The sequence below is a fragment of the Plantactinospora mayteni genome (genome assembly GCF_016862935.1).
In the GTDB taxonomy this organism is placed as follows: Bacteria; Actinomycetota; Actinomycetes; order Mycobacteriales; family Micromonosporaceae; genus Plantactinospora; species Plantactinospora mayteni.
In genome coordinates this window covers 1-57,671 of record NZ_BONX01000028.1, presented here as the reverse complement: position 1 = coordinate 57,671, position 57,671 = coordinate 1, and the positions used below count along the sequence as shown (strand labels likewise).

Genomic DNA, 57,671 nt, shown 5'->3' with positions numbered 1-57,671 from the left:
CCAACACCAACCAAGCCTGCGACTGTGGCGCCGACAACGCCCAGTGCTGCCCCATCGACAACCACAACTACGCCACCGCCGCCGAAACCAAAGCCGAAGACATATTCCGGGCGCGGTGACGATGTGGTGAAGACCCCTGAGCTGACCGACCTCTCTGTCGTCGTCTTCAAATGTCCGCGCTGCACCAGCAACACCATCGTCCAGAGCGACGGCCGAGAGGGCCTCCTGGTCAATGAGATTGGCGCCTACAGCGGCAAGGCGTGGATCAACCTGGAGGAGGACTCGTTGACCAGCCAGTTCGAGATTCAGGCCAGCGGAAAATGGACGTTGACTGTCGGAACGGTTGAGCAGCTTGCGACCAAGGCGCCCTCGGGGAAAGTGGCCGGGAGAGGTGACGATGTGATTATTCTTGGTGGAGACTACGACACGGCGAAGATCACGCACTCAAAGGGCAGTTCAAACTTCGTCGTCTACGCCTACAATCTCGACTCCGGTGAGGGTGGCCTGCTAGTGAACGAGATTGGTGGCTACTCGGGCCGGCGACCGTTGGAGGCGCCCGCACTTGTGCAGGTCAAGGCCGACGGCAACTGGACGATCGGCCCCGCGTAATTCAGGACGCAGCAACGGATTCGCAGGCTGGGCCGACGACGCCCACCAGGCAGTGTCGCCGGCTGCGGATGGACGGGTGTGCTCGTATGCCCGGTCAGCGCGTCGGGTTGCTTCGACCGGGCACCCGCGCTCCGCCGTCATCGCGGCCTGCTTGTTGCCGTAGTCCGGAGACGACAATTCCGGCTACGACGCCTGGGCTGTTATTCCGGTGACGAATGTGTGCCAGGCGGTGGGGGTGAAGGTGAGGGTGGCGTTGTCGCGGTGTTTGCTGTCCCGGACGAGTACGCGGCCGGGCAGGTTGTCGGCCACCTCCACGCAGTCGCCGCCGTTGGAGCTGCTGCGGGTGCTGGTGCGCCACTGGGCGCCGGTCAGGTCAACCATTCTCGTGCCCTCAGGTGTGCTATCGACAGGTCGCGCGGCAGCGCTACCGATCTCACAGTGTCCCAGGTGCGCCAGAGCGCGGCAACGTCGCTCGTCATCCGGCCTGCCGCCTGGTCGTCCAGATAGGCGACGTCGGGTCGGTCGTCCAGGCTGGCGATGACGAACGCCCCGGCCTGGCCGGGATGCAGACCGGCGTGCAGTGGCAGCACGTGCACCATCACGAACGGGCGCTGGGCCATCTCGACCAGGTGGTTGAGCTGCGGATGCATGATCTCCGGGTCGCCCCGGCGCAGCGTCGCCTCGTCCAACACGAAGACGGTCAGCGGTGGCCTGGGCCGGTCGAAGACCGCTGCCTGACGCTTGAGTCGAGCCGCTACGTGACCGTCGAGTTCGTCACCGCCGAGTGGTCCGCTGCCGAGCACCGCGCGGGCGTACGCCTCGGTCTGGAGCAGTCCCGGCAGTACCGCGACCTGGAACGATCGCAGCGAGGTTGCCTCCCGTTCGGCGTCGGCCCACGGGCGGAACCATTCGAGTTCCCGGCGGCGGAGGACGTCCGGCCAGAGTTCGCCGACATCCCGGCCGAGCAACTCCGCTACCGCCGTCCGGTGACGCGGCTGTGGGATCCGGCCCGGCGTCAACCACCGCCCGGCGGTCTTGGGATCGACGCCCACCTTCTCGGCGAGCGACTCGGCGGTCTCCCCGACCTCGGCCATCGCGATCCGCAGGGTCTCGTTCATGTGCCCTCCGCAGTGGACGTCCAGGATTTCCCCGGAACATACAACTACGTTGTGTGTTTGTCTCGCGACGCCGAGCAGGCTTCAGATAGCGGAACTGTTCGGTGGCGGCAACCGCCCGGACGGAACCGCGCGGGGACCGCCCGGATCGTCTCCCCGTAAGTCGGGCGGTCCCCGCCTCCATCCCACGGAGAGCAGCACGACGGAAAGGAGCAGCGGGATGCGCTGGAGAAGGCGGCAACCGGAACGTCACCGTCGGGACTGGCGGCGGTTCTGGCGCTACTGCCGGTGCGGGCTGCGCTGGGGCTGCCCGGACGACGTACCCGTGATGTTGGTGTCGTGGCCTCCGCCACCGCCACCGGCTGGGGTGCCGGTGCCGGTCGATCCGGAGCCGGGTCCGCGACCGACCTCGGGCGCGGCCCGGAACACCAACCGGGGGTCGGGCTGGACCGCGTCCGCCGGCCGCGCCGGTCGCCCGACCTCGGCCCGCTCCGGGCACGCCGCTGCCGGACAGCCGAGCCGATAAACCGGCCCGCGCGATGAATCCGCCACTCGCACGCCGTCGGCCGCACATGCCGACCCGGCCGAGGTACCTCTGTCGAACCTGCGCCGCCCCCTGGCCGTGCCAGCCGGCCCGACTGAACCTGCTGCACGCCTACCGTGGTGCCAGGGCGAAACTCCTGGTCCACCTCGCCGGACACCTGCACCGAGCGCTGTGCGACCTCCTCGCCACCTCACCAAACCTCGACCAGGTGGCCCTCTGCCTACGCTTCCTCGGCTGGGTCCCGACCGGGCAGCCCGCCCCACAGTCTCATGATTCTTGTCGATCTGTGGTTAGTGGGGAACCACAAGTCGCCGAGAATCATGACCCGGAGCAGAGGAGGCGCGCGGGGCGTACCTGAGGGGGGCTCGTCGGGGTGGCGTGGTGTGATGGGCGGCGTGCAGGCGTACCGGCTGGTCCGTCGGCCGGCCGAGGCCGGGCCGGCGCGACACGACGACCCCGTGCAGCGGGAGGTGCTCGGACACACCGGCGGCCCGCTGCTGGTCCTGGGTGGACCGGGCAGCGGCAAGACCAGCACCCTGGTCGAGGCGGTGGTCGCCCGGGTCGCCGAGGGCGTCGACCCGGAACGCGTCCTGGTGCTCGCGTTCAGCCGCCGCTCGGCCACCGCACTCCGGCACCGGATCGAGGCCCGGATCGCCGAGGCGACGAATCGGGTACTGCACGAGCCGCTGGTCCGGACCTTCCCGGCGTACGCGTTCGGGCTGTTGCGCAGGTCGGCGGCGGAACGCGGCGAGCCGTCCCCCCGACTGCTCACCGGTCCCGAGCAGGATCTGATCATCCGAGAGTTGCTCGGCGTGATCGGGGTCGAGGACGACGAACCCGAAGCCGGGGACGAGATCGAGGATCCGGTCGGCTGGCCGGCGGAGTTGCGGCCGGCGCTGCGTACCCGGGCCTTCGCCGAACAGCTCCGTGACCTGCTGATGCGGGCCGCCGAGCGGGGCGTCGGGCCGGTCGAGCTGGCCCAGCTCGGCGAGAGGCTCGGCCGGGCCGACTGGCCGGCCGCCGCCCGGTTCCTCCGGCAGTACGTCGCCGTACTCGCGCTGCGTGACGTCACCACCCGGGGCTCGGTCGCCTACGATCCCGCCGAACTGGTGCGGGCCGCCTCCGGTCTGCTCACCGACGACCCCGACCTGCTCGACGCCGAACGGGCCCGGCTGGCGCACGTCTACGTCGACGAGCTGGCCGACACCGACCCGGCCCAGGTGGACCTGCTGCACCTGGTGGCCGGTGGTGGCAAGCCACTGGTGGCGTTCGCCGACCCGGACTCGTCCACGTACGCCTTCCGGGGCGCCGACCCGGAGATCGTGCACAGCTTTCCGCACCGGTTCCGTACCGTCTCCGGGGCGGTGGCCCGGACGTTGCTGCTGCACACGTCGTACCGGAGCGGGCCGGGGCTGCTGGACGCGACCCGGCGGTTGGCGCGGCGGCTGCGCGGGCCGGTGGCCCATCGTGACCTGCACCCGGTGCCGGACGCCGAGCCGGGGACGGTGGAGATCCGCACCTTCCGCTCCGGCACCAGCGAGGCGGCCTACCTGGCGCACGCGCTGCGCTCGGCGCACCTGCTGGACGGGGTGCCCTGGTCGCGGATGGCGGTGCTGCTCCGCTCCACCACGCTGCAACTTCCGCCGTTGCAGCGCGCGCTGCACACCGTCGGGATACCGACCGTGGTGCACGCCGAGGACCTGCCGCTGCACCTGCAACCGGCGGTGGCGCCGATCCTGCTGCTGCTGCGCTGCGCGCTCGAACCGGACCGGCTGGACGAGGAGGCGGCGGTGACGCTGCTGCACTCGCCGCTCGGCGGTGCCGACCCGCTGGCCGAGCGGCGGCTGCGACAGGGACTGCGGGCGCTGGCGCTGGCCGGCGGTGACCGGCGTCCCTCCGGAGACCTGCTGGTGGAGGCGTTGCGGGATCCGCGCGACCTGCTCACAATCGAGCGGCGCTGGGCGGCACCGGCCCAGGATGTCGCCAACCTGCTGGCCGCGGCCCGGGAGGCTGCCGCCGTGCCCGGCGCGACCGCCGAGGACGTGCTCTGGTCGGTGTGGCGGGCCAGCGGGCTCGCCGAGCGCTGGTCCGGCGCGCTGGCCCGGTCCCGTACCAGCGCAGGGGCGCAGGACGGCGGGCTGCGCTGGCGGGCCGCGGCGGCCGACCGGGACCTGGACGCGATCGTCGTACTCTTCGACGCGGCGGCGCGGTTCGTCGACCGGCTGCCCGGGGCGCGTACCGAGGTCTTCCTCGACCACGTGCTCGGGCAGCAGTTGCCGGCCGACACCCTCGCGCCGAGCGCCGACCGGGGCGAGGCGGTACGCCTGCTCACCGCGCACGCGGCGAAGGGGCTGGAGTGGGACCTGGTCGCGCTGGCCGGCGTACAGGAGGGGATCTGGCCGGACCTGCGGCTGCGCGGCAGCCTGCTCGGCTCGGAACGGCTGGTCGACGTGCTCGCCGGCCGGGGTGAGGGGGCCGGCGTCGCGGCCACCCTGGTCGGGCAGAGTTCGGCGATGCTGGACGAGGAACGGCGGCTCTTCTACGTCGCCGCCACCCGGGCCCGGCGCAGACTGCTGGTCAGCGCGGTCGCCTCGGCGGCGGTCGGGGTCGCCGACCACGAGGAGCAGCCGAGCCGCTTCCTCTACGAACTCGGCCCGACCGTCGAACGCCCGGACGACGGCGACGACACACGCGGCCGGGGCGGTCCGGATGGCCGGGGTGGCCCGGTCACCGGTGGCGGGGACACGCCGGGCGGGGACGGTGCCGCGGTCGAGGAGGTGGACGGGGCGGCCGACGACGTACCGGCGCTGCCCGTCGGCCGGCCGCCCCGGGCGTTGACGCTGTCGGCGCTGGTCGCCGAGCTGCGTACCGCCGTCACCGACCCGGAGGCGTCGCCGGCCCGGCGGCGCGCGGCGGCGGAGGAGTTGGCCCGGCTGGCCGTCGCCGGGGTGCCGGGGGCGCATCCCGACGACTGGTGGGGGCTGCGACCGCTCTCCGACGACCGGCCGCTGGTCGACGAGGGGGAACCGGTCCGGGTCACCCCGTCCGGGATGGAGAGCGCGCTGCGGTGCAGCCTGCGCTGGCTGCTGGAACGGCACGGCGGCAAGGCGCCGGCCAGCTCCGCCCAGGGGGTGGGCAACCTGGTGCACGCCGCCGCGATGCTCGCCGAGGACGCCAGCGCCGACCGGGGAAAACTGCTGGAGTACGTCACCGCCCGGTTCGACGTGATCGAACTCGCCGCCCGGTGGATGGCCGGCACCGAACGGGCTCGCGCCGAGGTGATGGTGGACAAGCTGCTGCGTTGGCTGGCCGGCAACCCGCGCCGGCTGCTCGCCATCGAACACGAGTTCGCGGTACGCCTCGACGACCCGACGCGGCCGATCGAGCTGACCGGCCGGGTGGATCGGTTGGAGGTGGACGCCGAGGGCCGGCTCGTGGTGATCGACCTCAAGACCGGCAAGTCGACGGCGGTGACCGCCTCGGAGCTGGCCGAGCATCCGCAGCTCGGCGCGTACCAGGCGGCGGTGGAGGCGGGGGCGTTCGAGGACCTCGGCGCCGGGGCGGAGTCCGGCGGGGCCGCGCTGGTGCAGCTCGGTACGCCGACCCAGGACGCCAAGGAGCAGGTACAGGCACCGGTCAGCGCCGAGGAGGCGGGTAGCTGGGCCCGGGCGATGGTCCGGCGTACCGCCGACACGATGGCGGCGGCCACCTTCTCCGCCGTCGCCAACTCGAAGTGCCGGGTCTGCCCGGTGCGGAGCAGTTGCCCGATCTCCGGCCAGGGTCGCCAGGTCGTCGAGCCGCCCACCCGGCGCCGGCCGGACGCCGCCCCGAACACCGCCCCGGCACCGAAGCCGCCGGGCCAGCGCGGGGCGGGTCCGGGCAGCCCGCCGAAACCTCCCGGCCAGCGTGGCCGCGGGGAGCGCCGGTGACCCAGCCCTCGCTGTTCAGCGCGCCCCCGCCCCAGCGGGTCGCCGACGCCGGACCGCGCTACACCCCGGTCGAGCTGGCCAAGCTGCTCCGGCTGCCGGCGCCCACCCTGGAGCAGGCCGCGATCATCTCGGCGCCGGTCGAACCGCTGCTGGTGGTCGCGGGGGCCGGCTCCGGCAAGACCGAGACGATGGCCGCCCGGGTGGTCTGGCTGGTCGCCAACGGGTACGCCGAACCCGGGCACGTCCTCGGCCTCACCTTCACCCGGAAGGCGGCCGGGGAACTCGGGATGCGGATCCGCACCCGGCTCGGCCAACTGGTGCGCCGGCTCGGCCGGAACAGTCGCAACAGCGACGACGACCCGTTCGGCGGTGAGCCGACCGTGGCGACGTACCACTCGTACGCGGCCCGGATCGTCACCGAGCACGGGCTGCGCGGCGGGTACGAGCCGTCGACCCGGCTGCTCACCGAGGCGTCCCGCTGGCAGATCGTCGACTCGCTGGTCCGTAACCACGACGGGGACATGTCCGAGGTGGAGCGGCAGCCGAGCACCGTCACCGACGCCGTGCTGGCGCTCGCCGCCGACCTGGCGGAACACCTGGTCACCCCGGACGACCTGGCCGCCTGGACGGGCAGGTTCTTCGCCGAGGTGCAGTCCCGACCCGGCCGCGTCTACGCCGACGTACGCAAGGCGCTGCACATCCAGCAACTCCGGCTGCGGCTGCTGCCGCTGGTCCGGGCGTACGCCCAGCGCAAGGACGACTTCGAGGCGATGGACTTCGGCGACCAGCTCGCCCGGGCGGCGCTGGTGGCCCGGGACCACCCGGAGGTCGGCGCGATCGAGCGCGGGCGCTACCGGGTGGTGCTGCTCGACGAATACCAGGACACCAGCCACGCCCAGGTGGTGCTGCTGCACGCGCTCTACGGCGGCGGGCACCCGGTGACCGCCGTCGGCGACCCGTGCCAGTCGATCTACGGCTGGCGGGGCGCCAGCGCCGGCACCCTGGACCGGTTCCCGACCGAGTTCGCCCAGCCGGACGGCACCCCGGCGCAGGTGCGGACGCTCACCACGAGCTGGCGGAACCGGCCGCAGATCCTGGACGTCGCCAACGGGCTCGCCGCGCCGCTGCGCGCCGCCGGAGCGCAGGTCGCCGAGCTGGCCGCCGCGTTCCGGGTCGACGAGGAGATCCCGGGCCGCACCGGCCGGGGGTACGCCGGCGGCACGGTGCACTGCGCGCTGCTCGACACGTACGCCGACGAGGCTGACTGGATCGCCGACAGCATCCTGGCCGCCTGGCGGGGTGCGGCCCGGATGCCGGACGCGCTGCCGGAGCAGATCCCGGTACTGGCCCGGCCGACGACGGCGGTACTGGTCCGGCTGCGCAGCCAGATCCCGGCAATCGAGGCGGCACTGCGGGACCGGGGACTGCCGGTCGAGGTGGTCGGCCTCGGCGGACTGCTGGACACCCCGGAGATCCGGGACGTGGTCTGCACCCTGCGGGTCCTCTCCGACCCGACCGACGGTGCCGCGCTGCTCCGGCTGCTGACCGGGGCACGCTGGCGGATCGGCCCGCGCGACCTGGTCGCCCTGCACCGCCGGGCCACCGCGATCGCCCGCGCCCGGCGGGAACTGCCCCGGTCCGACGGCGACGACGAGCCGGAGATCGTGACCGATCGACTCGACGAGGCGACCCTGGTCGAGGCGCTGGCCGACCTCGGCCCGGCGCAGGCGTACTCGGCGGAGGGCTATGCCCGGCTGCGGGCGTACGCGAAGGAACTCGGCCTGCTCCGGCACCGCCTGGACCAGCCGTTGCCGGACCTGCTCGCCGACGTCGAGCGGACCATCGGCCTCGACGTCGAGGTGGCGGTACGCGCCGGCAGCGACGGCCGGGGCGGCGACGCCGGCCTGGCCCGGGGGCACCTGGACGCGCTCGGCGACGTGGCGGCCCGGTTCGCCGGTGACTCGGCCGGTGCGCCGCTGCACGCCTTCCTGGCCTTCCTCGCCGCCGCCGAGGACGAGGAGCGGGGCCTCTCCCCGGGCGAGGTCGAGGTGGTGGAGGGTGCGGTGCAGATCCTCACCGCGCACGCCGCCAAGGGCCTGGAGTGGGACGTGGTCTCGGTCGCCGGCCTGAGCAAGGGCGTCTGGCCCGGTACGGCCCGGGGCTCCGACCACTTCCTGCTCGGCCTCGGCGTGCTGCCGTTCCCGCTGCGCGGCGACGCGAACGGGCTGCCCGAACTCGCGCTGCACGACGCCGACGACCAGAAGGCGGTGGCCCGGGCGCTGGCCACCTTCAGCGACGACTGGCGGGCGCACGACGAGCGGGAGGAACGCCGGCTGGCGTACGTGGCGGTCACCCGGCCGCGCCGGCTGCTGCTCTGCTCCGGCTACTGGTGGGGCGAGGGGACGAAGCGACCGCGCGGCCCGTCGACGTTCCTCTCCGAGGTGTACGAGTGGTGTCTGACCACGCCCGAGGCCGGCGAGAGCGGTTTCGTGGTCGACGCCTGGGCGCCGGAGCCGGCGGCGGACGCCAGCAATCCGACCACCGAGGTGGTGCTCCGGGCCGAGTGGCCGGCCGACCCGCTGGGCGCCCGACGACCGGCTCTCGCCGAGGCCGCCGCCCTGGTCCGCCGCCTGATGTCCGAACAACCCCCTCCCGCCGCCGCCGAGCCGACGGTCAGCGCCGCCGAACCAGCGGTCAGCGCCGCCGAACCAGCGGTCAGCGCTGCCGAACCAGCGGACAGCGCGGTGGACGAGGCCGCCGCCGAGGAGCTGCCACCGGTGGACCCGGAGGCCGTGGCGGTCGCAGCCGCGTGGCGGCGGGAGGCCGAACTACTGCTCGCCGAGCGGGACATGCTGGCCCACCGCTCCGGACCGGTCGAGGTGGCGCTCCCCGGCCACCTGTCGGTCTCGCAGCTCGTGACGCTGCGCCGGGACCCGGCGGCGCTGGCCCGCGCGTTGCGCCGGCCGATGCCCCGGCGCCCCGAGCCGTACGCCCGGCGGGGGACCGCGTTCCACGCCTGGCTGGAGCAGCGGTACGGGATCAGCCGGCTGCTCGACGTCGACGAACTGCCCGGGGCGGCCGACTCGGACGCCGCGCCGGACGAGGCACTGGCCGAGTTGCAGGAGCGGTTCCTGACCAGCGAGTGGGCCGAGCGCACCCCGGTCGAGGTCGAGGTGCCGTTCGCCACGTCGATCGGCGGGCTGCTGGTCCGGGGGCGGATGGACGCCGTCTTCACCCTCCCCGGCGGGCGCTATGACGTGGTCGACTGGAAGACCGGTCGACAGCCGACCGGAGTCGAGGCGGACGCCGCCGCGGTGCAGTTGGCGGCGTACCGGCTGGCCTGGGCGGAACTCGCGGGTGTGCCGGTCGACCGGGTCCGGGCCGCCTTCCACTACGTACGGGACAACGCGACCGTACGCCCGGCGGACCTGCTCGACGCCGACGGACTGGCCGCGCTGCTGGCACGGGTGCCGGAGGCGGCGACGGGTGGTTGAGCCCGCGAGGGCCGGGTCACCTCCTCGATCTGCCGGAATCCCCGCCGGCGGGCTCGTGGTGTGCTAACGTGGCAGCGTTGCAGTTTTGGTTCCCAGAGACTCTGTGTGCGCCTGCGGGATTGTGACCGTAGGCGCTCTTTGTTATGTCCGGAGTTCTCCGGGCGGGGCGACCAGAGCGACAGCGGCTCACCGGCGACGGTGGGCAACTATTCGGTCCGCAACAGGTGCGGGCCGAACGTTCCGTCAGGAGACGAAACACATGGCAATTGGCACCGTGAAGTGGTTCAACGCCGACAAGGGCTTCGGCTTCATCACCCCGGACGGCGGCGGCGCCGACGTCTTCGCCCACTTCTCCGCGATCCAGAGCTCGGGCTACCGCAGCCTGGACGAGAACCAGCGGGTGGAGTTCGAGGTCACCCAGGGCCAGAAGGGCCCGCAGGCGGAGAACATCCGCCCGATCTGACCCAGCGCCCTCCGCGGCGTCAGCCGTAGAGAAGAAGTTCGACCACCGCGCCCAGACCGGCGTGGTGACGCGGCCAGCCCGCGCCCGACGGCACGGGCTGGCTCCCGCGTATCTCCCGGTCCGTGGCTGCGGTCGCCGGGCGTACCGCCGCCGGTGGCCGAGCCGCCGGGGCGGGCGCCGGTGACCTTCCTCGACACGTACCGCTTCGAGGAAGGTCCGTAATGACCCGCACCATCCGTTCGTTCGCCGACGCGCCGCTGGCCGCCGGACTGCACACCGCGTTGACCGAGAACGGCATCGTCACGCCGTTCCCGATCCAGGCGGCCACGCTGCCCGACTCGCTGGCCGGTCGGGACGTGCTCGGCCGGGGGCGTACCGGCTCCGGCAAGACGCTCGCGTTCGGCCTGCCCCTGCTGTCCCGTACGGCCGGGCGGCGGGCTCGGCCGGGCCGCCCCCTCGGGCTTGTCCTGGTCCCCACCCGTGAACTGGCACAGCAGGTGACCACCGCCCTCGCCCCGTACGCTCGCACGCTCGGGCTGCGCTGCGCCACTGTGGTCGGCGGGTTGTCGCTGAACCGGCAGGCGGCGGCGTTGCGGGCCGGCGCGGAGGTGGTGATCGCCACGCCCGGGCGGCTCGCCGATCTGGTCGACCGGGGCGACTGCCGGCTGGACGAGGTCGCCGTCACGGTGCTCGACGAGGCCGACCAGATGGCCGACATGGGCTTCCTCCCGCAGGTCACCGACCTGTTGCGGCAGGTCGCGCCGGGCGGGCAGCGGATGCTCTTCTCGGCCACCCTGGACCGGGGCGTCGACCGGCTGGTCCGCCGGTTCCTCACCGATCCGGTGTCGCACTCCGTCGACCCGACGACCGCCACGGTCACCGCGATGACCCATCACGTACTCCAGGTGGAGGCCGCGGACAAGACGACGGCGACGGCCGAGATCGCGGCCCGGGACGGCCGGGTCATCCTGTTCGTCGGTACCAAGCACCGCGCCGACCGGCTGGCCCGGCAGTTGCTGACCAGGGGCGTACGGGCGGCCGCCCTGCACGGCGGCAAGTCGCAGCCGCAGCGGACCCGTACCCTGGAGCAGTTCCGGACCGGCCAGGTGAGCGCGCTGGTGGCGACCGACGTGGCGGCCCGGGGCATCCACGTCGACGGGCTCGACCTGGTGGTGAACGTCGACCCGCCGACCGACTCGAAGGACTACCTGCACCGGGGCGGCCGTACGGCCCGGGCGGGCGAGTCCGGCCGGGTGGTCACCCTGGTGCTGCCCGAACAGCGCCGGGAGGTGGCGCGGCTCCTGGACGACGCCGGGATCAGGCCCGAAACCCTGGTGGTCCGCCCCGGTGACCAGGCGCTGGTACGGCTCACCGGAGCGCGGGTTCCGTCCGGAGTTCCGCTCCAGGCGACGGCGGCCCGGCCGACGAAACCGGCGACAACCGTGGCGGCTTCGCGGGCGACGGCCTCGGCACCGGCGCCGAAGCCCCGGACTGGAAACGGTGGTACTCGCCGCGCGTCACGGTCACGTCGACTCCGCCGAGCCGCCTGACCGCCCATTCCAGGCGGTTGCCCGCCACGCGGTCGCCCCTTCTCGTCGGGCGATCGCCTCGGCGATCCGGGCCGGCGCGCCCGCTCGTCGCTTCGGTGGTCGGGCGGTCCCGGGGTCACCTGCCCACTGAGCCCTGGCGACCCCGGTGGGTGACACAGTGTGAGGCCGGGGCGACCCGCTACGGCGTTGTCCCGAGCGGGCAGCGCGGTCGTTCTCCGATCGGTCAGGGCAATTATGCCCGCGAATACACCTGATCGCGTCCGATGGGCGACTGTGGAGTAACCATCGAAGGGCCATCCTGTCCTGGGGAACCAGCGGCCACGGGGGTGGGTCGCGATGGGGGAGGTTGCGATGACCGTGCGTGTCGGTCAGGGCTCGGCGCGGGAGATCCTGGTGGTACTCGCGCTCGCGGTCAGTGGTCTGCTCCTCGCCACGCTCGTCGCGTTCACCCCGTGGTACGGCTTTGCCGCCGGGGCGCGCAACGTCGAGGTGGTCGAGATGCACGCACCGGTGGGGACGTCGCCCGGGGACGAGATGGGGCTGACTGTCGCGGGAGACGGCTGAGCTACGTTCGCGCGACCGAGGGTTGGGCGTGCGGGGTTCGGGATGTGCCGGGTTCGCGTGGGGATCGGGGGCCGGATCATCCGCTCTGGGCGGTCAGGCTTGATCCCGACGCGGGCGATCCGGCCCCCGACCCCGCCCTGGTCGGTGTCCGTGTCCGACCTCGGTCCGCGACCGTGACGGCCCGGCTTGGCTGGCTCGGCCGGCACCAGAAGGGGATCCGCCGGCACCAGGAGGAGATCCGCCGGGTCGGCTGACCGGGCTGCCGGTGGTGTTCACTAGAGGGTATGCCGGTTAACGTCCCGCGCGCGACCGACGGTGCCGAGGCCCAGCCTGGTGCCGCCTGGTCGGCGGGTGCCGTCACCCGGATCGGCCTGCCCGTACCGGCACCGGAACTGCCCGAACCGGCTGGGGGTAAAGGCCGTCGGGATCGTCGGCTGTGGTGGTTCGCCGGGGCGGCCGGCAGCGTACTGGTGATCGGTCTGGTGGTGGTGCTCGGGCTGACCCTGTCCGGCGGAGTCGACCCGCTGTGGAGTCGGCCGGAGGCGCCGACGGACGTACGGCCCCCGCTGGCCCGGAAGTGCCCGCTGCCCGGCTCGTCGGGCCAGGCCGCACCGGGTGCGCCGACACCGGGCGTACCCGGGTCGCCGGGGCCGGCGGTGCCGGATCCGGATCCGGTTGTTCCGCCGGAAGGGCCGGGGCAGCCGTTGAGCGGGGAGCGGACCGTCGACCCGGAGGCGGGGATCTCGTACGCCACCTACGGCCCACCGTGGCAGCCGTGGCAGGCGGTGTGGAGTGCCGGGACGCTGGAGGTGCCGTACAAGGTCGGGCAGCACTTCGTCACCGAGCGGGAGTACGACGGGTTCAGCGACTACCACGCCTCGATCCTGTCGGCAGCCGTGCCAGCGGCCGAGAACGACGCTCTCACCTTCGACCTGGAGTGTGTCGGTCGGCAGGTGGCGACCGACGTGCGGACCGAGTACTACCCGCAGCCGAACCGGATGGAGTCGATCCGGGACGGGCGGACCACCCTGGGCGGGCGGCCGGCCTGGGTCTCCGTGTTCCGGCTGCACTTCGAGCGGCCACGGTTGCGGGCCACCGACGAGTTGGCCGCGGTGGCGTGCATCGACGTGGGGCGGTCGACCGCCGCGGTCCTCTACATCTCGATACCCGGCACCCATCGGGAGTTCGACTGGGTGGTCGAGCACGCTCTCGCCTCGGTCCGCCCCACCTGAGACGGGCGCGGGCACACCCGAAGCATGGGCAGGTACGCCGAGCCCGGCCACCGGTGGTGACGGGACGCGCTAGGGTCGGTTCGTGGCGGCGGGAAGATCGAGAATTCCAGCGACGAAGCATTCGGTCGAGCGGTTCACCCTCGACAACGGCCTGCGGGTGGTGCTGGCCCCGGATCGCAGTGCCCCGGTGGTCGGCGTGGCGGTCGTCTACGACGTGGGCATCCGGTCGGAACCGGAGGGTCGGACGGGTTTCGCGCACCTCTTCGAGCACCTGATGTTCCAGGGCTCGGAAAACCTGGAGAAGCTGGCGCACTTCCGGCACGTCCAGGGTGCCGGCGGGACCTTCAACGGGTCCACCCACCTGGACTACACGGACTACTGGGAGACGTTGCCGAGCAACGCGCTGGAGCGGGCCCTCTTCCTGGAGGCGGACCGGATGCGCGGGCCGCGGTTGACCGAGGAGAACCTCCGCAACCAGGTCGACGTGGTGAAGGAGGAGATCCGGGTCAACGTGCTGAACCGGCCGTACGGCGGCTTTCCGTGGCTGCGGCTGCCGCCGGTCCTGTTCGGCACGTTCGCCAACGCGCACGACGGGTACGGCTCCTTCGACGACCTGGAAAGTGCCAGCATCGCCGACGCGACCGACTTCTTCGACCGGTACTACGCCTGCGGCAATGCCGTACTCGCGGTCGGTGGGGACCTGGACGTGGCGGAGGCGACGGCGCTGGTCGAGCGGCATTTCGGGGACGTACCGGCCCGGCCCGCACCGGCCCGGCCCGACTTCGCCGAGCCGGACCTGACCGGGGAGCGGCGGGAGTCGTACACCGACAAGCTGGCGCCGTTGCCGGCGGTGGCGGCGGCGTGGCGGGTACCGGACCCGATCGGCGACTTCGCCGGCTACCTGCCGTACGTGGTACTGGCCGAGGTGCTCACCGACGGCGACGCGTCCCGGCTGGTGGAGCGGCTGGTGCTGCGGGACCGTACGGTGACCAGCGTCGGCGGCTACCTCGGGCTGATGGGCGACCCGTTCGACGTACGGGACCCGACCGCGCTGGTGCTCCAGGCCCACCTGCCGCCCGGCGGCGGGGTGGAGAAGGTACTCCAGACCATCGACGAGGAACTCGACCGGCTCGCCACCGACGGGCTGGCCGCCGACGAGCTGGCCCGGACCCAGGCCCGGATGGCCACCCACCTGCTCCGGGAGACGGACGCGGTGCTCGGCCGGACGCTCCAGATGGCGGTGCTGGAGCAGCAGCGGGGTGATCCGGGGCTGCTGGGCGAGCTGCCCCGGCTGGTCGGCGAGGTCACCGAGGAGCAGGTGCGGGCAGCGGCCGCCACCCTGCGACCGCAGCGCCGGGCCGCCGTCGAGGTCGTTCCCGGTGGAGGTGTCAGGTGACCGTGCGTACGCTGCCCCCGCTCGGGCCGAACCGCAAGCTCAAGCTGCCCCGCGAGGTCGAGCACACCCTGCCCAACGGGCTGACGGTGATCGTGCTGCGCCGGCCGGCGGTGCCGCTGGTGGAGCTGCGGCTCTGGGTGCCGTTCGGTGGGGCGCACCTGGCCCGCGGCCTGATGATGTCCCAGACGCTGCTCTCCGGCACCGGAACCATGACCTCGGTGCAGCTCGCCGCCGAGTTGCAGAAGGTGGGCGGCGGGCTCTCCGCCGGGGCCGACGCCGACCGGCTGATGATCTCCGGTACCGGCCTCTCGACGGGGCTGAACCGGATCCTGGAGCTGCTCGCCGAGGTGCTGACCGGGGCCAGCTACCCGAACGACGAGGTCGGCATCGAGCGGGCCCGGCTGATCGACGGGATCCGGATGGCGCAGAGCCAGCCGACCCACCTGGTCCGCAAGGCGCTGCTGAAGCGGATGTACGGCAAGCACCCGTACGCGGTGCAGACGCCGGAGCCGGAGCAGGTCGAGGCGGTCCGGCCGGCGGCGCTGCGCAGTCTGCACGCCGCCCGGGTACGGCCGGCGGGCGGGATCCTGCTGCTGGTCGGCGACGTGCAGCCGGCGAGCGCGCTGGACGCGGTGGAGCGGGCCCTCGGCGGCTGGACCGGGGACGGCGCGTCGGCCGAGCTGCCGCCGACCCCGCCACTGGAGGCGGGACCGCTGCTGCTGATGGACCGGCCCGGTTCGGTGCAGTCGTCGGTCCGGCTGGCGCTGCCGGCGGTGCCGCGTACCCATCCGGACCATGCCGCGCTGCAACTGGCCAACCTGATCTTCGGCGGCTACTTCTCGTCCCGCTGGGTGGAGAACATCCGCGAGGACAAGGGCTACACGTACGGGCCGCACTCGAGCATCGAGCACTCGGTGGCCGGGTCGGCGTTGGTGGTCTCGGCCGAGGTCGCCACCGAGGTGACCGGGCCGGCCCTGCTGGAGACGATCTACGAGCTGGGTCGACTGGCCTCGTTGCCGCCGAAGGAGGACGAGCTGGAGCAGGCCCGCCAGTACGCCCTCGGCACCCTCCAGCTCGGCATCTCGACCCAGGCCGGGCTGGCGGCGGTGGCCAGCGCGTACGCCGGTTCCGGGCTGCGCCTGGAGTTCCTGGCCGAGCACGCCGCCCGGCTGGCGAAGGCGACCCGGGACGACGTGGCCACGGTGGCGGCGAAGTATCTGGCTCCGGCCCGGGCGGTCACGGTGGTGCTCGGCGACGCCGGCCAGGTCGAGGCGCCACTCGGTGTGCTGGGACCGGTCCGGACCGAGGCCACGGGATCGTGACCTCCGGCCCGCCGCCGCTGGACCTGCCGGCCGGTCATCCGCCACTGGCCCGGTCCACGCTCGACCGCGCCGCGCACCGGCGTACCGACGAGCGGTGGTTGGCCGACGCCTGGCAGCGGGCCCGGGTGCTGGTGGTGGACGTGGCGAACGGCGGCCGGACCCTGGTCGGCTCGGCCGCTGACAAGCCGGAGTTGATCCTGCTCGGCCCGGACGCGGCCCGGGACAGCGCGCCGGGCGCCCGGCTCTTCCTCGGCGTCGAGCCGGACGGGATACCGGTCTTCGCGGTCGACGCGCCGCTCCCGGAGCTGGCCGGCACCCGGCCGGCGAACCTGCGCGACGTCGGCCACCTGCTCAGCGACCGGGACGCCGGCCTCTTCACCACCGCCGTGGCGTTGGCGAACTGGCACGCCCGGCACCTCTACTCGTCGCTGACCGGTCTGTCCACGGTGGTCGGAGACGCGGGCTGGTCCCGGCGGGACGAGTCAGGCAACCAGCTCTGGCCGCGTACCGATCCGGCGATGATCGTGCTGGTGCACGACGGGGTCGCCGGCCCGGGCGGACGGTGCCTGCTCGGCAACAACGCGGCCTGGCGGTCCGAGCGGGACGTCCGCCGATACTCCTGCCTCGCCGGCTACGTCGAGCCGGGCGAGTCGGCCGAGGACGCGGTGGTCCGGGAGGTCACCGAGGAGGTCGGCCTGGTCCCGCACCACATCGGGTACGTCGCCAGCCAGTCCTGGCCGTTCCCCGGCTCGCTGATGCTGGGCTTCTTCGCCCTCGCCGACCCGGAGCGGCCGATCCGGCTGGACCCGGCGGAGATCGCCCACGCGGGCTGGTTCAGCCGGCGGGACATCGCGGCGGTGCTTGCCGGCCAGGCGGTCGAGGTCGGTGCCGGGCTGCGGTTGGCGTTGCCGCCGCCGTCGTCGATCGCGCTGTTCCTGATCCGCAGTTGGCTGGCGGACGCCCGGTAGTCCGGGCCGGGCCTGCCCAAATGAACCTTTTTCAACCTCCCCTTGCGGTTCGTCGGACCGCAAGGTCCGACGCGGTGTGTGAGCGCCGCGCGGTTCAGGTTGAAAAAGGTTCAATCTTGGCCCGCGACCGTCGTTGCCGCGACGATCACGGGCCAAGATCATAGGCCGTCGTTGCCGGGTCAGGCATGGTACGTGGCGGGGGACGCCACCCCGGCCGCCGACGGTCGTCTAGCCGAACCTCGACGGCGGGCCGAGGTTCCTGGGTTGCGGGTCGCCGCCGGTCGGCGGGCCGAACTCGGCCGGGGCCGGGCCGAACTCGGCCGGGGCTGGGCCGGGGGAGTCGACGCCGGGTCGGTGGGGGTCGCCGGGCAGGGCAAGGTCACCGGCCTGGTCCCGGAACGGGCTGTTGCGCTGCCGCCGGTCGGGCTCGCCCACCGGGACCACCTTGACCCGCTGCCGTCCGGATCGAACCGCGCCCACGCTGGACAGTGCCCGGGCGAGCAGCAGGGCGGCGTCCCGGTCCTCGGCGCGGACGGTCTGACGGCGCTGTTCCGGAGAGGTCTGTTCGTCGCGGAGGCGCTCCCCCTGCGCCCAGGCAGCGGCCAACTCGTCATCAGCGGCGGCACGGATATCCGTGCGAACGATTAGAAACCGCATGGGTGTCTCCGAGGGCCGGTGACGGACGATGATTCTGCGATTACCTACCGAAGTCATTACGTGGAACTTCCACGTCCCCCTTGGGCTATGTTCACCCATTCTTGGCCGGTGGGCAAGTGAAACGCGCCGATTGGAGTAGTTGCTCGTCCGATCAGGTGACGCAGGGTCAACGCCACGCCCGTGAAACGCGAGGTCGGCACGGTCTCGGCTGACTGGGTCAGCGACGTTCCGGCGTACGACGCAGCCGCCGGCTCCCCGAACGGGAGCCGGCGGCTGCGGACTCGTCTGTGTACGGTGCCGGCCCGGTCGCGGACCCGTCGGCGGCCGGCAGGGCCGGGACTACCGCGTCGGGGACCGGGTTCGGACTACTGCTCGGTCAGCCGTCCCGAGCGGCGACTGCGCTGGGTTGGCGGCCTCCCCGGGTCGCGGCTCGCCGGCTTGCGGGGGGCTGACGAGCGCTGCGCCGCCATGTCGGACAGCCAGGTGATCGTCTCCTCCGGACCGAGCGCCGCGTCCTGGAGCCAGTCGAAGACCTTCGAGTAGGTGGCGATCTCCTTCGGTTCGGTCACCATCAGGTTGGTGGCCAGCCCCTCGATGGCGAGGGTCTCCGGATCCTGCGGCTCGGCGAAGCGATAGAGCGAGAACCCGGTGTGCGGCAGGTACCAGCTCGCGATGGTCTGCTCGGTGAGCAGCACCTGGAGCGTCACGTTCGGCAGCCCGGCGAGCTTGCGCAACTGGATCAGTTGGGCGCGCAGCAGCTCGCGGGGGCCGGCCCGGCCGCCGAGCGCGGCCTCCTCGATCACCGCCGAATAGCGGGGCGGTTCGACCTCGCGGGTGAGCAGCGACTGCCGGGCCATCCGGGCCGCCACCTCGGTGTCGGCGTCCTCGGCGTCGGGGTCGTCCACGAGCTGTCGGGAGGAGACGATCCGCAGCTTGACGTACGCCTTGGTCTGCAACAGACCCGGCACGATCACCGGGCTGTACTCGCGGATCTCCGCGCAACCGGCCTCCAGTTCGGCGTAGCCGCGCTGCCGTGGCGTCATCGTCGCGTACGAGCGCAGCCAGCTCCGGATGTCGCCGGCCTCGTTGGTGATCGCGGTCAGTTCTTCCCGCAGCGCCCCGGTGACCTTGTAGAGGTCCAGCAGGTCGAGGACGTCACGCAGGTCGGGCCGGCTGCGGCCGTTCTCCAGCCGGGACAGTTTGGAAGCCGATGCCCACCCCACCGCCTCGATGACCTGGTCGCCGGTGAGCTTGGCGGACTCCCGCAGCTTGCGCAGTTCCGTGCCGAGCCTGCGCCGCCGCAGGATCGGGCTGGGTTGAGCAGGAGGCATCGGATCCTCGCTCTCGATCGTCGAGCCCGTCGCCGGGCAGGTGCGGACCGTCCAGGTCGCGCTCCCGGCGGTCCAGTATGCCGCTCGTTCTTCACGGCGTGCCGTCGAATGGTAACGGCGTGTCTAAATGGAGGAGGCTTTCCGGGACACTTCCGGCCCCTGTCGTCGGATAGCCGATCGAGCTCCGAGCGCGACCGGCCGGCGCGCCACCATCGACTGCGACGAATTCTCACAACGACGACCGCGCCGTACGCCACCCCCAGAACGCGCCCCCAAACCAGTACGGCGAACAGCCGCCGCGGGCGACCCGGTGCCCGTGATCCGCCCTCGGCGACGATCACGTTGAACTCCGGGTGTCCGCCGTCCCCGAGCGGCTCGCCGCCACCTCGAAAGGGACCCCTCGAATGCGAACCATCCTGCGTCGCCCGGACTTCCGGCTGCTCTTCGCCGGTCTCGTGTTCAGCATGACGGCAGAGTCGATCATGCTGTTGGCGCTGGCCGTCTGGGTGAAGGACCTGACCGGTTCGGACGGCATGGCCGGCGCCACCATCTTCGCCATGATCGCGCCGATGGCTCTGGCCCCGATCGTCGGCTGGGTGGTGGACCGGTTCCGCCGCCGCCCGTTCTTCCTGGTCGCCAACCTGGCCACGGCGGTGGTACTCACCCCGCTGTTCCTGGTCCGGGACCGTACCGACGTCTGGGTGATCTACGTCGTGGGCGCCCTGTACGGGCTCTCCTACGTCGCCCTCGGCGCGACCCTGAACGGGCTGATCAAGGAGATCGTGCCCGAGGAGCTGATGGCCCAGGCGAACGGCGCGTTGCAGACCGTCAAGCAGGGTCTCCGGCTGGTCGGCCCGCTGGCCGGGGCGGCCCTCTACACCGGGGCCGGCGGCTGGACCCTGCCGACGGTCGGCATGACCGGCTTCACCGCCGCCGCCTGCGCGGTCTCCGCGCTGCGGATCGCCGAGCGGAAGCCCGGCCCGGCCCAGCTCCGCTGGGTGACCGAGGTCGGGGCGGGACTGCGGCACATGGTTGGCGAGCCGGCGCTGCGCCGGGCGGTCGTCGGCGCCGCGCTGGCCGTACTGGTAATGGGGTTCAGCGAGTCGCTGATCTTCGCGTACGTGGATCAGGGGCTGGGCCGGGAGCCGGGCTTCGTGGGCGTACTGGTCACGGTGCAGGGCATCGGCGGGCTGCTCGGCGGGCTCTCCTCCCCGGCCGTGGTACGCCGGTTCGGCGAGTTGGCCGCCCTCGCCGTCGGGGTGGCACTCTTCGCGCCCGGTGCGCTGCTGCTGGCGTACCCGACGATCTGGCTGGCCTTCGTCGCCCTGGTGCTGCTCGGCTTCGGCCTGCCGATCGCGTTCGTGGGGTTGAACACCCTGATCCAGCGCCGCACCCCGGGTCGGCTGCTCGGCCGGGTCGCCGCCGCCTCCGAGGCGCTGATCAGCGGCCCGCAGGCGATCTCGATCGGTACCGGGGCGCTGCTGGTCGGCTTCGTCGACTACCGGCTGCTCTTCGTGGTGATCGCGGTGGTGATGACGATGGCGGCCGGATATCTCTGGGCGGGGCGGGAACTCTCCGCGCCACCCGCCGCCCGACCCGACGCGGACCCGGGCGTGCTGGCGCCGGACGTGATCCTGCCCGACGTCCCGCCCGTCGCGGAGACGTCGCCGACCTCGGGATCGCAGCCCCGTTGAGCGACCTGCCGATGGCGGTGGGCCCGGGCCGGGCCCACCGCCGACCCGGTCAGCTTGCGGCCAGCGTGGCCAGGTGCTTCTTGACGTCGACGATCGACGGGTTGGTCAGCGCCGAACCGTCGTCGAACCGTACCGTCGGCACGGTCTGGTTGCCGCCGTTGACGCTCATCACGTACTCCGCGGCGGCCAGGTCCTGCTCGATGTCCACCACCGTGTACCCGATGCCCTCCCGGTCAAGCTGTGACTTGAGCCGGTGGCAGTAGCCGCACCAGGACGTGGAATACATCGTCAACATCGTCGAGACCTCCGCGGTGCTCAATCGTTTCCAGCCAGGTCCGGCCGGTTCGCCGGGTCGGACGTCGGATCGCACGGGGTTGTCGATCACGCAGGCTAAAGGTGCAACGTCGGGAGGGGCTGCCATGATTCCTACCTGTGGCGGCTGACTTGCGCGTGGAACGGATCCTGGCCGGACTCGACCCGGAGCAGCGCACCGCGGTGACCGCTCCGGCCGGACCGGTCTGCATCCTGGCCGGCGCCGGCACCGGCAAGACCCGGGCGATCACGCACCGGATCGCGTACCGGGTGACGGCCGGGGAGATCGCCGCCCGGCACGTGCTCGCGGTCACCTTCACCGCCCGGGCCGCCGCCGAGCTGCGGGCCCGGCTCGGCGCGCTCGGCGTACCGGGGGTGCAGGCCCGGACGTTCCACGGTGCCGCGCTGCGCCAGGTCCGGTACTTCGCGTCCCGGCTGCTCGCCGGGCGGGAGATGCCCGAGCTGCTGGACAGCAAGGTCCGGCTGGTCACCCTGGCCGCCGCCCGGGTCGGGCTGCGCACCGACCGGGCCGCCGCGCGGGACCTGGCCGGCGAGATCGAGTGGGCCAAGTCGTCCCTGGTCGAGCCGGGGGAGTACGTCGTCGCGGCGGCCAAGGCGCTGCGCGAGACGCCACACGACCCGGCGAAGGTGGCCGAGGTCTTCGCCGGCTACGAGAAGGTGAAACGGGCCAACGGTGTGATCGACTTCGAGGACATGCTCCGGGCGGCGGTCTGGGGGATCGAGGAGCACCCGGACGTCGCCGAGCAGATCCGCGCGCAGTACCGGCACCTGGTGGTCGACGAGTACCAGGACGTGAACCCGCTCCAGCAGCGGTTGCTGGACGTCTGGCTGGGCGGCCGGGACGACCTGACCGTGGTCGGCGACGCCAGCCAGACGATCTACTCGTTCACCGGTGCCACCTCGGCGTACCTGATCGACTTTCCCCGGCTGCGCCAGGACGCGGTGGTGGTCCGGCTGGTCCGGGACTACCGCTCGACCCCGCAGGTGGTCGGGCTGGCGAACGCGGTGATCCGGCAGGCCCGGGGTGCCGAGGCGCGACTGCGGCTGGAGTTGGTCGGGCAACGGCCGCCGGGTGCCGAGCCGGACCTGCGGATCTTCCCGGACGAGCCGGCCGAGGCCGCCGCCGTGGCGGTGCGCTGCCGGGACCTGATCGCCGCCGGCACACCGGCCCGGGAGATCGCCGTACTGTTCCGGACCAACGCGCAGTCCGAGGCGTACGAGAAGGCGCTCGCCGAGGCGGAGGTGCCGTACCAGGTGCAGGGCGCCGAGCGCTTCTTCGAGCGGCCCGAGATCCGGCAGGCGCTGGTCGCGCTCCGCGCCGCGACCCGGTCGACGCCGGGGGAGACACCGCTGGTCCCGGCCGTGGTCGAGGCGCTGGCCGCGGTCGGCTGGGCACCCGAACAGCCCCCGCCCGGTGGCGCGGCCCGGGAGAGCTGGGAGGCGCTAGCCGCCCTGGTCCAGCTCGCCGAGGAGTACGCGGCCACGCCGGTGCTGCTACCGATCGGCGAGGCTGCCAGTGTGGAACGGCCGGTGTCGTTGGCGGACTTCTGCGCCGAGTTGGGTCGGCGGGCCGCCGCGCAGCACGTGCCGACGGTCGAGGGCGTGACGCTGGCGTCGCTGCACTCGGCGAAGGGGCTGGAGTGGGACGCGGTGTTCCTGGTCGGGCTCTCCGACGGCACGCTGCCGACCAGCTACGCGAAGACCGCCGAACAGGTGGAGGAGGAGCGCCGGCTGCTCTACGTCGGGGTGACCCGGGCCCGCCAGTGGCTCTGGCTGTCGTACGCCTCGGCGCGCTCGCCCGGCGGTCGGGCCCGGCGGCCGTGCCGGTTCCTGCCCCAGTTCGACCGTTCCGGCGCTGGGCGCACCGTCGACGCGCCCGCCGGCAGTCGGAAACCCGACCGTCGGCGTACCCAGGTCGTCTCCTGCCGGGTCTGCGGAGCGACCCTGCTGGCCGGCGCGGACCGCAAACTCGGCCGCTGCGCCACCTGCCCGTCCGACCTCGACGAGGAACTCCTCGACCGGCTGCGCGACTGGCGGGCCCGGGTCGCCGGGGCGCAGAAGGTCCCGGCATACGTGGTCTTCACCGACGCCACCCTGCTCGCACTGGCCGAACGCCGCCCCACCCGCCCGGCGGAACTGCTGGCCATCGCCGGGATCGGCCCCCGCAAGGTCGCCCTGTACGGCGACGCGGTGCTCGCCCTGGTCGACGGCGTCCGGGTCGACGACGTGCTGCTGACGGAGGAGTCCGAGCCGACGCCGGGCTGAGCCGAGGGGCCCGTCGGCGGGTGTCGGAAGAAAGTTCCGCAATCTCGCCGTAATTCGTTTGCCCTCCTGCCCGAAGGAGGCATAGCCTCATGGCACACCTCGCGAGCGGCGGCTTTCCGGCTGCTCAAGAGGGGTATTGAGTCCGATGTTGGCGACGAGCGAGAGTCAGGAGGTGGCCCCGATGGGGACGACCTATGTCACCCAGCGACCGTGGGCGCTGCCTGCTGCCCCAGCTCCGGTGTCAGAGGTCGGCGGCATGCTGATCACTGAACTCCTCCAGCGTTCGCAGGCGCACCAGGTCCTGACCCAGACCGAGCTGGTTCAGGCCCCAGCGGCTGCCGATCGCCAGGGGACCAATGGATTCACGGGCAATGGCATCCGCGTCGGCGTCAAGCGGGTGGATGTCAGCGGGGTTCCACCTCGAGGGAGACCGGTCTAACACAGACCAGCCGGCTCACCTCGAGGCCGCGGACCCCGTACACCGGGATCCGCGGCCTTAGTCATTTCCGCACTGCCGCACGTAAGTCGGAACAGCGATCTACGAGATCGAAACGAGAGAGAGGTGACCGGGCGATGAGTCTGGCGTTGGCCCCCCTCGACGCGAACGTCGAGCTGGAGGCGAACCTGCCCTGCCGGAAGTTCGACCCCGACCTGTGGTTCGCCGACTCGCCTGCCGAGCTGGAGCTGGCCAAGTCGCTCTGCGGGGACTGCCCGCTGCGCGTCGAGTGCCTCGCCGGTGCGGTGGAGCGGGAGGAGCCGTGGGGTGTCTGGGGCGGCGAGATCTTCGAGCGTGGCGCGGTCGTTCCGCGCAAGCGGCCCCGTGGTCGCCCGCGCAAGGAGGACGTCGCCCGGGACGCGGCGCTGCGGGTCGAGGCCCAGGCGCGGCTGGCGGCCAGTGGCCTTGCCGAGTCGCGCAGCGCGGTCCGGTTGGCGGCCTGACATGAACCCGATCCGTACGAACGCCGGTCTGGTATCGGCGCCGAACACCGCGATGGCCGCGGTGTCGAGAACCCACACTGCCACGCCCATCCGAGACGGAGCCACCAAGATGCATCTCATCCACGAAGCGTTGTCACGGGCTCGAATGCGCCTGCCTCAGGCCGGTCGCAGCACCACGAGCACTGAGGCAACCCGATCCGCCCGCACCATCGCGCTGGAGGCCCGTCGCCGGGCCGCCCGCGAGCTGGGCAGCCTGTGAGCCGTCGGCCAAGGCCGTCGGTAGGTAACCGAATCTGAGATCCGAAACAGCCGGGCCGGTCGCAACGGGGGTACACCCTCCGCCGCGACCGGCCCGACGTCGTTGTGCGGCTGGCGGGAAGAGTCAGGCCACCGGGGCGAACCCGGGCAGCCAGCGCTCCACGATGCCCCGGTAGGGCGCCTTCGCCTCCAACTGGCAGAGCACCCCGATCGAACCGAGGGTCACCCGGTGGATCAGCAGGTACGACGGCGGCAGGTTGAGCTGCCGCGAGAGCTGGTACGCCGGCGAGCGCGGGTTGGCGAGCCGGGCCGCCTCGACCCGCAGCCACGCTCGGCTGAACCGGAACTCCTCGACCGAGAGCGGTTGCAGGATCGGCATCAGGAAGTCGAGTACCGCCTGGGCGTCGATCGGGGAGTCGAGCCGGATGAAGCCCTCCTCGCGCAGCCCGGCCACCACCGCGTCGGCGTCCCCGGCCAGGGCCAGCCGGACCAGCCGGCCGATCGGCTCCGGGTGCCCGCCGGGCAGCCGCGCCACCGCGCCGAAGTCGATCACGCCGAGTCGCCCGTCCGGCAGCAGCCGGAAGTTGCCGGGGTGCGGGTCGGCGTGCAGCAGTCCGGCGCGCATCGGCGCCGAGAAGTGCAGGGTGGCCATCAGCCGGCCGGCCTGGTCCCGGTCGCTCGCGGACCCCGAGTCGATGATCGCCGACAGCGGAGTGCCCTCGACCCAGTCGGTGACGAGTACCCGGGGCGCCGCCGCGACCACGCCGGGTACGAAGATCTCCGGATCGTCGGCGTACGCGGCGGCGAAGATCCGCTGCGATTCCGCTTCGAGTTCGTAGTCCAGCTCCTCGCTGATCCGGGCACGCAACTCGCTGAGCAGCGGTTTGATGTCCAGGCCGGGCTGGATCGCCCGGAACATCGCACCGAGCCGGGAGAGCTGCTTCAGGTCGGAGAGGAGCGCCGGTCCGGCACCCGGGTACTGCACCTTGACCGCCACCGGGCGACCGGCCGGAACCGTCGCAACCGCCTTGGTCGCCGCCTTCGTGCCGCGTCGCCGGCCGGTCGGGGTGGTGCCCTCGACCTTCCAGATCGCCCGGTGCACCTGGCCGATGCTCGCGGCGGCGGCCGGCTTGTCGTCGAACTCCACGAACAACGACCGCCAGTCCGGCCCGAGTTGCTCGGCGAGCACCTTGTGCACGCTGGCCGCCGGGAGCGGTGGAGCCGCCTCCTGGAGCTTGGTCAACGCCTGCCGGTACGGCGCCGCGACCTCCTCGGGCAGGGCCGCCTCGAACACGGACAGGGCCTGCCCGAACTTCATCGCCCCGCCCTTGAGCTGGCCCAGCACGCTGAAGAGTTGCTCGGCGGTGCGCTGCTGGATTTCGTTGGAGATCACCTCGGAGGCGAGTCCGGTGACCCGCTTGCCCACGCCGAGGACGGTCCGGCCAGCGAAGCCGAGTGGCAGAGCGGCGAGCTTGGCGGTCCGGGAGACGGCCCGGCGCGGGATGTCGGTCACCAGATCATTGTTACCGACTCGACGAGATCCGGTCCGCCGTCGGCGGGTGGCTCGGGCCACGTCCTGGTCACCGTCGACCGGCAACGGCCCGATCCGGGCGGCGGAATCCGCCCCACCGTGTCCCGGCGTACCCGACTGGGTCTGGCCGTCGCGCTGGTCCGGTTCGTACGACGCGGTCCGCTTCCGACCGGCGGGGGCGGTTCCGCCGGACCCCGAAGTCGCCATCCTGGTGACGTCGGCCTTGATGAACTCGGCCGGCCGCGCCCGAACCGGCACCCGTCGTCGCCGGCTGTCGAGGGTTCAGACGGGATCCGGGTCCGGGGATCGGGGTGGGGTTTCCGGAGCATGCGGCGCGCGGCGGGGCGGCGTACCGCGCCGTCGTGCGGTGCAGCCACATGCCGGGTGCGGCGGCCAGGTACGCCGGCGCAGCCGACCGGCGCCGGTCACCTCGACCGCCCCGCCCACCGTCTCCGGGGTACCGCCGTCGAGGAAGGTGAGGATCTCGCCGACCGCGTAGCCGACCGCCGTGACCAGGGTCGAGGTCAGGCAGGGTTCCCGGCCGTCACCGCCGGCCAACTGGGCGGCGAGGCCCGGCCAGCCGGGGTCGCGGTCCTGGCGGTGCAGGTCGACGCAGTTGAGGCAGGGCGATCCGGCGGCCCGGACCAGTGGGCCGACGACCGGGACACCGTCGCGGATGGTCAGCAGCAGGTGCGCCTGCCGGTGCTGGGCGTAGCCGGCGGCGAGCAGTCCGGCGGGGCGGTCCGCCCCGACCTGGACCACCAGGTCGGCACGGCCGCGCCGGACCGGCCGGGTGGCGGTGCCGGGTGCGGACCGGGCGATCGCGTCCACGACGGCGGCGGCGCTCGGCCGGCGTACGTCGGTGGCCAGCAGCCCGCCCCCGGTGGTGTCCGTCGGCCCGACCTGGCCCCGCAGGTCCGGATGTACCTGTCCGACGCCGGCCTGGGCCAGCGTCACCGCCACCGGGGCGGCCAGCCGGCCCTGACCGGTCACCACGATCCGGGCCGCGGCCCGGCGCCGGAGCAGTTGGGCCGGGGTGCCGGGTGAGTCCCGCCCGTGCAGGGCGAGCGCCGCCGCCTCGGCGGAGAGCCGCTGCCGGGCCGGCTCGGGCAGGTCGGTGGGGAGCAGGGTGTGCGCGGCGACCACCAGGCCGGCGGCGCGCAGGGTGTCGATCAGGGTACGGGCGTCGTCGCGGGAGACGTTGATCGTGGCGGCGTGGTCCAGTACGGCCCGCTCGCTGCGGCTGCCGTCGAGCAGGTCGAGCAGTCGGGCGGCGGCCGGGTTGGCGACCTCGAGCAGGACCGCGCGACGGGGGTCGAGGCCGAGTTGCAGGGTGTGCCGGTCACGCCAGAGTCGGGCGAGGCCGGGCAGCAGGGTGGGGCGGGGCAGCACGCTTCTGGTCATGGGGCGACACGCTGTCACCGCCCGGGTGCGGGCCGGCGGCGGTTGTCCACAGCGGGTGGACGCTGTGCACTGCCCTATCCACAGGATCTGGGGTGTTATCCACAACCGATGGGTAACTACTGTCGCCGCGCGGACATCACAGCGGGTGTCCGCAGCGCGACAGTCAAAGCGGGAAGGGGTGGCGCTCGGCCACCCCTTCCCGCAGTCGCGCGTACTTCTCGATGATCAGACCTTGGCCTTGCCGAGGATCCGGTTGACGGTCGTGCCGCAGACCGGGCACTTGCCCTTGGCCATGTTCATGCCCGTCTTGGAAACCTCGACGTTGCCCTCGAAGTCACGCTTTTCCTTGCACTTCACGCAGTAACCGTTGTAGGTCTGGGCCTTCTCGGCCACGGTGCCCTCCTCGTCTCATCCGCCGGCTCTCGCGAGCCTGACGTGCGCCCGGCGGCGGGCGGCCACGTAGGCGCCAGCGCTGGGGTTTCTCCGCGGTCACCAATGTGACCGCCGGTCCGCGGACCCTACCCAGGTCTGGGCAGTTCCATGTCAGCGATCTGTCGACACTGTGAGGAAGCCGACGCCCAGAGTGTGCATGCCGGAATAGGTCGGATAAGTCAGTTTCGCAGGGACACGCCGGATGAACCGCGTCAGATCGCTGATCGGGGGGTGCCTGGCGGGCTCGACGGATGATCGTTTAACGTTGCCTCCGGCGTTCGGCCATCCGCCCCCGCCGAGCCGCGATCCCGGTTGATCATGGGTACGCAGACGATCACCGCAATGAATTTTTTCCGGACGGGTCACCGCTAACTGGTATTTTTCCGGCGGCTATCTATGGGTTGACTCTTGCGGTGACCTGGTCAGTACGCATTAGTTTTCCATCGTGAACGAAACCCGGGGCTGCGCGGGCCGCTAATGGCGGGGTTGCGTAAGCCGGTCGTCGAGGTACGGCGCAGTCAGCGTCGGCGCCGGACGGTGTCCGCCTACCGGGACGGCGAGCGCGTCGTGGTCCTGATCCCCGACCAGTTCTCCCGGGCCGAGGAGACCGAGTGGGTGGATCGGATGCTCGCCCGGCTCGCGGCCCGGGAGGAGCGGCTCGGACGTTCCGACGAGGAACTGCTGCTCCGGTCCCGTCGGCTGATCGACCGCTACCTGAGCGAGCACGGCCGGGTGGCGGTACCGGCCAGCGTGCGGTGGGTGACCAACCAGAACGGCCGCTGGGGCTCCTGCACCCCGGCCGACCGGACGATCCGGATCTCGCACCGGATCCAGGAGATGCCGGACTGGGTGATCGACTACGTGCTGCTGCACGAGTTGGCCCACCTCGTCGTGCCCAGTCACAACGCGCGGTTCTGGGAGCTGGTCGGGCGCTACCCGAAGACCGAACGGGCCCGGGGCTACCTGGAGGGCGTCGCGGCGACCGCCGGGATCGTCCTGCCGGACTGAGCCCGTACCGGTGCGCTCAGCCCGAGCCGGGGCGGGCGGTGCGTGGCGGTGTAGCCGCGCGCGGTGCGGAGCACTCGGGGTCGGTAAGGTCGGCGGGTGACCCGCCGTGTGATCGTGGTGATGCTCGGACCCGTCGCCTGGGCACCGCCCGGCACCGACCCGGCCCGCTGGCGGTCCGCGCTCGCCGAGGACGTGGTCGACCTGGTCGCCACCCTCGCCGAGGTGGAACCGGCGATCGCCGCCACCGCGCCCGACCGCCCGCTGGCCGAGGCGGTCGCCTGGCCCGGCATGCCGGTGTACGACCTGCCGACCAACCGGGTCGGCACCGCGCTGGACGCCGCGACCCGGGACGGCTACGACCAGGCCGCCGTGCTCGCCGCCGACGCGCCCGACGTGCCCGGCCTGATCCTCGGCAAACTGCTCCGCCCGCTGACCAGCCGGGCCGTCGCGGTCGCCCCCGCGACGCCCGGTCCCGGGCTGCTCGGCCTGGCGGCCCGGCTACCCGCGCCGGACTGGCTGCCGGAACTCGACCTGGACACCTCCGACGTCGAGCTGGTACGCGCCGCCGCGCCGCGAACGGCCGAGGTGGCGGTGGCCCCGGGCTGGCGACGGCTGCGCACCCCGGCCGACCTCGCGACCCTCGACCCGGCGGTCGAGGGCTGGGACACCACCCGGGTACTGCTCGGCGGCTGACCGCACGCCCGGCAGGCGTCGGTCACCGACCCCACGCCCGCCGGTCGCTGACTCCGCACGCCCGGCAGGCGTCACTGACTCTGTGTGCCGGGGCGTCGGTCACTTCGGGTCGCGCCGCTCCGGGCCCTGCTCGCCGGAGTCGCCCTCGGACTCGGGGTTGCCGAAGTCGAAGTCGTCCAGGTCGCCTAGGTCGAGTTGGGACCGGGCGAAGGCGTCCGGGTCGGCGAAGTCCTCCGCGGCGGGGAGCAGGTCCGGGTGCCCCCACAGCGCGTCCCGGCCGGCGATGCCCCGGTGCTCGGTGAGCGCCGCCCAGAGCGCGGCGGCCTCGCGCAGCCGGCGAGGTCGCAGCTCCAGCCCGACCAGCGCGGCGAAGGTCTGCTCGGCCGGACCACCAGCGGCCCGGCGCCGGCGGAACGCCTCGGCGAGCCGGTTCACGTTCGGCAGCCGGTCGGCGGCGGCGGTGTCGACGACGTGGCACACCCAGCCCTCGACCAGGGCCAGCGTGGTCTCCAGCCGGGCCAGCGACGCCTTCTGCGCCGGAGTGTCCTCCGGGGTGAAGATGCCCTCCACGGAGAGCGCCTGCATCGACTCCGGGTTCATCGGGTCGAGTCGGCCCATCGCCTCCTCGATCGCCTCCCGGTTCACCGTGATGCCGGTGGCGTACATCTCGACGGTGGTGAGGACGTGGCCGCGCAGCCACGGTACGTGCTGGAAGAGTCGCTGGTGGGCGGCCTCGCGCAGGGCGACGTAGAGGCGTACCTCGTCCTCGGGGAGTTCGAGGCCCTCGCCGTACGCCCGGATGTTGGCCGGCAGCAGCGCGGCCGTGCCGGCCGGGCCGAGCGGCAGGCCGATGTCGCCGGCCGAGAGCACCTCGGCGGCGAGCGAGCCGAGCGCCTGGCCGAGCTGCCCGCCGAAGAGCGCCCCGCCCAGCGTGGTCAGCATGGACTGCATCGGGCCGAGCTGCGACCGGGCCTCCGGCGGCACCAGGTCGCCCATCGCGGCCACCATCCGGCCGGCCACCGGGTCGCAGAGCTTCTTCCAGACGTCCAGCGTCTTGAAGATCCACTCGTTCCGGTTCCACGCGACCGAGCTGCGGATCCCGGAGGGGTGTGCCGAGGTCGGGTCGAGCCAGAGGTCGGCCAGCCGGAGCGCCTCCTCGACGGCGTTGCGCTCGTACGGCGTCACGGCCGGATCGCCGGCCGAGGAGAGCTGGCTCGCCGCGACCTGGCGGGCCAGATCCCAGTTGACCGGGCCGCTGCCCGGCGCGGCGAGCAGCTGTTGCAGCTGGGCCATGAACTGCTGCATCTGCTGCGGGTCGTTGGGGTCGGGCGGCTGGCCACCCGGCAGGGCGAAGCCGAACGGAATATCAGGCACCCGTCCACGGTACGCGCGCCGGAGGGTGTGCCGCCCGCCCAGGTGTCACGCCGTGGGCGAACCTCGGGGTTCGCCGACCGGGCCGGAGGTGCCCTCTGGGTACGCTTCCGGACATGAGACGTCGCGGTGTCACGGTTCTGCTCGGCGCGGTGATCACCGCCCTGCTCAGCATCGGCGTCCTCGCCGCCCCGATCCCGTACGTCGTGCTCGGTCCGGGGCCGACGGTGGACACGCTGGGCCGGCAGAACGACAAAGAGGTGATCCAGGTGTCCGGCCGGGAGACCTCGACCTCGGGCGGACAGCTCCGGCTGACCACGGTCGGCGTGCAGCCCGACGTCAAGCTGCTCTCCGCGATCGCCGGTTGGCTCTCCTCCGACGAGGCCGTGGTGCCGTACGAGTTGATCTACCCGCCGGGTCAGACCCAGGAGCAGGTGGAGGAGCGCAACGCGGAGGACTTCGCCGCCTCGCAGACCAGCGCCGAGACCGCGGCGCTGCGCGAACTCGGCTATCCGGTGCAGGTCGTGGTCAAGACCGTCACCCCGGGGGCCCCGTCGGAGGGGATTCTCAAGGTCGGCGACGTTATCACCTCGGTCGACGACAAGCCGGTGGTGGTGGCGAGCACTCTGACCGACCTGATCCGGGCCCGTCCGGCCGGCTCCTCGCTGAAGATCGGCTACACCCGGGACGGCAAGCCGGCCACCGCGACCATCGTCAGCGCCGCCGCCGACAACAACCCGCCGCGGATCGGTGTGGAGATCGAGCAGCAGCAGCCGCACCCGTTCGAGTTGAAGATCGACCTCGGTGACATCGGCGGGCCGAGTGCCGGGCTGATGTTCGCGCTCGGCATCGTCGACAAGCTCCGGAGCGAGGACCTGACCGGCGGAAGGATCATCGCTGGTACCGGCACCATCAACGACCTCGGTGAGGTCGGCCCGATCGGCGGTATCCCGCAGAAGCTGGTCGGCGCGAAGCACGCGGGCGCGAAATATTTCCTCGTACCGGCCGACAACTGCGAGGAGGCCGTCCGCAACGCGCAGTCGGGGCTGCCGATGGCCCGGGTCGGGACTCTCGACGAGGCGCTGAGCGCGCTGGAGACGATCCGCGCCGGAGGCCAGCCGCCGAAGTGCTGAGGCGTTACGCGGTGTCGGTGTCGGGCTACTGTCCGGCACCGGTATGACGGCGCGTCGGTGACCACGCGTCCCGTCCGGCTGACCGGTCGTTTCCGGCCGGCCCGACGGGGGACCGATCGTACTCAGGAATACCCCGTAGTCTAGGTGCTCTGATCAGAGCCGGTCATTGCCGAAGGTGCGGAGCCAACAGTGGTCATGCGTAGCAGCCCCATACCCAGAATGAGTCGACGCGGTCGCGTCACGGTCGGCGTACTCCTCGGGGTGTTCCTGCTCCTCACCTTGCTGGGCTGGGGCGTCCAGGCGTGGACCGACTGGCTCTGGTTCGACGAGGTGCAGTACACCCGGGTCTTCAGCGGGGTGCTGGTCACCCGGATCCTGCTCTTCGTCGTGATCGGCCTGGCCATGGCGCTGCTGGTCAGCGGCAACATGTGGCTGGCCTACCGGCTGCGGCCGGTGCTCCGACCCAATTCGCCGGAGCAGGTGACCCTGGAGCGCTACCGTTCGGTGCTGGCCCCCCGGCTCGGCACCTGGCTGGTCGCGGTCGGGATCATCGTCGGACTCTTCGCCGGCCTCTCCGCGCAGACCCGATGGGGTCAGTGGATGCTGTTCCGGAACTCGCAGACGTTCGGCATCGAGGACCCGGAATTCAAGATCGATATCGGGTTCTACGTCTTCCAGTTCCCGTTCCTGCGCTATCTGCTCGGCGTCGGCTTCACCGCCGTGGTGCTGGCGGTGATCGGCTCGCTGGCGATGCACTACATCTTCGGCGGGGTGCGGCTACAGGGCGTCGGCGACCGGATGACCAGCGCCGCCCGGGCCCACCTGACCACGCTGGTCGCGGTCTTCGTACTGCTCAAGGCGCTGGCGTACGTGCTCGACCGGCGGGCGATGCTGCTGGAGTTCAACGAGGGCGTCAACCTGTACGGCGCCGGCTACGCCGACATCAACGCGCTGCTGCCGGCCAAGGAGATCCTCGCGTACATCTCGGTGGTGGTCGCGCTGGCGATCATCCTCTTCTCCAACGCCTTCATCCGGAACCTGGTCTGGCCCGGCATCTCGCTCGCCCTGCTCGGCATCTCGGCGGTGGCGATCGGCGGCATCTACCCGTGGGCGGTGCAGACCTTCGAGGTCAAGCCGAGCGTCAAGGACAAGGAAGCCGCGTACATCGAGCGCAGCATCACCGCCACCCGGGACGCCTTCGGGCTCGCCGGCACCGTGACGGCGCCGTACAACGCGGGGAACCTGAGGCCGCCGGAGACGCTGGCCACCGAGAACGCGGTGGTGCCGAACATCCGGCTGCTGGACCCGCAACTGGTCTCCGAGACCTACACCCAGCTCCAGCAGGTGCGGGGCTTCTACGACTTCGGCCCGAAGCTCGACATCGACCGTTACCAGGTCAACGGCGAGACCCAGGACTACGTCGTCGGCATGCGGGAGATCAACTATCTGGAGCTGACCGACCAGCAGAGCAACTGGATCAACCGGCACACCGTCTTCACCCACGGGTACGGCCTGGTCGGTGCGCCCGCCAACCAGGTGGTCTGCGGCGGCCAGCCGTTCTTCGTCTCCGGCTTCCTCGGTGAGCGCACCGAGGAGGCGTGCTCGTCGGCGACCGAGACGATCCCGGCCAACCAGTCGCGGATCTACTACGGCGAGCAGATGGACGGCAGCGACTACGCGATCGTCGGGCAGACCGACGGGAACAACCCGGTCGAGTTCGACCGGCCGACCGGCCGGGACGGCGGCGAGCAGTACTACACCTACACCGGTTCGGGCGGGGTCGAGATCGGCTCGTTCGGGCGCCGGCTGCTCTACTCGATCAAGGAGCAGGAGCCGAACTTCGTGCTCTCCGGGGCGATCAACGACGCCTCCAAGCTGCTCTACGTGCGTAACCCCCGCGACCGGGTGGAGAAGGTCGCGCCGTTCCTCACCCTGGACGGCGACCCGTACCCGGCGGTGGTCGGCGGGCGGATCCAGTGGATCGTCGACGGCTACACCACGGCGGCCACCTACCCGTACGCCGAGCAGGTGAACCTCCAGGAGGAGACCGCCGACGAGCTGACCGGGCTGGGCACCTTCGAGTTGGCCCGGGAGGACATCAACTACATCCGGAACTCGGTGAAGGCGACCGTCGACGCGTACGACGGCACGGTGACGCTCTACCAGTTCGACGAGAGCGACCCGGTGCTGAAGGCATGGAACAAGGCGTTCGGCGGCGATCTGGTGAAGCCGAAGTCGGAGATCCCGGCCGACCTGGCGGCACACTTCCGCTACCCGGCCGACATGTTCAAGGTGCAGCGCAACCTGCTGGCGAAGTTCCACGTCACGGACCCGTCCGAGTTCTTCTCCGGGCAGGACTTCTGGGAGGTGCCGAACGCGCCGGACGCGCCGGACTCCGGTAAGAAGCAGCCGCCGTACTACCTCTACACCCAGTTGCCGGAGCAGGAGGAGCCGCGCTTCCAGCTCACCTCGGCGGTCACCCCGGCCGGCCGGCAGAACCTCGCCGCGCTGATCAGCGGGTCCTACCTCAACGGCCAGCCCCGGTTGGAGGTGCTGGAACTGCCCGACCAGACGGCGGTATCCGGGCCGGTCCAGGTGCACCAGAAGATGACCAACAACGCCAACATCCGGCAGGAACTCAACCTGCTCTCCTCGAACCAGGCCCAGGTGCAGTACGGCAATCTGCTCTCGCTGCCCTTCGGCGACGGCATGCTCTACGTCGAACCGGTCTACGTGAAGAGCAACCAGACGAACGCCTATCCGCTGCTGCAACGGGTGCTGATCTCGTACGGCGACGGCGGCCAGTACGTCGCACTCGCGAACAGCCTCGAAGAGGGCATCAAACAGCTCGTCGAGCAGGGCAAGAAGGCCGCCCCGACGACGCCGACGACGCCACCGCCACCGACCGACGGCGGCACGAACCCGACGCCCACCCCGACGGCACCACCGGCGGACACCAATCCGCAGATGACGGCGGAGCTGGCCGCCGCCGCGAGCAAGGTGCAGGCCGCGATCGTCGAGGTCAAGGCCGCCCAGACCGCCGGCGACTTCGAGCGGTACGGCCGCGCGCTGAAGGCGCTCGACGACGCGATGACCGAGTTCCAGAACGCCCAGCGGACGGCGGGCGGTGACCGGGCACCGAATTCGGGCGCATCTCCGGCCCCGGCCGGCTCACCGGCTGCGAGTGGCGGTACGCCCAGCCCGCCACCGGCTTCCCCGAGCGGCTGACCAGGTCGTACGCGGATTCCCGGCGGCGGCGATATGGTCGCCGCCGGGTAGTTCGCCCCCCGTTTTGCGGGGCGTGGGCGGTGTGCGCTAGTGTTAACGAGCCGACGCGGGGTGGAGCAGCTCGGTAGCTCGCTGGGCTCATAACCCAGAGGTCGCAGGTTCAAATCCTGTCCCCGCTACCAGAGAAACAGTAGTAAGAACCCGGTTTCCCGACTATGGGGCCGGGTTCTTGCTTTTCCTATGTTCCTACTCCCGACGCGTGGTCGTCAGGCATTGCGACGCTCGGACGTGCGGCGCCGATCGAGAGGTTTTCAAGTTGGACTTCGGACGCAGTTGGGCTAAGGTTCATCCGGCGACGCGGGGTGGAGCAGCTCGGTAGCTCGCTGGGCTCATAACCCAGAGGCCGCAGGTTCAAATCCTGTCCCCGCTACCACGAAGTAGCAGATTACGGGCCGGTTCTCGCAAGATCGAGAACCGGCCCGTAATCGTTAGTCCGCCCGACGCGACGTCAGCCTGTAACAAGGGGCGATACAAAGGTGGACCCGGACGGAACGCTGGTTCAGCGCAGGCGGTATGCCTGGATCACGGTTTGGGTGACGGTGTTGCCGTTGGTGTCGGTGGCGGTGGCCCGCAGCGAGGCGTGGCCGGTGCCGGTGGGGTGGGTCACGGTAGCTGTCCAGGCGCTGCCGTCAGGGCGCAGGGTGGCGTTCTTCCAGGTTCTGCCTGCGTCGTAGGAGATCTGGACGGTCAGGGTTCGGACCGGGGCGGCCGGCGCTCCGGATTGGGGTTCCACCCGGACGGGGATATCGAAGACTTGTCCGGCGGGGGCGGCGTTGTTGGTGTCGAGAGTGGGAGTGAACCGTACGGTCGAGGCCGGTGGTTTGGTGGTCCCGTTGCCGTCGGTCCGCTGAGAGGGAAAGGTCCAACTGGCGCTCACCTCAGTGCTCAGGTCGGTGAAGCTCCGTTTGGCCGACGTCTCCAGGCGATACCGGGCGGCGTCGGGCGGTACCAGGAAAGTGCCCCAGGCATTCCAACCGGGTCCGGTGTACTCGCCGACCAGGTGTCCGTTGCGGTACAAGGCGGTCCGGGCGTCGTCGAGGCTTGACGAGATACCGGGATGGCCGGCGTGGTCTGCGTGCAGCGGTATGTCGATTTCGATGTAGTCGCCGCGCCGGACGATGCCCTGGTCCGGCCATCGGGTTGCCAGGGTGGGCGCGTACGGGGCGGAATTCCAGGCGTCGCGGTACTGGCGGCCGGCCTGGTAGGTCGTAGGCCGCGAATCCAGGAATATGGCCTTGTCCAGCCAGCCATCCTCGGTCGGTACGCCGATCGCCGTGTTCGACACCCGCCCCGTCTCGTTGGTGTTGTGGAATTCGACCAGGGTGCCGGGCACCGTGACCGGCACGGGGGCTCCGGAGGACATCTCCTTTGCCGGGAACACGGTCCGTACACCAGCCAGGCCGGTCTCGCCGCGGAACTCGTTCCTGACGGTGGCCAGGTCGCTGCGGTCGTAGGTGCGGGTGAATCCGTTCGGCAGGCTGCCGGGGATGGTCTCACTCAGCACGTACAGGTAGGGGGTCGCCGGCACGTCCGGATCAGTCCATTGGCTGTCGACCCAGGAAACGAACCGGTCCGCTGGTACGGCCGGTCCGATCTGACCGATGAAGTGTCCGGCGTAACTGGTGTGATCGGACGAGATCCCGTAGCCCACTCGTTCCCCGCTGAAGATCGCGGTTGTCTGGGCTAGGACAGGGGCAGCGGACGCCTCCGGGACGGTCACCTTGACGGGCCCGGCCCGGCGGGCATCGACGGTAAGGGTGGTGTCGCCGGTGACCAGCAGTTCCGGCTTGACGATCTGCGCAGACGTGTCCTGGTCGCCGTCACCGTTGACGTCCCACAACCTGCTGTGCAGGCCGTACCGGCCCTTTGGCACTCGCACTTCGGCGACGCCGTCGGCGTCCGGGTCATCCACACTGATCCAGCTGGGCATGTTCCCGTCCAGCCGGGCCAGATCGGTTGCGTGGTTCGGGGTCCTGGCGCCACTGCGGTCGAGGTGGGTGACCCTGACGGTGAAGGTTTCCACCTCTTTCTCCACGGCAACCGGGGTGCTCAGCACGGTCGCACCTGCCCGGGCGACGATCCGTCCAGCGAAGAGTCCGTCGGCGCCGTCGACGGTGGTGTCGGCCGTGACGGCGACCTCGGCCCGGCCACCCGCCGGCACCGTCACCCGATCGGCGGCGAGGGTGAACATCCCGGCCGGTGCGGGTTCGCCGTCCGGGCCGGTCACCTCTGCCGCCAACTCCAGAGTCACCGCCGTCGGGCCGTGGTTGCGGTAGGCGACGGTCCGGCGGACCGGTTCGTCGTCGTGGTGCGGCCACGACGCCTTACCGAACATGATGCTGGCCGGCTCCGAGACGACCGTCTGGGCGACAGCGCGGGCGACGTCGACCCGACCGGCACCCTGCTGGTACACCGTCTGGCCGGGCTGCGGCGCGGCCGACCCCATCAGCGTGCCCTTGAGCTGCCCCGCCGTCCAGTCCGGATGCTGCTGCGCCAGCAACGCGACCGCACCAGCCACGTGGGGGCTCGCCATCGACGTACCCGACGCCTGGACATATTTGTCACCCGCCATCGGGATGCCGAGTAAGGTGCCGGCCGCACGGGCGGCGGCGATGTCCACCCCCGGCGCGGTGATGTCCGGCTTGATCCCGCCATCACCGACCCGTGGCCCCGTGCTGGAAAAGGCGGCGAGCCTGTCTTCCCTGTCCACGGCGCCGACGCTGAGCGCCGCGTCCGCGCTGGACGGCGACGACACCGGGGAAAACTCGTTGTTGCCGGCGGCGACCACGAACAGCGTCCCGGTCTGCGCCGTCAGCGTGTTGATTGCTTCCTCCAGCGGATCGAGCCCTGGCCGATCCCTGCCGCCCAGGCTGAGATTGACCACCGTCGCCCGTTTCTCGACCGCGGCCCAGTGCATCCCGGCCAGGATCGCCGACTCCTGGCAGAAATCACCACAGACCTTGCCCGACAACAGCGTGGCCCCCGGGGCCACACCCCGGTACTTGCCACCGGAGGCGGCGCCGCTGCCGGCGATGATCGAGGCCACGTGGGTACCGTGTCCGACCGTGTCCCTCGCGTCCGGTGCGTCGCTGAAGTTCCGCGTCTCCGCCACATTCAGGTCCGGATGGTCGTCGTCGACGCCGGAATCGAGAACCGCGACCCGTACCCCCCGACCGGTGAAACCTGCCTGATGAGCGGCCGGGGCACCGATCTGCGGCACGCTATGCTCCAGCGACAGATCCCGCCTGCCGTCGAGCCAGATCCTGTCGACCCCACCCGCAGTCTGTGACCGGACCCCGGCCCGGGTACGAGTGACAGACGCCCACACCTCACCGATCCGCGCCTTCGGCGCATCGAGAGCCGCCCCGTTCACCGCAGGCAGGTCCGCCACCACCCGGACACCCGCGATCCCCGCTGCGGTCCGCCGGTCACCCGCCCGGCCGTACGTCACCAGCAGGGGCAACGACTTCCGGGCCGTGTCGTCGTACCCGGACCGGATTAGTTCCGTCACCTCGAACAGCCGTGGATCCAGCTTGCCCGCCCTCAGCAGCGGTACCGCGTCCTGCGGAACAACGCTGACGTTTCCACCGGTCCAACTGGTCACGAATCGCATCTTCGACCGCCCTGGGCCGCGCTGGATGCTCGTCCGTGTCCCGCGCACCGTCACCCGATCACCAGTCAGCAACGTGACCGTGACCGGCCGCCCTCCGGTCGGCCTACCGTTGCCAACGGCCGCGATCCCCGCGCGATCCCCCGGTACGGACCCCGGCCGACCCGCGCCCGGCGGCACGTTTGCCCAGCTGGCCGTCTCCGCCCCGAGCACGAGCGCGAGAACGCATCCCGCAACAGTGGCCGATCTACCTCGTCGATGCATATATCCTCCAAGGACTTGGACCATCGCGAGTACGACTCCCGGCGAGCCGGGAGGGTGACAATCGCGGCGTATGGGCTTCACGCGCGGTGCAGGCATGGCGAGGCCCGGGCACTGCCCGGCTCCAGATCTGGCCGCGCAACTGACCAGCCGGCGGGCTGACTGTCAGAGCCCACACTCCGGCGAGCGATTTTGGCGGTAACCATCCGGCGACGGCTGACACACAGATGGGTGGACGCATCGTCAAACCGGAGGTTCGTCACGTGCGATTCAGAAGATTGTCGCCGTTCGTCATGGGGACGGCGTTGGCTGTCGCCTTCGGCGCTCAGGCAGTTGCCACCTCAGCGGTCGCCCCGGTCGCACGATGAGCTGGGCGGAGCGGCGTGGCGAGCAGTGGTTCAACGGCATCTTCGCCGCCCACTACCCGGACATCGTCAGGTACGGGCTCCGGCGGCTGGCGGATGCCGACACGTCGGTCGAGATCGCACAGGAGGTGTTCGAGGTGGCGTGGCGCCGGCGTGAGGACGTGCCCGACAACAGCCTGCCCTGGCTGTACGGGGTCGCCCGCCGCCTCCTCGCCAATCACTGGCGGGCCCGGCGGACGAATCCTCCGGCGTACCCGCTGCCGCCCGATACCGCCGCGATCCAGTCGGCGAACGGATTCGACCCCAGCTCGGTCCCGGTCATCGCCGACCTGCGCGCGGCCCTTGCCCGACTTCCCGAGATCGATCGAGAGATCGTCCGCCTGATCGGCTGGGAGCAGCTCACCATCGCCGAGGCCGCCCAGGTGCTGGGTTGTACTCGGACAGCGGCAAAGGTCCGCCTGCACCGCGCCCGGCGACGGCTCGCCACCGTGCTGGCCGCACCTGTCCCGACCACCTCGCCGGCCCACGGCCGCGGCACCCAAGTGAAGGCAACGGCATCATGAAGGCTGAAGAGCAGATCCGCACCGCATTCGGACCGGCCGATCCGGCCCGCGACACGACCATCGCCCCGCCGCCGGTCACGCCCGCGCAACTCATCGCCCGAGCCGAGACCGCCGTGGCCGGATCCTCCCGTCCGCTGCTGCCCCGGCGCCGGCAGATACTGCTCGGCGGAGCCGCGGTGGCGGCGGCCGTCGTCACCGCGTACGCGCTGCCGAGAGGATCGACCGGCGGGGCGCACGTGCCGAGCGGGCCGGACAACACCGCGATCGGCCAGGTCCTGCTGCCGGTCGCCTACCAGTTCGACACCAACCCGCAGCCCGCCGCCGCCCAGCTACGCGCCCTCGCCGGCCGGATCACCGACGCCCCGTACGACGGCAGGTCCGGCCGGTACGCGTACTGCCACGACAAGTCCTGGGGTACCTCGGTGCTCTCGAACGAGGGCCACGAGTTGAGGTATGTCGAGGAGCGCCGGCGGTGGACCGCGCCGGACGGCAGCGGCCGTTCCCGCCTGACGACCCTGGCGGCGGAGTTCACCAGCGAGGAGTCCCGGCGGTACTGGGAGCGGGAACTCCCCAAGTTCGGCCATCCGCCGATCCCCAACGAGACGACCACCGACATCCCCCCGGTCGCCCCGGCCCCAACAGCCGACCCCGGAGAGGCGGCCCGCCCAACCGACCGGACCCAGCCGCCCACCGACCCCACCGCGCTCGCCACACTGCTACGGGCGAAGTACGGCGCGTCCCACGCCACCAAGTGGACCACGGAGTTGTACCAGCGCTACGTCGTACCCCGGCAGGTGCGTGCGCAGGTCCTGCTCACCCTGGCCAACCTCGACGGGTTCCTGTGGCGCGGCGTGGCCACCGACCGGGCAGGACGCAAGGGCGTCGCGATAAGCACGACCATGACGCCGCCGGCCGACAGCGGCGACCGTAATCATTACGAGTACGTGCTGATCTTCGACGAACGCACCGGCGGCCTGCTCGCCAGGGAGGCCACCATCCTGACGCCGCGCCGTGAACCGCTCAGCTACACACTGATCCTCGACTCCAGCAGAACCGACCAGTTCGGCTGACACCGCGCCGGTCTGGCCAGGGGCGCGCCGCTCGCGGATGGGCGGCGCGCCGCTGTGCCAGAAACCGTCGCCGCCACCTGCCCACGGTCGGCGGGTGAACCTCCGGACCTGGCGCCACATCCACGGTCGAGGCGCCCTCGTCGGGTGTCCGGTAGTCGTCGGCAGAGAAGGCGCGCTCGGCGTTGACGCCCCGTGCCGGCGTGCTTAACTGTTGGGCGATGACGCTCAGCTCGCGCGAGGTCGACCTGTTCGAGGGCTCCAGGGGCCGCTTGGAGGCGATCGCCTACCGTCTGCTGGGCTCGGCGGCCGACGCCGAGGACGCGGTTCAGGACACGTTTCTGCGTTGGCAGGCGGCCGACCGCGAACACATCGAAACGCCCGAGGCGTGGCTGACGAAGGTACTCACCAACCTGTGCCTCAACCAGCTCACCTCGGCGCGGTCCAGGCGCGAGACCTATGTGGGGCAGTGGCTACCGGAGCCGGTACTCGCCGGGGACCGGATGCTCGGTCCGGCCGAAACCGCCGAGCAGCGCGAGCAGGTCTCGATCGCGGTGCTCACCCTGATGGAACGGCTGTCGGCCAACGAGCGCGCGGTATACGTGCTGCGCGAGGCATTCGGTTATCCGCACGGCGAGATCGCGCAGATCCTTGATGTCACCGAGACGAACTGTCAGCAGATCTACCGGCGCGCCAAGCAACACCTCGGCACCGACCGGACGCGCGTGGAGATCGACGCTGCCGCCGCAGGCAAGATCGTCGAGGAGTTTCTCGCCGCGGCCCGCAGCGGCGATACCGAGCCGCTGGTCAGGCTGCTGACCGACGACGCGGTGAACGTCGCCGACGGCGGCGGCCAGGTCCCGGCCCGCGGCACCCCGATCATCGGCGCCCTCGCTGTCGCGCGATTCCTGCGCGGCGTCTTCACGCTGACCGACGCCAAGCGGGCCCTCTACCGGAGCCTGGTCGGCGGCGATTTCGCGGTGTACGCCGCCGTCGTCAACGGCGGCCCTGCGGCGCTGGTGGTGACCGTCGACCGGGTCGTCGGCGTCATGTCGCTCGACGTGACCTCCGGCGGCGTGGCTGCCATCCACGTCCAGGTCAACCCCGACAAGCTGGACCGCATCACGCGGCAATGGGTGGCGTCCGAGCGCGGTGAGCCACTCGGCATCGATTGAACCCTTTTTCAGCCTGAACCGCGCGGCGGGCACGTACCCCGTCCGACCTTGCGGCTCGCCGGAGCGCAAGGGGAGGTTTGAAATGGTTCGTTGGTGACCCAGGTTACAAGCGACTTCTGTCAGGGATCGCGTCGCCGTCCGGTTCAGGAAGCGAGTACCCCACACCAGACAGGAGTCGGGACATGAAGCACCGCATCGTCGTCCTCGGGGCCGGATACGCCGGAGCCCACGCCGCCGGCCGCCTCGCCCGGCGGCTGCACTCCGACGACACCGAGATCACCCTGGTCAACGCCGACCCGGACTTCGTCGAGCGGGTCCGGTTGCACCAGCTCGCGGCCGGGCAGGACCTGCGGCACCGGGCGTTGCGCGACGTCTATGCGGGCACGGGGGTCACGGTACGACCGGCGCGGGTCACCGCCGTCGATGTCGACCGCAGGACCGTCGAGCTCGTCGACCAGCACGGTGCCGACGAGATCGGCTACGACACTCTCGTCTACGCCCTCGGCAGTACCGTTGCCGACCACGGTGTCCCCGGCGTCGCCGAGCACGCCTTCCACGTCGCGGGCAGGCCGGGGGCGCTGCGGTTGCGCGAGCGTCTGCACGACCTCGCCCGGGGCGCGACCGTACTGGTCGTCGGTGGCGGGCTCACCGGCATCGAAGCAGCCACCGAGCTCGCCGAGAGCAGGCCGGACCTCGACGTCGCGATCGCCGCCCGCGGTGGCATCGGCGACTGGCTGAGCGACAAGGCCCGGCGGCACCTGCGCGGCGTCTTCGACCGGCTCGGCATCACCGGGTACGAGCACACCGACATCACCCGCGTCGACGAGACCGGCGTGTTCACCGGCGACGCCGGGCGGATCCCGGCCCAGGTGACCGTCTGGACGGCGGGCTTCGCCACGCACCCGATCGCCGCCGCCACCACCCTGGAGGTCGCCGACACCGGGCAGATCGTCGTCGACAACACCATGCGCTCGGTCTCGCATCCCGATGTGTACGCCGTCGGCGACGCCGGGATCGCTCAGGGAGCGGGCGGCAAACCACTGCGGATGTCCTGCGCCTCGGGGATCCCGATGGCCTGGCAGGCCGCCGACGCCATCGCCGGGCGCCTGACCGGTCGCACCGTTCCCAGGTTCCCGCTCGGCTACTTCCTGCAATGCGTCAGTCTCGGTCGCCACGACGGCATCATCCAGTTCGTCACCTTCGACGACCAGGCCAGGTCATCCGCCATCACGGGCCGCCCGGCCGCCCGGATCAAGGAGTTCGTCTGCGCGGGCGCGGCCTGGAGCATCGCCCACCCGACGGTCATGTTGCCGTCCCTGCGCCGCCATGTCGCCGCGGCCGTCGAGGCGGAGCCCGTCCCGGCAACTCCGTGACCTGATCCTGCACCGCTCGGATCCTGCGTCTTCCCCGGCCCTCCAGATCATCTGGAGGGCCGCTCCGCGTCTGTTCCCCGGCCTGGCCGGACGCCTTTGCCGACTGGAGGGCCGCTCCGCGTCTGCTCCCGCCCTGGTCGGACGCCCTTGCCGAGCGGTCGAGTCGGCCGGCGGACGGGTGGCCGGGTGATGACCGTGACCTGAAAGGGGCGCGTGTTCTGCTCTCCCGGCACGTCTGGTCGGCTGGAGGAGTTCAAGATGATGCCACTGCCGGATCTGCCGGCGGGACGAACGGGAGGCGGGCACGTGTTGACCGGAGTTGTTCTGGGCGCCGCCGCGATGACCACCGGGCTGGTGGCCGGCGTGATCATCCTCTACGCACACACGATCATGCCCGGCCTGGGCCGCACCGACGACCGTACGTTCGTGGCCGCGTTCCAGGCCATCGATCGGGCGATCATCAACCCGTGGTTCATGTCGTGCTTCCTCGGGGCGCTGGTCCTGACCGGTGTCTCCGCCGCCCTGCACCTGCGGGCGGACGGGCGCGGCGGGTTGCCGTGGATCGTCGTCGCGTTCGGGCTCTACCTGGTGGTGGTCGTGATCACCCTGGCGGTGAACGTACCGCTGAACGACGCCATCAAGGCGGCCGGCGACCCGGACCGGATCACCGACCTCGCCCGGGTACGCCGGGACTTCGGCGAGGCGAGGTGGCGGGCGTGGAACCTGGTCCGCGTCGTACTCAGCTCCACGGCGTTCGGCTGCCTGCTCGTCGCGCTCGTCATGTACGGCCGTCGGCGCTGATGGCGGCCCGCTCCTCGGCCGAGACGTCGGCGAGCAGCGCGGAGAGCTTCTCGGCGCGGGCCTGCCGACGGCGGCGTACGAGGTCCCGCCCGGTCGCGGTGATCGCGACCACCACCACCCGGCGGTCGGCCGGGTCGCTGCGCCGCTCGGCCAGCCCGTCCCGCTCCAGCCGGGTGATCAGTTGGGTCATCCCGTGATTCGGCACACAGTCACTGCACGGCCACTCCACGGCATCGATCCGGCTCGCTGCGCCGGTGCCGTCCGAGGTTCCGGTCCGGCGTGATCGGCCGCGTTGCCGGCGGGACTTGCGAGTAGCCCCGAGGATGTAGCCATGGAGATTTTCCGGAACTGGTGGGTCCGCCTGACCGCAGTGCTCGGTACGGCGGCGTTGACAGTGTTCGTACCGGCCGTCGCCTGGGCGTCGAGCGGACCCGGCGAGATGGTGGTGGAGGCGGCCCGGCGCCGGACCCGGGGCGCCTTCGGGCTCTGGGGGCTGATCTGCTGCCTGATCGTGGTCGGCGTGATCGTCGCCGTCCTCGTCTTCGTCATGCGGAACCGCAGGTCGGGTGGGAAGGGCTGACCAGCCCTGGGTGACCCCGACCCGGCAGGTCCTCGGGGTGTCCGGAAGGGACCCCTCCGCCGCGGGGAGAACGGCGGACGGGTCCCTTCCCAACGGCTCAACCGGTCAGCGCGGCGTTCGGCCGCCGGCCTGCTCGATCGGCAGGAAAGTGCCGGCGGCTCAACTGGTCAGCGCGGCGTTCGCCTGGCTGATGAAGGACGCGGCGGCCGAACGTGGGGAAGCTTTGCCGAACTGGACGTTCTCGGCCGCCTGGATCAGCAGTTGCTTGATCGTGGCGTGCCCCTTCGGCGGCGGCACCGGAGCCGGTCCGAACCTCTCCGTCATGGTGGTCTCGAAGGCAACCGACTGCTTCATGCTCTCGTCGGTCAGCGACGCCTCCACGGACCGCCGTACGTCCAGGTTGGCGCTGAGGCCCCGCTCGGTGCCGAGGATCTCGCCGGCCTTGGCGTCGTTGACCAGGAAGTCGATGACGTGCACGACGGTGTCCGGATGGCGGGTACCCCGGAAGGCGGCCCAGTAGAGCGAGGCCCGGGCCCACTGCGCGGCCGGGTTACCGGGATAGCTGACCACCCTGAGCTTGTCCTTGGTGAGCTTCTGCAACTCGGAGAGCTGGTTGGACCAGACGAACGAGGTGGCCGCCTTGCCGCTGGTCACCAGTTGCTTGGTCACGTCACCGCTGTTCGCCGGCTGGATCACCGACGCCGGGGGAGCCGCGCCGCGTTCCCGGGCCTCCGCCCACAACTCGAACCAGCGGGTCAGGTCGCTCTCGGTGAAGCCCACCTGCCGGCCCCGGTAGAGCTCCTTGTCCTGGGAGCGCAGCCAGAGCCAGAGGGCCTTGTAGTCGGCGGACGGGTCCATGGTGCCGAAGGTCTTGCCGTCGCTGCGTTCGGTGATCCGCTCGGCCCACTCCAGATAGTCCTGGTAGGACATCCCGATCTCCGGCTCGGGCAGGTCGAGCCGGTCCAGCAGACTCTTGTTGTAGATCAGGCCGGGGGTGTTCTCCGCTGCGGCGGCGGCGACCGTACGGCCGGTCACCTGGCTGGACTGGGCGAGGCCGGTGGGCAGCTTCCGCAGGTCCAGTACGTCGGCCCGGACGTACTCGGTCAGGTCGAGCAGGATCTCCCGCTGGGCGTACTCGGTGAGGTAGTTGTCGTCGATCTGGAAGATGTCCGGGGCGTTGCCGGCGGCGGCCTCGGTGGAGAGCCGGTCGAAGTAGCCGGCGTTGCCCTGGTAGGTGAATTTGAAGGTGACGTCCGGATAGCGCTGGGTGTAGACCTCCAGCGCCTGCTTGGTCAGCTCGGCCCGCCGGTCGCCGCCCCACCAGAAGACGGAGAGTTCGACCTTCTCGTTCTTCGGCGCGGCATCCTCGGCGGTGCAACCGGAGGAGAGCGCGGTGACGACGACGAGCAGCGCGGCACCCAGTCGCCGGCCGAACCGGCCGGCGGAGGGTCTGCTTGCCACGGGGGTTCTTCCGGCCACGGGGGAGGGGAGGGGAAGAGGCACGACAACTCCTGACGACACCGGGTCAGCTGTGACGGCAACCGGACCATTTACACAGCCGACCTCGGCGGGTGTCAACGCCCGTACGGGCAAGATCGTCCCAACCGCTGCCCGGAACAGCCCGGGTGTCGGGGTCGGGCCGGCGACCCGGCCGCCTCGGGCCGCACCGGGCCCGGCCCGGCGACCGTGATGTACTTGGGCACGTGGAACTGCTGCACTCAGGCAAGGTCAGGGACGTCTACGCCGACGGCGACGACGACCTGATCCTGGTCGCCTCCGACCGCGTCTCGGTCTACGACGTGGCGCTGCCGACCCCGATCCCGGACAAGGGCAAACTGCTCACCGCGCTCTCGCTCTGGTGGTTCGAGCAGCTCGCCGACCTGGTGCCGCACCACGTCGTCTCGGCCACCGACGTACCGACCGAGTGGGCCGGGCGGGCGATCCGGGTCCGCCGGCTGGAGATGATCCCGGTCGAGTGCATCGCGCGCGGCTACCTGACCGGTTCCGGCATCAAGGAATACGACCGGACCGGTGCCGTCTGCGGCGTACCGCTGCCGCCCGGGCTGGTGGAGGCGTCGATCCTGCCCGAGCCGATCTTCACCCCGACCACCAAGGCGCCGCAGGGCGAACACGACGAGGCGATCACCTTCTCCGATGTGGTGGCCAAGGTCGGCCCCGAGACCGCCGAGCGGCTCCGCGAGATCACCCTGGCCGTCTACCGGCGCGGTGCCGAACTCGCCGCCGACCGGGGCATCCTGGTCGCCGACACCAAACTCGAACTCGGCTGGGCGCCGGACGGCACGATGGTGCTCGGTGACGAGGTGCTGACCTCCGACTCGTCCCGGTTCTGGCCGGCCGACTCCTACCAGCCCGGCCGCGAGCAGCTCTCGCTGAGCAAGCAGTTCGTCAGGGACTGGGCGGTCGGCACCGGCTGGGACAAGACCGGGCCGGCCCCGGAGATGCCGCCGGAGGTCGTCGAGGCGGCCCGGGCCCGCTACGTCGAGGTGTACGAACGGCTCACCGGCCGCCGCTGGTAGCCGGCACCTCCGAGGGCTGGGCGCGTACCGGTAGGTCGTGTGCGGCCAGGAAGCCCGCCACCGCCGCCGACCACGGAAAACGCTCGGCCTGGCGGCGGGCCGCCGCCCGGCGTTCCGGGCCCGGACGGACGGCCAGCTCCAGCACGGCGTCGGCGTATCCCGGTCCCTCGCCGGGCGCGGCCAGCCCGGCCGGGCCGAGCACCTCCGGCAGCGCGCTCTCCGCGCTCGCCACCACCGGGGTACCGCTGGCCAGTGCCTCCAGAGCGGCCAGCCCGAACGTCTCCACCGGCCCCGGCGCCAGCACCATGTCGGCGGTGGCGAGCAGCCGGGCCAGCAGGTCCCGGTCGGCGACGTAGCGCAGGAACCGGACCGGCAGGTCGTCCCGGGCGGCGGTGGCCCGCAGCCGCTCCCGGCGCGGCCCGTCGCCGACCACCACCAGCACCGCGGGCACGCCCCGGGCCCGCAGTTCGGCCAGCGCCGCGAGGGACCGCTCGGGGCGCTTCTCCGGCGACAGCCGACCGCAGTGCAGCAGGAGCAGCTCGTCGGATTCGGCGTAGACGGCGCGCAGCCGGGGGTCGTACCGGTCCGGCCGGAAGTGGTCGAGGTCGACGCCGAGCGGTACCTGACAGAGGTTGCCGGCGCCGATCCGCCGGAACTCCGCCGCCGCCCACGAGGTGGTGCAGACGATCTGGTCGTGACCGGCGACGGTACGCAGGTTGAGCCGGTCGGCCACCCGGCGGAGCTGACCACCGGGGAGCAGCCGGAGCAGCCCGTCGAGGCTCTCGTGCGACACCATCATGCTGCGTACGCCGTGCCGGCGGGCCCAGGCCCCGGTCCAGCGCAACGTGGTCCGGTCGGAGATCTCCAGCCGGTCCGGGCGCAGTTCGCGCAGCAACCGGGCGAGCCGGAACCGGTCGACGACCACCCGGTAACCGCCCATCCCCGGTACGGACGGACTGGCCAGGGTGATCACCCGACCCTGCTCGGTCTGCTCGTCGGTGTCGCGCCGACCGGGCATCACCAGCACCGGCTCGTGCCCGGCGGCGGCGTACCCGGCGCCGAGCTGGCGCAGCGCGGTACGCAGCCCGCCGGAACTCTCGGTGATGAAGTTGGCCAGCCGTACGATCCGCACGCCGTCTCCCTGCTCTGTCCGTCGGCGGCCTGAAGTTCCGCACCGAAGAGATTGATCCGCTTGCCGCTCTGCTGGGACGGTACCGGTTTCCCTCCGAGGAGCCCCGGTCACGCGGCCGCCTGCCGTGGCCAGAACAGCCGGCCCGGCCGGGGACTGCCGACCGCCGGCGCCTCGGCGAGTACCGCCGCGTAGTGCCCGATCAGCTCGTCCCCGATCGCCGCCCAGGTACGCCCACGCACCGCGGCCCGCCCGGCGCGGCCGTACTCCGCCCGGCGGTCCGGGTCGGCGACCAGCCCGGCGATCGCGGTGGTGAACGCGTCGGGGTCGTCCGGTGTGACGAGGTGACCGGTCCGGCCGTCCCGCACCAGGTCCAGCGGCCCACCGGCGGCCGGAGCCACCACGGGCAGCCCGCTGGCCATCGCCTCCTGCACCGCCTGGCCGAACGTCTCGTACGGCCCGGTGTGCGCGAAGACGTCGAGGCTGGCGTAGATCCGGGCCAACTGCCGGCCGTGCCGGGGGCCGACGAAGAGCGCGTGCGGCAGCGCCCGGCGCAGCGCCGGCCCGGCCGGACCGTCGCCGACCACCACCACCCGGACCCCGGGCAGCGTGCTCGCCCCGGCCAGCAGGTCTACCCGCTTCTCCACCGCCAGCCGGCCCACGTAGCCGACCAGCACCTCACCGCCGGGGGCGAGGGCGCGGCGCAGCGCGGCGCTGCGGTGCTCCGGCCGGAACCGCTCGCTGTCCACGCCGCGCTGCCACAGCCAGATCCGCTGGATGCCGTGCTCGTCCAGGGCGCTCGCGGTGGCGCTGGACGGGGCCAGGGTGCGGTTCGCCGAGTTGTGTACCCGGCGCAGCCAGCGCCACGCCGCCGCCTCGGTCAGCGATACCCGATACGCCCGCGCGTAGGCGGCGATGTCGGTCTGGTAGACGGCCACCGAGGGCAGTCCCATCGCCCGGGCCACCGCGACGCCCCGGGCGCCGAGCACGAACGGGCTGGCCAGGTGCACCACCTCGGTGTCGTGGGCGCGCAACGCCGCCGCCAGATCCCGCCCGGGCAGGCCGAGCCGGAACTGGGGGTAGCCGGGCATGGGCACCGACGGCAGCCGTACCACCGGGTAGGGCAGCGCGCCGGTACCGTCCCGGGCGCCGGCCGCCGGCTGCGGGGCGATCACCAGCGGCCGGTGACCACGCCGTACCAGGTGCTCGGCGACCCGTACGACCGAGTTCGCCACCCCGTTGACATCCGGCGGAAAGGACTCCGTGACGATCGCGATCCGCATGCGCTCACCGTCGTGCAGGTCCCCGCCGTCCAGGTCACGGCATCATGACCTGCCGGCGAACTGTCAGCGACGAAGCGTGGAGACCGGCGGCCGAGCGGCGGATCGGCTCGACTCCTGCGGGACCGCCGAGCGGCGGCTCAGCGCGTTCCTCTGCTCGGAGCTGGGCATTGCCCGTGCTGCGGGGCGATCACGCTGGTTCACCCTCGGACGGGCCCGCTGATCACGCGGCGTCGTACGCCTCGCCGAGTGCGGCGACGAACGCGGTGCTCAGCGCGCGGACGGAGGCTTCGGGCATCGCGCCGTCGAGCGCCCGCACCGCGAGGTCGACGCCGTCGGATCGCCGCCGGCCGAACAGTTCCCGTAGGTGTTCCACGCCGGAGCGGACGCTCGGTCCGGCGGTCTCGTCGTCGGCGATCTCCCGGAGGCGGCGACCCACCTGTTCGGGCGACTCGGCTCGCATGAGCCGGACGACGTCGCTGGCATCCTTGGGTTTCAGCCGGCCCGCCTGCCCTCTGTCAGTGTCGGCGAACCGTTCCCAAACCTTGTGCGCCTTCGCCACGAACAGCGCCGCCGTCCCGGCGACGGGGACCAGGAGCGACCGGCCGTCGGCTTCCGGTTCGAGGCTGGAGATCAGGACGTCGCTCTGGTCGGCCAGCGCCGCTTCCAAACCAGGGGTACGCCGGGCCGCGTTCTTGCCATGTGGCGGAAGTCGTGCGGAGCGTCGCCCGGTCCCGGCCAGCGCCTCGGGGACGAGCAGGTCGACTGGGACCTCGATTTGCCTACCCGCGATGACAGTCGAGGTGGTCCAGATGCCGGGCTCGACACCGAGTCGGAAACCGGCACCGCTCATCGCCTCGTCGATGCGGGGATCCGGTCCCAGCGTACGTGGGTCGATCGCCAGGTCTGCGTCGGTGGTAAAGGGTGTGATGCTGGCGTCGAGGTCGGCGCCGCCGGTGCGGACGTAGATCGCCTGGGCTCCGGCCAGGATCACCGCCTTGCGATGCTCCGCCAGGGCGTCGAGCGCGTCCAAGAGGACACGACGCGCCGCTACGTAGATCACTGATCTACTGTGGGTAGTCATGCGTCGCGACTCTACTTCAGTTGCTCGCGCAGCGTGCCCCGTCGCCAGCGGTCTTCGTCGGCGCGCATCCAGTCGATCACCGGCCCAGCCTCCTCCGGCAGTCGCCCCCCACCGCCGAGCAGGTCGAGTACGAGTTGGCTCAGCCGTACGTGGGGGACGCCGTCCACCTTCCGGGGCCAAGCCATCTGGGTCGGATCCTCGGGGCGCAGCAACATGACGTCGGCGCCTCGTTCCGCAGGAAGCAGCCGGCCGAGGTCGCGGATCCGGCCCGGCTCGTCGGTGTAGAGCACGAGCTGGGCGGGGGCGGCGATCGGCGCGATGGCGCTGGCCGCGAAGGATCCAGTGACCACTGTGTCTGCCCCTTGTTCTTCGGCCAGGCGCCGGTAGAGGTCTGTCGCGCCCTCGGGCGCCACGTACGTGCTGGCCGAGTTGGCGCGGGTCAGCCGGTAGTCGTCGCTCGCCGCATTGAGCAGGGCGGGCCAGTCGACGTCCTCGACGGTTCCCCGCCGGCCACGCTCGACGAGTGCCTGGTCGTCGAGCGCGGCCAGCAGTTGCGAGATGTAGCCGGCATTCATCCCACTCATCTGGGTCAGGTCGGTGATCCGGTAGGGAGGGCGGACCTCCACGAGGAGGCGCACCAGCCGTCGCGCCTTGGTGCCCCGCAGCCGAGCCGGCGGGCGCGAAGGCGGGTTGGGGCTCCGGTCTGCACCTCGCATTCTGATGAAGATCGCTGGACGGTCGACGGCCAGCAGGGCGTTGCCAGCCAGGTCGAGGTAGGAGAAGCCACGTGCCTCCAGCACCTCTCGGGCGCGAGGGCTGAACCACGAGGTGACCACCAGCAGCGTCGGCTCGCCGAGTGTCCCCGTAGCCGTCCGGGGCACCACGATCCGCTCCGCCTCGCGTGGCCTGAGAGATCGCCGGGCCAGGACGACGAGCTGTGCGGAGTCGCCACCTGTATCCCTGACCTGCCAGAACGCGTCGGCACCCCGGTCGGCGTCGAGTCGCTGCTCGGTGAGCTGGAAGCGGGCGGGCAGTAGCTCGACCAGGCGCGACCGCGCTTGGTCGAGCAACTCGCGTTTCCCTCCCGGCACGGCTAGAAGTTTGCCACAATTCAAAGTTTGCTGTGCGAGCAAAAACTCGATTCCAGCAAAAATTGCCCCGATGGCTACGACGTCGGTTCCCGGGTCCACGGCCGCCCGCGCGGGTGCGATTGCCAGGTGGACAGAGCCGCCAGGCGGCGACACCTGGCAGGATGACGGGTCTGGTGGGAAGGCAGTCCCAGCCGTCGCCATGTGCTTAGCTTCCGACATGGGACACCCGATCATGTTCGATGAGGCGGACCCGCTCCTACAACGCGTGCGGGCGCTCGCGCTGACGTTCCCGGACGCGGCCGAGAAGATCTCCCACGGTCGGCCCACCTTCTTTACCACCAAGGTCTTCGCCTACTACGGCGGCTCGGTGAAGATCGACGGCAGTTACCGGCAGCACGAGCAATCGGTGATCGTCCTGGTCGACCCCGACGAACGCGAGGCGCTGCTGGCCGAGGAGCACTGCTATCTGCCCATGTACCTGGGCGCGTACGGGTGGATCGGGGTGGACCTGACCGACGACACCGACTGGGACGAGATCGGCGAGCTATTCGACGCCAGCTACCGGGGTACGGCCGGGCCACGCAGGGTGGCAGCGCTGGACGCTCGGCAGCTCGGCCGCTGACGCCGCCGGAGACTGCCGACCTGGCCTGTTCGTCCGACCGTCGAGGGCGGCGTGCTGCTCTGAGATCCCGCGTCAGGCCGGTACCCCGTCCGCGACCCAGTGGCGGATCACCTCTGCCGCCTGGTCGGCTACGGGATTTCCGGCCGGCCGGGTCACCAGGTCGCTGAGCGCGAACATGTCCAGCACCCGACCCAGGTACGCCCAGTCGGCGGCGAGCGGGAGGTCGGCCGGCTGGTGACCGGCGAAACCTGACCGGAAGCCGTCCACGAACTCGGCTGGATAGTCGGCGCCGAACCGCAGCATGTTGGCGGCGTCGGCGTACGGGCAGCCGGCGTAGCCGAACTCCCAGTCCAGTACGGCAGCCACCTGCCACCGCCCACCGTCGCTGCTGACCAGGATGTTCTTCGGGTTGACGTCGGCGTGCACCAGCCGGGCGTGCCCGTCCACCGCGCTCAGCGCCGGGGCGTGGACGGCGCAGAGTTCCCGCCAGCCGTCCCGGATCGCCGGGTCGAGCCGCCCCTCGGGTACCCCGGCCAGGCAGCTCGCCGCGACCTCGGGCAACTGCGTCGACCACGGGCGTTCCCCGCGTACGGTGAGCTGCTCGTCAATGAAGAAGCCCGGGCGGTCGTACGCCACCGTGCCGATGCCGGCGACCACCCGGCCCACCTCGGCGCCGAGGTCGGACAGCGGTGGCCCGGCCGGCCCGTCGGCGGCGAGCACCTGCTCCAGTGGGGTGCCGGAGACGTACTCGATCACCATCGCGGGGCGCGCGGCCGGCTCCCCGGCAGCGGCCGGTAGCACGAGCAGCACCTCCGGGACCGGGACGTGCCGGCGGGCCGTCGCCATCACCGCGGCCTCGATCGCCGGGTCCGGGCCGCCGAGCCGGACGACGACCTGGCCGTCGGCCAGGGTGACCAGACAGGTCTCGTGGGAGAACCCGCCGGCCAGCCGCCGGGTGGCCAGCACCCTGCTGCCCAGCGCCTCGGCGATCGTGTGGATCTCGTCCGAGGTCCCTGGGGCCGTCACCCGTGCTGTCACTCGTCCTCCGCCCGATTCCGTCACTCGTCCTCGACCCAGTCCAGGGTGCGGGCCACCGCCTTGTGCCAGTTGCGCAGCTCGCGGTCCCGGTGCGCCGGGTCCATCGCCGGCGCCCAGTCGGCGTCCTGGCGCCACTGCGCGCGCAGCGTCTCCAGGTCCGGCCAGAAGCCGACCGCCAGGCCGGCGGCGTACGCGGCGCCGAGGCAGGTGGTCTCACTGACCTTCGGGCGCACCACCGGTACGTCGAGCACGTCGGCGAGGAACTGCATCAGCAGGTTGTTGGCGGTCATCCCGCCGTCCACCCGGAGCCGGCGCAGCGCCACGTCCGAGTCGGCGTTCATCGCGTCGACCACCTCGCGGGTCTGCCAGGCGCTCGCCTCCAGCACGGCCCGGGCCAGGTGACCCTTGGTGACGTAACCGGTCAGGCCGGCGATGACGCCCCGGGCGTCGCTGCGCCAGTGCGGGGCGAACAGCCCGGAGAAGGCCGGTACGACGTAGCAGCCGCCATTGTCCTCGACGGTCCGGGCCAGTTGCTCGATCTCCGATGCGCTGGCGATCAGCCCGAGGTTGTCCCGCAGCCACTGCACCAGTGACCCGGTGACCGCGATCGCCCCCTCCAGGGCGTACGTCGCCGGCTGGTTCCCGATCCGGTAACCGACCGTGCTGAGCAGCCCGTGCCGGGAGGTCACCGGGCTCTCGCCGGTGTTGAGCAGCAGGAAGCTGCCGGTGCCGTACGTGCACTTGGCCTCGCCGGGACGGAAGCAGGTCTGCCCGAACAGTGCCGCCTGCTGGTCGCCGAGCGCGCTGGCCACCGGCACCCCGGCCAGCGGCCCGGCGCCCCCACTCCCACCCCCGGACAGGCCGTCCGCGGTGCCGAAGACCTCCGCCGACGAGCGGATCTCCGGCAGCATCCCGGCCGGGATGCCCAGCACGTCGAGGATCTCCGGATCCCAGTCGAGGGTCCGCAGGTCCATCAGCAGCGTCCGGCTGGCGTTGGTCACGTCGGTGACATGCCGCCCGGTCAGCTTCCAGATCAGCCAACTGTCCATGGTGCCGAAGAGCACCTCGCCCCGGCCAGCCCGGTCGTGCAGGCCGTCGACGTTGTCGAGCAGCCAGCGCAGCTTCGGCCCGGAGAAGTAGGTGGCCAGCGGCAACCCGGTGCGCTCCCGGAAGCGCTGCTCGCCGTATTCGGTGTCGAGCCGGCGCAGCAGCGGCGCGGTACGGGTGTCCTGCCAGACGATGGCGTGGTGCACCGGCCGGCCGGTGGCCCGGTCCCACACCACCGTGGTCTCCCGCTGGTTGGTGATACCGATCGCGGCGAGCCGGTCGGCGCCGACTCCCGCCTCGGCCAGCGCCTCCGGCACCACCTGCGCGACGGCGGCCCAGATCTCCTCGGCGTCGTGCTCGACCCAGCCCGGTCGGGGAAAGATCTGCCGGTGCTCCCGCTGGGCCATCGACACGATGCCGCCCTCGGCGTCGAAGACGATGCAGCGGGACGAGGTGGTGCCCTGATCGATCGCGGCGACGAACTGACCGGCCATTCGCAGCACCGTACCGGGCGTCGGCGCCGCCGTCACCCGGCGCGCGGCGGAGTAACCCCGGGCGGGTGCCGCCGTTGCCCGGCACGGGAGCCGGAGTCATCCGGGCGGGGGGCCGCCGTCACCCGGCGCGCGGGCCGGGGTCATCGCGGGCGGAAGCCGTCGCCGCGGGCGTGGGAGCCGGAGTCACCCCGTCGGCTGCGCGGGGCCGGTGGCGTTCAGGTTGGCGCTGATCCGCACGGTGGTGCCCGTTGGGCCGCTGTGCACCAGCATGTCGTCGCTGAGCTGCCGGGCCAGCCAGAGCCCCCAGCCGCCGGCGATCTCCGGGACGGGGCGTCGCCGGTCGCCGAGCCGGTCGGCCCCGATTCCGGCGCCGGTGTCGGAGACGAGGCAGTAGAGGACCCCTCCGGTACGCCACAGCCGCAGCCAGCCCCGCCCGCCGCCGTGCCGTACGGCGTTGGTCATCAGCTCGTTGACGGCCAGTACGAAGTCGTCCAGCCGCGCGTCACGGAGACCGGCCGTCTCGGCGCACGCGGCCACGGTGTGCCGGATCTCAGTGACCCGGTCGCTGTCGAAGGTCTCGGCGAGCAGCGGGGGTGTCCCGTCGGGCGCGACAGCGGTTGGCCCGAGGGGATCTATGTCGCTCATGGCCGTCCCGCCGCTGGTCGTCGAGTCCTTTCGTGGCTTTCCCACCCTACGTCAGGGTATGTAGCCGCGCACCCGGGCGCCGGGTGGGCCCGGCCCGGCGTAGGGGGTCGTCCCGCCTAGCGAAGCTGTGCGATGGTCGGACCCGTGCCGGACTCGTCGAGCGACGCGCCGGGCGGCCGTCGCCGTGACCCGCCGGGCAGCCACCAGGCGCCGCTGTGGCGGTCCATCGCCGTCTACCGGTTCGCCGCCCTGGCGTACGTCGCGGTGCTGGCGGTACGCAACCTGAACGACTACACGCATCCGGTGTCGGGTGCGATTCTGCTGCTGGCGATGACCGGCTGGACGGTGTTCAGCGGCTACGCGTACGCCGATCCGGTCTGGCGGCGCTGGCCCCTGCTCCTGGCCGACCTGGCCGTGGTGCTGGCGGTGGTGGTCGCCGCTCCCCGGGTGGTCGGCCGGGACGTCATGAACGACGGGGTACCACCACCCAGCGTCGCCTGGCTGGCCGGCCCGGTACTCGCCTGGGCGGTCTCCGGCGGGCGGCGGCGCGGCGTGGTGGCGGCCCTGGTGATCGGCGGTACCGACCTGGTGGCCCGGCAGCGGTTCGCCCAGGCGTCGCTGACCGGCGCCGCGCTGATGCTGCTCGCCGGGATCGCCGTCGGGCACGTCGTCCGGCTCGCGGTGATCGCCGAGGAGCGGTTGCAGCGGGCCGTCGAGTTGGAGGCGGCGACCCGGGAGCGGGAGCGGCTGGCCAGGGGCATCCACGACTCGGTCCTCCAGGTGCTGGCCCTGGTGCAGCGCCGGGGTGCACACCTCGACGGCGAGGCCGGTGAGCTGGCCCGACTCGCCGGTGAGCAGGAGGCGGCGCTGCGGTCGCTGATCGCGAGCCGGGCACCGAGCGGGCTGGACCAGCAGGAGGTCGACCTGCGCTCGCTGCTCGGCCGGTACGCCTCGGCCACCGTCTCGATCGCCGCACCGGCGACGCCGGTGTCGCTGCCCGCCGGAGTTGCCGCCGAGCTCGCGGCGGCGGTGGGCGCGGCGCTGGACAACGTGGCCCGGCACGGTGGTGGGCAGGGCTGGGTGCTGGTCGAGGACGACCCGGACGCGGTCAGCGTCTCGGTCCGGGACGACGGGCCGGGGATCCCGCCGGGGCGGCTCGCCGAGGCGGCCGGTCAGGGGCGGCTCGGCGTGGTCCAGTCGATCGAGGGTCGGGTCGCCGACCTCGGCGGCACGGTCCGGATCAGTTCCACCCGGGGCGAGGGGACCGAGGTCGAGTTGCGGATACCCCGCGACCAGGCGATCCCCGAACAGCGCACCCACCGGTGACCAGACGGCCGCACGTCGCGCGGCAGCGCACGGGTCGACGACGGACGATCGCACGGTCCC

Annotated in this window: 44 protein-coding genes, 2 tRNA genes and 1 pseudogene; 28 read left to right on the top strand and 19 right to left on the bottom strand. The window is 71.8% G+C overall.

Annotation, left to right across the window (positions count from 1 at the left end):
* The first annotated feature begins 126 nt into the window (after positions 1-126).
* The gene (locus Pma05_RS20875) at positions 127-609 is read left to right on the top strand and encodes a hypothetical protein (RefSeq protein WP_203859128.1); all 483 of its coding nucleotides are present in this window, start codon (positions 127-129) and stop codon (positions 607-609) included.
* Between the two features lie 183 nt (positions 610-792).
* On the opposite strand, the gene Pma05_RS20870 is transcribed toward Pma05_RS20875, so the two are convergent.
* Both Pma05_RS20870 and Pma05_RS20865 read right to left on the bottom strand, forming a co-directional pair.
* The gene (locus Pma05_RS20870; RefSeq protein ID WP_203859127.1) at positions 793-990 is read right to left on the bottom strand and encodes a DUF397 domain-containing protein; all 198 of its coding nucleotides are present in this window, start codon (positions 988-990) and stop codon (positions 793-795) included.
* Positions 978-1,727, bottom strand: coding sequence for a helix-turn-helix domain-containing protein (locus tag Pma05_RS20865; RefSeq protein WP_203859126.1), 750 nt, complete (start codon positions 1,725-1,727; stop codon positions 978-980). The genes Pma05_RS20870 and Pma05_RS20865 overlap by 13 nt, the downstream gene beginning before the upstream one ends.
* A gap of 936 nt (positions 1,728-2,663) precedes the next feature.
* On the opposite strand from Pma05_RS20865, the gene Pma05_RS20860 reads away from it, so the two are divergent.
* The 9 genes from Pma05_RS20860 to nudC all read left to right on the top strand — a co-directional run bounded on the left by Pma05_RS20860 (position 2,664) and on the right by nudC (position 17,186).
* The gene (locus tag Pma05_RS20860) at positions 2,664-6,197 is read left to right on the top strand and encodes an ATP-dependent helicase (RefSeq protein ID WP_239312790.1); all 3,534 of its coding nucleotides are present in this window, start codon (positions 2,664-2,666) and stop codon (positions 6,195-6,197) included.
* Positions 6,194-9,691 carry an ATP-dependent helicase gene (locus Pma05_RS20855; protein ID WP_203859124.1) on the top strand — a complete coding sequence of 1,166 codons (3,498 nt, stop codon included), beginning with the start codon at positions 6,194-6,196 and terminating at the stop codon, positions 9,689-9,691. The genes Pma05_RS20860 and Pma05_RS20855 overlap by 4 nt, the downstream gene beginning before the upstream one ends.
* A gap of 259 nt (positions 9,692-9,950) precedes the next feature.
* Positions 9,951-10,154 carry a transcription antiterminator/RNA stability regulator CspE gene (gene cspE / locus Pma05_RS20850; RefSeq protein WP_101369720.1) on the top strand — a complete coding sequence of 68 codons (204 nt, stop codon included), beginning with the start codon at positions 9,951-9,953 and terminating at the stop codon, positions 10,152-10,154.
* A 221-nt stretch (positions 10,155-10,375) separates the two neighbouring features.
* Positions 10,376-11,704, top strand: a complete 1,329-nt coding sequence (locus Pma05_RS20845; protein ID WP_203859123.1) for a DEAD/DEAH box helicase — start codon at positions 10,376-10,378, stop codon at positions 11,702-11,704.
* 351 nt (positions 11,705-12,055) lie between these two features.
* Positions 12,056-12,268, top strand: a complete 213-nt coding sequence (locus tag Pma05_RS20840; protein WP_203859122.1) for a hypothetical protein — start codon at positions 12,056-12,058, stop codon at positions 12,266-12,268.
* Positions 12,269-12,552: 284 nt separating this feature from the next.
* On the top strand, positions 12,553-13,500 hold the full coding sequence (locus Pma05_RS20835; RefSeq protein WP_203859121.1) for a hypothetical protein: 948 nt from the start codon (positions 12,553-12,555) through the stop codon (positions 13,498-13,500).
* 82 nt (positions 13,501-13,582) lie between these two features.
* Positions 13,583-14,896 carry a M16 family metallopeptidase gene (locus Pma05_RS20830; RefSeq protein ID WP_203859120.1) on the top strand — a complete coding sequence of 438 codons (1,314 nt, stop codon included), beginning with the start codon at positions 13,583-13,585 and terminating at the stop codon, positions 14,894-14,896.
* Complete coding sequence (locus Pma05_RS20825; protein ID WP_203859119.1) at positions 14,893-16,218, top strand: M16 family metallopeptidase; 1,326 nt, start codon at positions 14,893-14,895, stop codon at positions 16,216-16,218. Before Pma05_RS20830 ends, Pma05_RS20825 begins: the two co-directional genes overlap by 4 nt.
* Positions 16,215-17,186, top strand: coding sequence for an NAD(+) diphosphatase (nudC, locus tag Pma05_RS20820; protein ID WP_239312760.1), 972 nt, complete (start codon positions 16,215-16,217; stop codon positions 17,184-17,186). The genes Pma05_RS20825 and nudC overlap by 4 nt, the downstream gene beginning before the upstream one ends.
* Positions 17,187-17,609: 423 nt before the next feature.
* Here nudC and Pma05_RS20815 read toward each other — a convergent pair.
* Both Pma05_RS20815 and Pma05_RS20810 read right to left on the bottom strand, forming a co-directional pair.
* Positions 17,610-17,843 (bottom strand): annotated as a pseudogene (locus Pma05_RS20815) (hypothetical protein); the annotation flags it as partial.
* A 365-nt stretch (positions 17,844-18,208) separates the two neighbouring features.
* Positions 18,209-19,174 carry a helix-turn-helix domain-containing protein gene (locus tag Pma05_RS20810; RefSeq protein ID WP_203859118.1) on the bottom strand — a complete coding sequence of 322 codons (966 nt, stop codon included), beginning with the start codon at positions 19,172-19,174 and terminating at the stop codon, positions 18,209-18,211.
* Positions 19,175-19,578: 404 nt separating this feature from the next.
* Between Pma05_RS20810 and Pma05_RS20805 the strand changes: the two genes are divergently transcribed.
* Positions 19,579-20,868 carry an MFS transporter gene (locus tag Pma05_RS20805; protein WP_203859117.1) on the top strand — a complete coding sequence of 430 codons (1,290 nt, stop codon included), beginning with the start codon at positions 19,579-19,581 and terminating at the stop codon, positions 20,866-20,868.
* A gap of 49 nt (positions 20,869-20,917) precedes the next feature.
* Here the strand turns inward: Pma05_RS20805 and Pma05_RS20800 are convergent, their stop codons facing one another.
* Positions 20,918-21,163 (bottom strand): mycoredoxin, encoded by a 246-nt coding sequence (locus Pma05_RS20800; protein WP_203859116.1) that lies wholly within the window; start codon positions 21,161-21,163, stop codon positions 20,918-20,920.
* 137 nt (positions 21,164-21,300) lie between these two features.
* Here Pma05_RS20800 and Pma05_RS20795 point away from each other — a divergent pair, with 137 nt between their 5' ends.
* Both Pma05_RS20795 and Pma05_RS20790 read left to right on the top strand, forming a co-directional pair.
* Positions 21,301-23,466 (top strand): ATP-dependent DNA helicase UvrD2, encoded by a 2,166-nt coding sequence (locus Pma05_RS20795; RefSeq protein WP_239312757.1) that lies wholly within the window; start codon positions 21,301-21,303, stop codon positions 23,464-23,466.
* A gap of 573 nt (positions 23,467-24,039) precedes the next feature.
* The gene (locus Pma05_RS20790) at positions 24,040-24,405 is read left to right on the top strand and encodes a WhiB family transcriptional regulator (protein WP_101369728.1); all 366 of its coding nucleotides are present in this window, start codon (positions 24,040-24,042) and stop codon (positions 24,403-24,405) included.
* A gap of 382 nt (positions 24,406-24,787) precedes the next feature.
* Here the strand turns inward: Pma05_RS20790 and Pma05_RS20785 are convergent, their stop codons facing one another.
* The 3 genes from Pma05_RS20785 to Pma05_RS20775 form a co-directional block, all read right to left on the bottom strand.
* The gene (locus tag Pma05_RS20785) at positions 24,788-26,176 is read right to left on the bottom strand and encodes an ABC1 kinase family protein (RefSeq protein ID WP_203859115.1); all 1,389 of its coding nucleotides are present in this window, start codon (positions 26,174-26,176) and stop codon (positions 24,788-24,790) included.
* Between the two features lie 300 nt (positions 26,177-26,476).
* Complete coding sequence (locus tag Pma05_RS20780) at positions 26,477-27,598, bottom strand: hypothetical protein (RefSeq protein ID WP_239312755.1); 1,122 nt, start codon at positions 27,596-27,598, stop codon at positions 26,477-26,479.
* Positions 27,599-27,823: 225 nt separating this feature from the next.
* Positions 27,824-27,991: a DUF5679 domain-containing protein gene (locus tag Pma05_RS20775; protein ID WP_165436864.1), complete on the bottom strand. Its 168-nt coding sequence runs from the start codon at positions 27,989-27,991 to the stop codon at positions 27,824-27,826.
* A 516-nt stretch (positions 27,992-28,507) separates the two neighbouring features.
* On the opposite strand from Pma05_RS20775, the gene Pma05_RS20770 reads away from it, so the two are divergent.
* Together Pma05_RS20770 and Pma05_RS20765 are read left to right on the top strand one after the other, a co-directional pair.
* The gene (locus tag Pma05_RS20770) at positions 28,508-29,038 is read left to right on the top strand and encodes a M48 metallopeptidase family protein (RefSeq protein WP_203859114.1); all 531 of its coding nucleotides are present in this window, start codon (positions 28,508-28,510) and stop codon (positions 29,036-29,038) included.
* A 120-nt stretch (positions 29,039-29,158) separates the two neighbouring features.
* A complete protein-coding gene (locus tag Pma05_RS20765; protein ID WP_425567764.1) occupies positions 29,159-29,731 on the top strand; it encodes a hypothetical protein in 573 nt (190 codons plus the stop codon).
* Between the two features lie 99 nt (positions 29,732-29,830).
* On the opposite strand, the gene Pma05_RS20760 is transcribed toward Pma05_RS20765, so the two are convergent.
* The gene (locus tag Pma05_RS20760) at positions 29,831-31,036 is read right to left on the bottom strand and encodes a zinc-dependent metalloprotease (protein ID WP_504960522.1); all 1,206 of its coding nucleotides are present in this window, start codon (positions 31,034-31,036) and stop codon (positions 29,831-29,833) included.
* Positions 31,037-31,218: 182 nt separating this feature from the next.
* On the opposite strand from Pma05_RS20760, the gene Pma05_RS20755 reads away from it, so the two are divergent.
* The 4 genes from Pma05_RS20755 (at position 31,219) to Pma05_RS20740 (ending at position 35,896) form a co-directional block, all read left to right on the top strand.
* Entirely contained in the window at positions 31,219-32,235 is a 1,017-nt protein-coding gene (locus Pma05_RS20755) for a YlbL family protein (RefSeq protein WP_203859111.1), read from the top strand.
* A gap of 195 nt (positions 32,236-32,430) precedes the next feature.
* Positions 32,431-35,463 carry a UPF0182 family membrane protein gene (locus Pma05_RS20750; protein ID WP_203859110.1) on the top strand — a complete coding sequence of 1,011 codons (3,033 nt, stop codon included), beginning with the start codon at positions 32,431-32,433 and terminating at the stop codon, positions 35,461-35,463.
* 105 nt (positions 35,464-35,568) lie between these two features.
* A tRNA-Met gene (locus tag Pma05_RS20745) sits at positions 35,569-35,645 on the top strand.
* Between the two features lie 174 nt (positions 35,646-35,819).
* Positions 35,820-35,896, top strand: a tRNA-Met gene (locus Pma05_RS20740).
* 126 nt (positions 35,897-36,022) lie between these two features.
* On the opposite strand, the gene Pma05_RS20735 is transcribed toward Pma05_RS20740, so the two are convergent.
* Positions 36,023-39,421: a S8 family serine peptidase gene (locus Pma05_RS20735; protein ID WP_239312753.1), complete on the bottom strand. Its 3,399-nt coding sequence runs from the start codon at positions 39,419-39,421 to the stop codon at positions 36,023-36,025.
* A 337-nt stretch (positions 39,422-39,758) separates the two neighbouring features.
* Here Pma05_RS20735 and Pma05_RS20730 point away from each other — a divergent pair, with 337 nt between their 5' ends.
* The 5 genes from Pma05_RS20730 to Pma05_RS20710 all read left to right on the top strand — a co-directional run bounded on the left by Pma05_RS20730 (position 39,759) and on the right by Pma05_RS20710 (position 44,738).
* The gene (locus Pma05_RS20730; RefSeq protein WP_203859109.1) at positions 39,759-40,322 is read left to right on the top strand and encodes an RNA polymerase sigma factor; all 564 of its coding nucleotides are present in this window, start codon (positions 39,759-39,761) and stop codon (positions 40,320-40,322) included.
* Positions 40,319-41,392: a CU044_5270 family protein gene (locus Pma05_RS20725; RefSeq protein WP_203859108.1), complete on the top strand. Its 1,074-nt coding sequence runs from the start codon at positions 40,319-40,321 to the stop codon at positions 41,390-41,392. The genes Pma05_RS20730 and Pma05_RS20725 overlap by 4 nt, the downstream gene beginning before the upstream one ends.
* Positions 41,393-41,610: 218 nt before the next feature.
* Positions 41,611-42,564 carry an RNA polymerase sigma factor SigJ gene (sigJ, locus tag Pma05_RS20720; protein ID WP_203859107.1) on the top strand — a complete coding sequence of 318 codons (954 nt, stop codon included), beginning with the start codon at positions 41,611-41,613 and terminating at the stop codon, positions 42,562-42,564.
* Between the two features lie 182 nt (positions 42,565-42,746).
* The gene (locus tag Pma05_RS20715) at positions 42,747-43,937 is read left to right on the top strand and encodes an NAD(P)/FAD-dependent oxidoreductase (protein WP_203859106.1); all 1,191 of its coding nucleotides are present in this window, start codon (positions 42,747-42,749) and stop codon (positions 43,935-43,937) included.
* Between the two features lie 258 nt (positions 43,938-44,195).
* Entirely contained in the window at positions 44,196-44,738 is a 543-nt protein-coding gene (locus tag Pma05_RS20710; RefSeq protein WP_239312751.1) for an anthrone oxygenase family protein, read from the top strand.
* Here the strand turns inward: Pma05_RS20710 and Pma05_RS20705 are convergent.
* Positions 44,716-44,928, bottom strand: a complete 213-nt coding sequence (locus Pma05_RS20705; RefSeq protein ID WP_203859105.1) for a helix-turn-helix domain-containing protein — start codon at positions 44,926-44,928, stop codon at positions 44,716-44,718. The genes Pma05_RS20710 and Pma05_RS20705 overlap by 23 nt on opposite strands.
* A gap of 141 nt (positions 44,929-45,069) precedes the next feature.
* Here Pma05_RS20705 and Pma05_RS20700 point away from each other — a divergent pair, with 141 nt between their 5' ends.
* Positions 45,070-45,318, top strand: coding sequence for a hypothetical protein (locus Pma05_RS20700; protein ID WP_203859104.1), 249 nt, complete (start codon positions 45,070-45,072; stop codon positions 45,316-45,318).
* Positions 45,319-45,477: 159 nt separating this feature from the next.
* Here Pma05_RS20700 and Pma05_RS20695 read toward each other — a convergent pair whose 3' ends face one another.
* Positions 45,478-46,779: an ABC transporter substrate-binding protein gene (locus tag Pma05_RS20695; RefSeq protein WP_203859103.1), complete on the bottom strand. Its 1,302-nt coding sequence runs from the start codon at positions 46,777-46,779 to the stop codon at positions 45,478-45,480.
* A 242-nt stretch (positions 46,780-47,021) separates the two neighbouring features.
* Here Pma05_RS20695 and Pma05_RS20690 point away from each other — a divergent pair, with 242 nt between their 5' ends.
* Positions 47,022-47,855 carry a phosphoribosylaminoimidazolesuccinocarboxamide synthase gene (locus Pma05_RS20690; protein WP_203859102.1) on the top strand — a complete coding sequence of 278 codons (834 nt, stop codon included), beginning with the start codon at positions 47,022-47,024 and terminating at the stop codon, positions 47,853-47,855.
* Here Pma05_RS20690 and Pma05_RS20685 read toward each other — a convergent pair.
* The 4 genes from Pma05_RS20685 to Pma05_RS20670 form a co-directional block, all read right to left on the bottom strand.
* On the bottom strand, positions 47,836-48,987 hold the full coding sequence (locus Pma05_RS20685; RefSeq protein ID WP_203859101.1) for a glycosyltransferase: 1,152 nt from the start codon (positions 48,985-48,987) through the stop codon (positions 47,836-47,838). The genes Pma05_RS20690 and Pma05_RS20685 overlap by 20 nt on opposite strands.
* 107 nt (positions 48,988-49,094) lie before the next feature.
* A complete protein-coding gene (locus Pma05_RS20680; RefSeq protein ID WP_203859100.1) occupies positions 49,095-50,267 on the bottom strand; it encodes a glycosyltransferase family 4 protein in 1,173 nt (390 codons plus the stop codon).
* A gap of 220 nt (positions 50,268-50,487) precedes the next feature.
* Positions 50,488-51,327 carry a hypothetical protein gene (locus Pma05_RS20675; RefSeq protein ID WP_203859099.1) on the bottom strand — a complete coding sequence of 280 codons (840 nt, stop codon included), beginning with the start codon at positions 51,325-51,327 and terminating at the stop codon, positions 50,488-50,490.
* Between the two features lie 32 nt (positions 51,328-51,359).
* Positions 51,360-52,418: a hypothetical protein gene (locus Pma05_RS20670; RefSeq protein WP_203859098.1), complete on the bottom strand. Its 1,059-nt coding sequence runs from the start codon at positions 52,416-52,418 to the stop codon at positions 51,360-51,362.
* Between the two features lie 253 nt (positions 52,419-52,671).
* On the opposite strand from Pma05_RS20670, the gene Pma05_RS20665 reads away from it, so the two are divergent.
* Complete coding sequence (locus tag Pma05_RS20665) at positions 52,672-53,061, top strand: MmcQ/YjbR family DNA-binding protein (protein WP_239312749.1); 390 nt, start codon at positions 52,672-52,674, stop codon at positions 53,059-53,061.
* Between the two features lie 72 nt (positions 53,062-53,133).
* Here the strand turns inward: Pma05_RS20665 and Pma05_RS20660 are convergent, their stop codons facing one another.
* The 3 genes from Pma05_RS20660 to Pma05_RS20650 form a co-directional block, all read right to left on the bottom strand.
* A complete protein-coding gene (locus Pma05_RS20660; RefSeq protein WP_203859096.1) occupies positions 53,134-54,087 on the bottom strand; it encodes a phosphotransferase family protein in 954 nt (317 codons plus the stop codon).
* 32 nt (positions 54,088-54,119) lie between these two features.
* Positions 54,120-55,640: a glycerol kinase GlpK gene (gene glpK, locus Pma05_RS20655; protein WP_203859095.1), complete on the bottom strand. Its 1,521-nt coding sequence runs from the start codon at positions 55,638-55,640 to the stop codon at positions 54,120-54,122.
* 183 nt (positions 55,641-55,823) lie between these two features.
* The gene (locus Pma05_RS20650) at positions 55,824-56,285 is read right to left on the bottom strand and encodes an ATP-binding protein (RefSeq protein ID WP_203859219.1); all 462 of its coding nucleotides are present in this window, start codon (positions 56,283-56,285) and stop codon (positions 55,824-55,826) included.
* Between the two features lie 132 nt (positions 56,286-56,417).
* On the opposite strand from Pma05_RS20650, the gene macS reads away from it, so the two are divergent.
* A complete protein-coding gene (gene macS, locus Pma05_RS20645) occupies positions 56,418-57,611 on the top strand; it encodes a MacS family sensor histidine kinase (RefSeq protein WP_203859094.1) in 1,194 nt (397 codons plus the stop codon).
* Positions 57,612-57,671 lie beyond the last annotated feature (60 nt).

Bases quoted from the DNA above. Each gene is read 5' to 3' on its own strand.
- Pma05_RS20870 (WP_203859127.1), bottom strand. From the start codon at position 990: ATGGTTGACCTGACCGGCGCCCAGTGGCGCACCAGCACCCGCAGCAGC.
- Pma05_RS20865 (WP_203859126.1), bottom strand. From the start codon at position 1,727: ATGAACGAGACCCTGCGGATCGCGATGGCCGAGGTCGGGGAGACCGCC.
- cspE (WP_101369720.1), top strand. From the start codon at position 9,951: ATGGCAATTGGCACCGTGAAGTGGTTCAACGCCGACAAGGGCTTCGGC.
- Pma05_RS20845 (WP_203859123.1), top strand. From the start codon at position 10,376: ATGACCCGCACCATCCGTTCGTTCGCCGACGCGCCGCTGGCCGCCGGA.
- Pma05_RS20840 (WP_203859122.1), top strand. From the start codon at position 12,056: ATGACCGTGCGTGTCGGTCAGGGCTCGGCGCGGGAGATCCTGGTGGTA.
- Pma05_RS20835 (WP_203859121.1), top strand. From the start codon at position 12,553: ATGCCGGTTAACGTCCCGCGCGCGACCGACGGTGCCGAGGCCCAGCCT.
- Pma05_RS20810 (WP_203859118.1), bottom strand. From the start codon at position 19,174: ATGCCTCCTGCTCAACCCAGCCCGATCCTGCGGCGGCGCAGGCTCGGC.
- Pma05_RS20805 (WP_203859117.1), top strand. From the start codon at position 19,579: ATGCGAACCATCCTGCGTCGCCCGGACTTCCGGCTGCTCTTCGCCGGT.
- Pma05_RS20800 (WP_203859116.1), bottom strand. From the start codon at position 21,163: ATGTTGACGATGTATTCCACGTCCTGGTGCGGCTACTGCCACCGGCTC.
- Pma05_RS20790 (WP_101369728.1), top strand. From the start codon at position 24,040: ATGAGTCTGGCGTTGGCCCCCCTCGACGCGAACGTCGAGCTGGAGGCG.
- Pma05_RS20780 (WP_239312755.1), bottom strand. From the start codon at position 27,598: ATGACCAGAAGCGTGCTGCCCCGCCCCACCCTGCTGCCCGGCCTCGCC.
- Pma05_RS20770 (WP_203859114.1), top strand. From the start codon at position 28,508: ATGGCGGGGTTGCGTAAGCCGGTCGTCGAGGTACGGCGCAGTCAGCGT.
- Pma05_RS20765 (WP_425567764.1), top strand. From the start codon at position 29,159: ATGCTCGGACCCGTCGCCTGGGCACCGCCCGGCACCGACCCGGCCCGC.
- Pma05_RS20760 (WP_504960522.1), bottom strand. From the start codon at position 31,036: ATGCAGCAGTTCATGGCCCAGCTGCAACAGCTGCTCGCCGCGCCGGGC.
- Pma05_RS20755 (WP_203859111.1), top strand. From the start codon at position 31,219: ATGAGACGTCGCGGTGTCACGGTTCTGCTCGGCGCGGTGATCACCGCC.
- Pma05_RS20750 (WP_203859110.1), top strand. From the start codon at position 32,431: ATGCGTAGCAGCCCCATACCCAGAATGAGTCGACGCGGTCGCGTCACG.
- Pma05_RS20735 (WP_239312753.1), bottom strand. From the start codon at position 39,421: ATGGTCCAAGTCCTTGGAGGATATATGCATCGACGAGGTAGATCGGCC.
- Pma05_RS20730 (WP_203859109.1), top strand. From the start codon at position 39,759: ATGAGCTGGGCGGAGCGGCGTGGCGAGCAGTGGTTCAACGGCATCTTC.
- Pma05_RS20725 (WP_203859108.1), top strand. From the start codon at position 40,319: ATGAAGGCTGAAGAGCAGATCCGCACCGCATTCGGACCGGCCGATCCG.
- sigJ (WP_203859107.1), top strand. From the start codon at position 41,611: ATGACGCTCAGCTCGCGCGAGGTCGACCTGTTCGAGGGCTCCAGGGGC.
- Pma05_RS20715 (WP_203859106.1), top strand. From the start codon at position 42,747: ATGAAGCACCGCATCGTCGTCCTCGGGGCCGGATACGCCGGAGCCCAC.
- Pma05_RS20710 (WP_239312751.1), top strand. From the start codon at position 44,196: ATGATGCCACTGCCGGATCTGCCGGCGGGACGAACGGGAGGCGGGCAC.
- Pma05_RS20705 (WP_203859105.1), bottom strand. From the start codon at position 44,928: ATGACCCAACTGATCACCCGGCTGGAGCGGGACGGGCTGGCCGAGCGG.
- Pma05_RS20700 (WP_203859104.1), top strand. From the start codon at position 45,070: ATGGAGATTTTCCGGAACTGGTGGGTCCGCCTGACCGCAGTGCTCGGT.
- Pma05_RS20680 (WP_203859100.1), bottom strand. From the start codon at position 50,267: ATGCGGATCGCGATCGTCACGGAGTCCTTTCCGCCGGATGTCAACGGG.
- Pma05_RS20665 (WP_239312749.1), top strand. From the start codon at position 52,672: ATGTTCGATGAGGCGGACCCGCTCCTACAACGCGTGCGGGCGCTCGCG.
- glpK (WP_203859095.1), bottom strand. From the start codon at position 55,640: ATGGCCGGTCAGTTCGTCGCCGCGATCGATCAGGGCACCACCTCGTCC.
- Pma05_RS20650 (WP_203859219.1), bottom strand. From the start codon at position 56,285: ATGAGCGACATAGATCCCCTCGGGCCAACCGCTGTCGCGCCCGACGGG.
- macS (WP_203859094.1), top strand. From the start codon at position 56,418: ATGGTCGGACCCGTGCCGGACTCGTCGAGCGACGCGCCGGGCGGCCGT.